The 57,671-nt window shown below is 36.3% G+C and carries 66 protein-coding genes, 1 tRNA gene, 1 pseudogene and 1 riboswitch (2 of these 69 cut by a window edge); of the genes and pseudogenes, 56 read left to right on the forward strand and 12 right to left on the reverse strand.

The genetic code is table 11. From position 1 onward, the window contains the following. Positions 1–872, forward strand: partial view of a sugar ABC transporter permease gene (locus tag UFO1_RS10310; protein WP_038670529.1) — the 3' portion only. It extends 352 nt beyond the left edge of the window; only the last 872 of its 1,224 coding nucleotides appear in the window; the start codon falls outside the window, past its left edge; the stop codon is at positions 870–872. A 107-nt stretch (positions 873–979) separates the two neighbouring features. On the opposite strand, the gene UFO1_RS10315 is transcribed toward UFO1_RS10310, so the two are convergent. Continuing rightward, positions 980–1,055, reverse strand: a tRNA-Gln gene (locus tag UFO1_RS10315). 104 nt (positions 1,056–1,159) lie between these two features. On the opposite strand from UFO1_RS10315, the gene UFO1_RS10320 reads away from it, so the two are divergent. Then, on the forward strand, positions 1,160–1,852 hold the full coding sequence (locus UFO1_RS10320; protein ID WP_236639373.1) for an NlpC/P60 family protein: 693 nt from the start codon (positions 1,160–1,162) through the stop codon (positions 1,850–1,852). 84 nt (positions 1,853–1,936) lie between these two features. Here the strand turns inward: UFO1_RS10320 and UFO1_RS10325 are convergent, their stop codons facing one another. Continuing rightward, positions 1,937–3,622, reverse strand: coding sequence for a DUF4127 family protein (locus UFO1_RS10325; RefSeq protein ID WP_051788890.1), 1,686 nt, complete (start codon positions 3,620–3,622; stop codon positions 1,937–1,939). 175 nt (positions 3,623–3,797) lie between these two features. On the opposite strand from UFO1_RS10325, the gene rsmD reads away from it, so the two are divergent. The 3 genes from rsmD to UFO1_RS10340 all read left to right on the forward strand — a co-directional run bounded on the left by rsmD (position 3,798) and on the right by UFO1_RS10340 (position 5,395). After that, positions 3,798–4,355: a 16S rRNA (guanine(966)-N(2))-methyltransferase RsmD gene (rsmD, locus tag UFO1_RS10330; RefSeq protein WP_038670531.1), complete on the forward strand. Its 558-nt coding sequence runs from the start codon at positions 3,798–3,800 to the stop codon at positions 4,353–4,355. 14 nt (positions 4,356–4,369) lie between these two features. Beyond that, complete coding sequence (coaD, locus tag UFO1_RS10335; protein WP_038670533.1) at positions 4,370–4,852, forward strand: pantetheine-phosphate adenylyltransferase; 483 nt, start codon at positions 4,370–4,372, stop codon at positions 4,850–4,852. A 90-nt stretch (positions 4,853–4,942) separates the two neighbouring features. Further along, positions 4,943–5,395 carry a hypothetical protein gene (locus UFO1_RS10340; RefSeq protein WP_038670535.1) on the forward strand — a complete coding sequence of 151 codons (453 nt, stop codon included), beginning with the start codon at positions 4,943–4,945 and terminating at the stop codon, positions 5,393–5,395. Between the two features lie 65 nt (positions 5,396–5,460). Here UFO1_RS10340 and ylbJ read toward each other — a convergent pair whose 3' ends face one another. Continuing rightward, positions 5,461–6,756 (reverse strand): sporulation integral membrane protein YlbJ, encoded by a 1,296-nt coding sequence (ylbJ, locus tag UFO1_RS10345; protein WP_051788891.1) that lies wholly within the window; start codon positions 6,754–6,756, stop codon positions 5,461–5,463. A 169-nt stretch (positions 6,757–6,925) separates the two neighbouring features. Here ylbJ and UFO1_RS10350 point away from each other — a divergent pair, with 169 nt between their 5' ends. Next, positions 6,926–7,750, forward strand: coding sequence for a patatin-like phospholipase family protein (locus UFO1_RS10350; protein WP_038675089.1), 825 nt, complete (start codon positions 6,926–6,928; stop codon positions 7,748–7,750). On the opposite strand, the gene UFO1_RS10355 is transcribed toward UFO1_RS10350, so the two are convergent. Beyond that, positions 7,692–8,939 carry a nucleotidyltransferase gene (locus UFO1_RS10355; protein WP_038670537.1) on the reverse strand — a complete coding sequence of 416 codons (1,248 nt, stop codon included), beginning with the start codon at positions 8,937–8,939 and terminating at the stop codon, positions 7,692–7,694. The genes UFO1_RS10350 and UFO1_RS10355 overlap by 59 nt on opposite strands. A gap of 274 nt (positions 8,940–9,213) precedes the next feature. Here UFO1_RS10355 and UFO1_RS10360 point away from each other — a divergent pair, with 274 nt between their 5' ends. From UFO1_RS10360 to UFO1_RS10515, 32 genes are all read left to right on the forward strand, one after another. Continuing rightward, positions 9,214–10,410 (forward strand): acetate/propionate family kinase, encoded by a 1,197-nt coding sequence (locus tag UFO1_RS10360; protein WP_038670539.1) that lies wholly within the window; start codon positions 9,214–9,216, stop codon positions 10,408–10,410. 106 nt (positions 10,411–10,516) lie between these two features. Further along, the gene (locus UFO1_RS10365; protein WP_236639375.1) at positions 10,517–11,023 is read left to right on the forward strand and encodes a DUF177 domain-containing protein; all 507 of its coding nucleotides are present in this window, start codon (positions 10,517–10,519) and stop codon (positions 11,021–11,023) included. 83 nt (positions 11,024–11,106) lie between these two features. Beyond that, positions 11,107–11,289 (forward strand): 50S ribosomal protein L32, encoded by a 183-nt coding sequence (gene rpmF / locus UFO1_RS10370; protein ID WP_038670542.1) that lies wholly within the window; start codon positions 11,107–11,109, stop codon positions 11,287–11,289. A 149-nt stretch (positions 11,290–11,438) separates the two neighbouring features. Then, positions 11,439–11,999 carry a transcription factor FapR gene (gene fapR / locus UFO1_RS10375; RefSeq protein ID WP_038670544.1) on the forward strand — a complete coding sequence of 187 codons (561 nt, stop codon included), beginning with the start codon at positions 11,439–11,441 and terminating at the stop codon, positions 11,997–11,999. 14 nt (positions 12,000–12,013) lie between these two features. Beyond that, positions 12,014–13,039 carry a phosphate acyltransferase PlsX gene (gene plsX / locus UFO1_RS10380; protein WP_038670546.1) on the forward strand — a complete coding sequence of 342 codons (1,026 nt, stop codon included), beginning with the start codon at positions 12,014–12,016 and terminating at the stop codon, positions 13,037–13,039. Next, a complete protein-coding gene (locus UFO1_RS10385; RefSeq protein WP_038670548.1) occupies positions 13,023–14,039 on the forward strand; it encodes a beta-ketoacyl-ACP synthase III in 1,017 nt (338 codons plus the stop codon). The genes plsX and UFO1_RS10385 overlap by 17 nt, the downstream gene beginning before the upstream one ends. After that, positions 14,032–14,973 (forward strand): enoyl-[acyl-carrier-protein] reductase FabK, encoded by a 942-nt coding sequence (fabK, locus tag UFO1_RS10390; protein WP_038670550.1) that lies wholly within the window; start codon positions 14,032–14,034, stop codon positions 14,971–14,973. The genes UFO1_RS10385 and fabK overlap by 8 nt, the downstream gene beginning before the upstream one ends. A 24-nt stretch (positions 14,974–14,997) precedes the next feature. After that, on the forward strand, positions 14,998–15,942 hold the full coding sequence (fabD, locus tag UFO1_RS10395) for an ACP S-malonyltransferase (protein ID WP_038670552.1): 945 nt from the start codon (positions 14,998–15,000) through the stop codon (positions 15,940–15,942). 1 nt (position 15,943) lies between these two features. After that, complete coding sequence (gene fabG, locus UFO1_RS10400; RefSeq protein WP_038670554.1) at positions 15,944–16,687, forward strand: 3-oxoacyl-[acyl-carrier-protein] reductase; 744 nt, start codon at positions 15,944–15,946, stop codon at positions 16,685–16,687. Positions 16,688–16,717: 30 nt separating this feature from the next. Further along, complete coding sequence (locus UFO1_RS10405) at positions 16,718–16,954, forward strand: acyl carrier protein (protein WP_038670556.1); 237 nt, start codon at positions 16,718–16,720, stop codon at positions 16,952–16,954. Between the two features lie 94 nt (positions 16,955–17,048). After that, positions 17,049–17,996, forward strand: coding sequence for a nitronate monooxygenase family protein (locus tag UFO1_RS10410; protein ID WP_038670558.1), 948 nt, complete (start codon positions 17,049–17,051; stop codon positions 17,994–17,996). 16 nt (positions 17,997–18,012) lie between these two features. Continuing rightward, the gene (fabF, locus tag UFO1_RS10415; protein WP_038670561.1) at positions 18,013–19,254 is read left to right on the forward strand and encodes a beta-ketoacyl-ACP synthase II; all 1,242 of its coding nucleotides are present in this window, start codon (positions 18,013–18,015) and stop codon (positions 19,252–19,254) included. Positions 19,255–19,260: 6 nt separating this feature from the next. Next, complete coding sequence (gene rnc / locus UFO1_RS10420) at positions 19,261–19,989, forward strand: ribonuclease III (RefSeq protein ID WP_038670562.1); 729 nt, start codon at positions 19,261–19,263, stop codon at positions 19,987–19,989. A gap of 98 nt (positions 19,990–20,087) precedes the next feature. Further along, positions 20,088–21,149: an elongator complex protein 3 gene (locus UFO1_RS10425; protein WP_038670564.1), complete on the forward strand. Its 1,062-nt coding sequence runs from the start codon at positions 20,088–20,090 to the stop codon at positions 21,147–21,149. A 79-nt stretch (positions 21,150–21,228) separates the two neighbouring features. After that, positions 21,229–21,489, forward strand: coding sequence for a stage V sporulation protein S (locus UFO1_RS10430; protein WP_038670566.1), 261 nt, complete (start codon positions 21,229–21,231; stop codon positions 21,487–21,489). Positions 21,490–21,713: 224 nt separating this feature from the next. Then, positions 21,714–25,271: a chromosome segregation protein SMC gene (gene smc, locus UFO1_RS10435; protein WP_038670568.1), complete on the forward strand. Its 3,558-nt coding sequence runs from the start codon at positions 21,714–21,716 to the stop codon at positions 25,269–25,271. Positions 25,272–25,297: 26 nt separating this feature from the next. Beyond that, positions 25,298–26,215: a signal recognition particle-docking protein FtsY gene (ftsY, locus tag UFO1_RS10440; protein ID WP_038670569.1), complete on the forward strand. Its 918-nt coding sequence runs from the start codon at positions 25,298–25,300 to the stop codon at positions 26,213–26,215. 80 nt (positions 26,216–26,295) lie between these two features. After that, positions 26,296–26,655: a YlxM family DNA-binding protein gene (gene ylxM / locus UFO1_RS10445; protein ID WP_236639376.1), complete on the forward strand. Its 360-nt coding sequence runs from the start codon at positions 26,296–26,298 to the stop codon at positions 26,653–26,655. 1 nt (position 26,656) lies between these two features. Further along, complete coding sequence (ffh, locus tag UFO1_RS10450) at positions 26,657–28,009, forward strand: signal recognition particle protein (protein ID WP_038670570.1); 1,353 nt, start codon at positions 26,657–26,659, stop codon at positions 28,007–28,009. Between the two features lie 36 nt (positions 28,010–28,045). Next, positions 28,046–28,327, forward strand: a complete 282-nt coding sequence (gene rpsP / locus UFO1_RS10455) for a 30S ribosomal protein S16 (protein ID WP_007934559.1) — start codon at positions 28,046–28,048, stop codon at positions 28,325–28,327. 6 nt (positions 28,328–28,333) lie between these two features. Then, positions 28,334–28,561, forward strand: a complete 228-nt coding sequence (locus UFO1_RS10460; protein ID WP_038670572.1) for a KH domain-containing protein — start codon at positions 28,334–28,336, stop codon at positions 28,559–28,561. A gap of 154 nt (positions 28,562–28,715) precedes the next feature. Beyond that, positions 28,716–29,123 carry a YlqD family protein gene (locus UFO1_RS10465; RefSeq protein WP_038670573.1) on the forward strand — a complete coding sequence of 136 codons (408 nt, stop codon included), beginning with the start codon at positions 28,716–28,718 and terminating at the stop codon, positions 29,121–29,123. Between the two features lie 5 nt (positions 29,124–29,128). After that, on the forward strand, positions 29,129–29,629 hold the full coding sequence (gene rimM, locus UFO1_RS10470; protein WP_038670574.1) for a ribosome maturation factor RimM: 501 nt from the start codon (positions 29,129–29,131) through the stop codon (positions 29,627–29,629). Beyond that, positions 29,629–30,375, forward strand: a complete 747-nt coding sequence (gene trmD, locus UFO1_RS10475) for a tRNA (guanosine(37)-N1)-methyltransferase TrmD (protein WP_038670575.1) — start codon at positions 29,629–29,631, stop codon at positions 30,373–30,375. The genes rimM and trmD overlap by 1 nt, the downstream gene beginning before the upstream one ends. Before the next feature lies 1 nt (position 30,376). Next, entirely contained in the window at positions 30,377–30,952 is a 576-nt protein-coding gene (locus UFO1_RS10480) for an RNA methyltransferase (RefSeq protein ID WP_038670576.1), read from the forward strand. A gap of 134 nt (positions 30,953–31,086) precedes the next feature. Further along, positions 31,087–31,428, forward strand: coding sequence for a 50S ribosomal protein L19 (gene rplS, locus UFO1_RS10485; RefSeq protein ID WP_038670577.1), 342 nt, complete (start codon positions 31,087–31,089; stop codon positions 31,426–31,428). A 56-nt stretch (positions 31,429–31,484) separates the two neighbouring features. Then, a complete protein-coding gene (lepB, locus tag UFO1_RS10490; RefSeq protein ID WP_038670578.1) occupies positions 31,485–32,012 on the forward strand; it encodes a signal peptidase I in 528 nt (175 codons plus the stop codon). 32 nt (positions 32,013–32,044) lie between these two features. Further along, a complete protein-coding gene (gene ylqF, locus UFO1_RS10495; RefSeq protein ID WP_038670580.1) occupies positions 32,045–32,914 on the forward strand; it encodes a ribosome biogenesis GTPase YlqF in 870 nt (289 codons plus the stop codon). Between the two features lie 143 nt (positions 32,915–33,057). Continuing rightward, positions 33,058–33,843, forward strand: a complete 786-nt coding sequence (locus UFO1_RS10500) for a ribonuclease HII (protein WP_038670582.1) — start codon at positions 33,058–33,060, stop codon at positions 33,841–33,843. Continuing rightward, positions 33,840–34,124 carry an EscU/YscU/HrcU family type III secretion system export apparatus switch protein gene (locus UFO1_RS10505; protein WP_051788892.1) on the forward strand — a complete coding sequence of 95 codons (285 nt, stop codon included), beginning with the start codon at positions 33,840–33,842 and terminating at the stop codon, positions 34,122–34,124. Before UFO1_RS10500 ends, UFO1_RS10505 begins: the two co-directional genes overlap by 4 nt. A 103-nt stretch (positions 34,125–34,227) precedes the next feature. Then, positions 34,228–34,587 (forward strand): YraN family protein, encoded by a 360-nt coding sequence (locus tag UFO1_RS10510; protein ID WP_038670585.1) that lies wholly within the window; start codon positions 34,228–34,230, stop codon positions 34,585–34,587. Between the two features lie 16 nt (positions 34,588–34,603). Next, on the forward strand, positions 34,604–35,161 hold the full coding sequence (locus tag UFO1_RS10515) for a UbiX family flavin prenyltransferase (protein ID WP_038670587.1): 558 nt from the start codon (positions 34,604–34,606) through the stop codon (positions 35,159–35,161). A gap of 450 nt (positions 35,162–35,611) precedes the next feature. On the opposite strand, the gene UFO1_RS10520 is transcribed toward UFO1_RS10515, so the two are convergent. Next, complete coding sequence (locus tag UFO1_RS10520; protein WP_038670589.1) at positions 35,612–36,148, reverse strand: hypothetical protein; 537 nt, start codon at positions 36,146–36,148, stop codon at positions 35,612–35,614. Between the two features lie 206 nt (positions 36,149–36,354). Further along, the gene (locus UFO1_RS10525) at positions 36,355–37,245 is read right to left on the reverse strand and encodes a LysR family transcriptional regulator (protein ID WP_038670591.1); all 891 of its coding nucleotides are present in this window, start codon (positions 37,243–37,245) and stop codon (positions 36,355–36,357) included. A 131-nt stretch (positions 37,246–37,376) separates the two neighbouring features. On the opposite strand from UFO1_RS10525, the gene UFO1_RS10530 reads away from it, so the two are divergent. Continuing rightward, on the forward strand, positions 37,377–38,648 hold the full coding sequence (locus UFO1_RS10530) for an APC family permease (RefSeq protein WP_051788893.1): 1,272 nt from the start codon (positions 37,377–37,379) through the stop codon (positions 38,646–38,648). 245 nt (positions 38,649–38,893) lie between these two features. Here the strand turns inward: UFO1_RS10530 and UFO1_RS10535 are convergent, their stop codons facing one another. Continuing rightward, positions 38,894–39,100, reverse strand: coding sequence for a DUF1657 domain-containing protein (locus tag UFO1_RS10535; protein WP_038670595.1), 207 nt, complete (start codon positions 39,098–39,100; stop codon positions 38,894–38,896). Positions 39,101–39,296: 196 nt separating this feature from the next. Beyond that, positions 39,297–39,953, reverse strand: coding sequence for a dienelactone hydrolase family protein (locus UFO1_RS10540; RefSeq protein WP_038670597.1), 657 nt, complete (start codon positions 39,951–39,953; stop codon positions 39,297–39,299). 1,198 nt (positions 39,954–41,151) lie between these two features. On the opposite strand from UFO1_RS10540, the gene UFO1_RS10550 reads away from it, so the two are divergent. The 7 genes from UFO1_RS10550 (at position 41,152) to UFO1_RS24880 (ending at position 47,281) form a co-directional block, all read left to right on the forward strand. Next, a complete protein-coding gene (locus UFO1_RS10550) occupies positions 41,152–41,538 on the forward strand; it encodes a CFI-box-CTERM domain-containing protein (protein WP_038670601.1) in 387 nt (128 codons plus the stop codon). 2 nt (positions 41,539–41,540) lie between these two features. Further along, a complete protein-coding gene (locus UFO1_RS10555) occupies positions 41,541–41,996 on the forward strand; it encodes a PD-(D/E)XK nuclease family protein (RefSeq protein ID WP_038670604.1) in 456 nt (151 codons plus the stop codon). 1,721 nt (positions 41,997–43,717) lie between these two features. Beyond that, positions 43,718–43,804, forward strand: a riboswitch (cyclic di-GMP riboswitch). A gap of 130 nt (positions 43,805–43,934) precedes the next feature. Beyond that, complete coding sequence (locus tag UFO1_RS25180) at positions 43,935–44,105, forward strand: hypothetical protein (RefSeq protein ID WP_158442792.1); 171 nt, start codon at positions 43,935–43,937, stop codon at positions 44,103–44,105. A 253-nt stretch (positions 44,106–44,358) separates the two neighbouring features. Further along, positions 44,359–44,538, forward strand: a complete 180-nt coding sequence (locus tag UFO1_RS10565) for a hypothetical protein (protein WP_038670608.1) — start codon at positions 44,359–44,361, stop codon at positions 44,536–44,538. A gap of 616 nt (positions 44,539–45,154) precedes the next feature. After that, the gene (locus UFO1_RS10570; protein WP_038670610.1) at positions 45,155–45,394 is read left to right on the forward strand and encodes a hypothetical protein; all 240 of its coding nucleotides are present in this window, start codon (positions 45,155–45,157) and stop codon (positions 45,392–45,394) included. Positions 45,395–45,660: 266 nt separating this feature from the next. After that, positions 45,661–46,917 carry an enhanced intracellular survival protein Eis gene (gene eis, locus UFO1_RS10575; protein WP_038670612.1) on the forward strand — a complete coding sequence of 419 codons (1,257 nt, stop codon included), beginning with the start codon at positions 45,661–45,663 and terminating at the stop codon, positions 46,915–46,917. A 208-nt stretch (positions 46,918–47,125) separates the two neighbouring features. Next, positions 47,126–47,281, forward strand: a complete 156-nt coding sequence (locus UFO1_RS24880; RefSeq protein ID WP_144390880.1) for a helix-turn-helix transcriptional regulator — start codon at positions 47,126–47,128, stop codon at positions 47,279–47,281. On the opposite strand, the gene UFO1_RS24055 is transcribed toward UFO1_RS24880, so the two are convergent. Both UFO1_RS24055 and UFO1_RS25550 read right to left on the reverse strand, forming a co-directional pair. Further along, positions 47,271–47,663: a hypothetical protein gene (locus tag UFO1_RS24055; RefSeq protein WP_051788894.1), complete on the reverse strand. Its 393-nt coding sequence runs from the start codon at positions 47,661–47,663 to the stop codon at positions 47,271–47,273. The two genes, UFO1_RS24880 and UFO1_RS24055, sit on opposite strands and share 11 nt — an antisense overlap. Continuing rightward, a pseudogene (locus UFO1_RS25550) lies at positions 47,647–48,064 on the reverse strand (recombinase family protein). The gene UFO1_RS24055 and the pseudogene UFO1_RS25550 overlap by 17 nt, the downstream one beginning before the upstream one ends. Before the next feature lie 596 nt (positions 48,065–48,660). Between UFO1_RS25550 and UFO1_RS10590 the strand changes: the two are divergent. The 6 genes from UFO1_RS10590 to UFO1_RS10615 are packed head-to-tail and all read left to right on the forward strand — an operon-like array spanning position 48,661 to position 51,834. Beyond that, on the forward strand, positions 48,661–48,867 hold the full coding sequence (locus UFO1_RS10590; RefSeq protein ID WP_038670614.1) for a DUF1657 domain-containing protein: 207 nt from the start codon (positions 48,661–48,663) through the stop codon (positions 48,865–48,867). A gap of 14 nt (positions 48,868–48,881) precedes the next feature. After that, positions 48,882–49,742 (forward strand): DUF421 domain-containing protein, encoded by an 861-nt coding sequence (locus UFO1_RS10595; protein WP_038670616.1) that lies wholly within the window; start codon positions 48,882–48,884, stop codon positions 49,740–49,742. 12 nt (positions 49,743–49,754) lie between these two features. After that, positions 49,755–50,234 carry a stage V sporulation protein AC gene (spoVAC, locus tag UFO1_RS10600; RefSeq protein ID WP_038670618.1) on the forward strand — a complete coding sequence of 160 codons (480 nt, stop codon included), beginning with the start codon at positions 49,755–49,757 and terminating at the stop codon, positions 50,232–50,234. Beyond that, entirely contained in the window at positions 50,235–51,236 is a 1,002-nt protein-coding gene (gene spoVAD, locus UFO1_RS10605; protein ID WP_038670620.1) for a stage V sporulation protein AD, read from the forward strand. A 16-nt stretch (positions 51,237–51,252) separates the two neighbouring features. Then, positions 51,253–51,606, forward strand: coding sequence for a stage V sporulation protein AE (gene spoVAE / locus UFO1_RS10610; protein WP_038670622.1), 354 nt, complete (start codon positions 51,253–51,255; stop codon positions 51,604–51,606). Between the two features lie 27 nt (positions 51,607–51,633). After that, the gene (locus tag UFO1_RS10615) at positions 51,634–51,834 is read left to right on the forward strand and encodes a DUF1657 domain-containing protein (RefSeq protein ID WP_038670624.1); all 201 of its coding nucleotides are present in this window, start codon (positions 51,634–51,636) and stop codon (positions 51,832–51,834) included. A 188-nt stretch (positions 51,835–52,022) separates the two neighbouring features. Here UFO1_RS10615 and UFO1_RS26120 read toward each other — a convergent pair whose 3' ends face one another. Together UFO1_RS26120 and UFO1_RS10625 are read right to left on the reverse strand one after the other, a co-directional pair. Continuing rightward, positions 52,023–52,544, reverse strand: a complete 522-nt coding sequence (locus tag UFO1_RS26120; RefSeq protein ID WP_371256725.1) for a CBO0543 family protein — start codon at positions 52,542–52,544, stop codon at positions 52,023–52,025. 120 nt (positions 52,545–52,664) lie between these two features. Beyond that, on the reverse strand, positions 52,665–53,615 hold the full coding sequence (locus tag UFO1_RS10625) for a DNA/RNA non-specific endonuclease (RefSeq protein ID WP_236639377.1): 951 nt from the start codon (positions 53,613–53,615) through the stop codon (positions 52,665–52,667). A 312-nt stretch (positions 53,616–53,927) separates the two neighbouring features. On the opposite strand from UFO1_RS10625, the gene UFO1_RS25975 reads away from it, so the two are divergent. The 4 genes from UFO1_RS25975 to UFO1_RS10640 form a co-directional block, all read left to right on the forward strand. After that, positions 53,928–54,059, forward strand: coding sequence for a hypothetical protein (locus UFO1_RS25975; protein ID WP_256380539.1), 132 nt, complete (start codon positions 53,928–53,930; stop codon positions 54,057–54,059). A 61-nt stretch (positions 54,060–54,120) separates the two neighbouring features. After that, entirely contained in the window at positions 54,121–54,357 is a 237-nt protein-coding gene (locus tag UFO1_RS10630) for a DUF1871 family protein (RefSeq protein WP_038670626.1), read from the forward strand. 371 nt (positions 54,358–54,728) lie between these two features. Continuing rightward, positions 54,729–56,399 (forward strand): ATP-binding protein, encoded by a 1,671-nt coding sequence (locus UFO1_RS10635; RefSeq protein ID WP_038670628.1) that lies wholly within the window; start codon positions 54,729–54,731, stop codon positions 56,397–56,399. A gap of 336 nt (positions 56,400–56,735) precedes the next feature. Further along, positions 56,736–57,671: the 5' portion of a cyclic nucleotide-binding domain-containing protein gene (locus tag UFO1_RS10640; RefSeq protein ID WP_051788896.1), read on the forward strand. 216 nt of this gene lie beyond the right edge of the window; the window shows 936 of its 1,152 coding nt (coding positions 1–936); it begins with the start codon at positions 56,736–56,738; the stop codon falls past the right edge of the window.

Below are 57,671 nucleotides of genomic sequence, written 5' to 3' on the forward strand. Positions count from 1 at the left end.
TATTGATTACACTATTAATAGGTTTACTAATAGGTTTATGGCAGGGATACTGGATTGCGTATAGAGGAGTTCCCGCTTTTATAGTAACTCTAGCTAGTATGATGGCTTTTAAGGGGGCAATTATCGGTGTTACTAGCGGAGCCTCCATCGGTCCGATGAATACTGATTTCAAAGCAATCGGCCAAGGTTATGTGCCTAAATTGTTTTTTCAAGATCTTTCACTTAATGATACGAGTGCATTTATAAGCGTTGGGCTAATCTTATTGTTCATTCTTTTTGAGTTTAGGAGAAGACAGGTGCGTATTAGATATGGTTTTCAGGTATTACCTATGCCATTACAAATTACTAGAATAGTACTCATTTCCTTGGCCATGGGTTTAGTACTTTCTATTATGGTTGGATATAGAGGCATCCCCTATGCAATCATATTGCTTATAGGTATTGTCGCTTTATTTAGCTTTATTGCAGAGAAAACAACATTTGGTAGACATGTATATGCAATCGGTGGTAATAAAGAGGCAGCTAGGTTATCTGGAATCAATATTAATAAAACAAACTTAATGATTTTTGTTATTATGGGAGTGTTAACCGCTGTTGCCGGCATCGTATTTACAGCACGACTTAATGCTGCCACTACAGCTGCGGGGAATTTATTTGAGCTTGATGCGATTGCTGCAGCGGTAATCGGTGGTACCAGTACATTAGGTGGTGAAGGAACTATACTTGGTGCTATCATAGGAGCATTAGTTATGGCTAGCCTTGATAATGGCATGAGTTTGATGAACTTGGACATTACCTTTCAATATGTAATTAAAGGGTTAATCCTTTTGTTAGCAGTATGGGTTGACATTGCGACGCGCAAAAGAAGCTAATCATTATTAAAGAAGAGCTGCCTAATAAAAATAGCACCCAGTAAAATACTGAATGCTATTTATAATATGTATACAATTTTTTCTAAATTAGTGATTTTATGCTATAATGGCAGGGGCAGCTGGACTCGAACCAACGGATGCGGGAGTCAAAGTCCCGTGCCTTACCAACTTGGCTATGCCCCTAAGATTAATGACTAATCGTCTAAACATCAATTTTTATCCCAACGAGAATTAATTATACCGATTCAGTATAATTATGTCAAGACAAATTATAGGAGAATGATAGTTTGAAAACAATCAAATTAATGATACTTTTTATTATTTGCAGTAGTATCTTTTTTATTCTACCAAGTACTACCCAAGCAGAATCTTTGATACTATCACAAGGTATGTCAGGTAATTCCGTGCATATACTCCAATCCAAGCTTAAAGAATTTGGGTTTTATTTTGGCGAAATCAATGAAATTTTTGATGCAAATACTTGGAGTGCTGTTATCAAATTCCAACGTGCTTGTAATCTTCCTGCTGATGGGATAGTGGGTGAGCAAACTTCTATTGCATTACATCAATTTAAGTATGGAGATGTTAGCAGTCGAGGTCAAAATTTAAGAAAACAGGCTATAGATATAGGAATCTTTGCAAAAAGGTTTTATGATATTCCCTATGTTTGGGCTGGTTCCTCTCCTAGTGGATTTGATTGTTCAGGATTTATATATTATATTTTTAACGAATTTGGGATTCTTATACCTCGTATGGCAGATGAACAATTTGAAATTGGTTTGGCTATCAATCAATCGGATTTACAAACTGGGGATATCGTTTTTTTTAGTACATATGAGCCGGGTCCATCCCACGTTGGAATTTATATTGGGAATGGTCAATTTATTCACGCGAGTTCTGCCGCAGGAAAAGTGACAATAACCGATTTGTCTAAGCCTTATTACCAATCAAGGTATCTTGGAGCACGAAGAATTATTTAAACGCGTACATATGTGAGCCTACATTTGAGGGGAAAAAGGAAGAAAACCATCCGTTTAAGTTGATGGTTTTCTTCCTTTTTTATTCTAAGGTGCTATATATGCTAATGACAAGGTTGGCTGTGCCCATATTTCAAATGTACGTTGCCAAGGTAAATAAGTTTGTAACTCTAAATCCGTTATGATAATTTCTTGTGTTCCTTGGGTACTATTAATTGTAATAGGTTTATTGAATAATCCTTCTCGGAATAAATGAACACCTTTACTAATCATCATTCTTTGAATTTTATAATTGGTTTGGTAATATGCAGTTCCTAAATTATAAGGATCAATATGTAATCGTTGTAGTTCTTTATTAATATATGGATTAATTTCTTTTTGATAATACAGATCATCTAAAAAACGTGCCGTCAAAAATTCTAAATTTTCTTTGTAAAGGCCCATTGTATTAGACAGAGAAGTCGGCTTACTTACTGCTTTAGAAAAAATACAGGCTTGTGTAACAGCAGTTCCAATTGAGTTACTTGTAGTATTCCAACCTGCATAAGCAATAAGTTTAGGAATAGCAACATCCTGTTTTATTAATGTAGGTAGCAGCGTTTCTGAGATATTGAAATTCTCTGTTAAATCGACTAAAGCCACCTTGTATCCTTGATCTAGGAGCTTTTTAACTTCCTTAGCTGCTGGAATAAGATCGGATTTGGTATTCTGATTACCAATATGCACATACAAAACAAAATCTGCTTCGGCAGTGTTCTGAACTTCTATTGCACCAGCAATTTTTAATTTCTCCTGTACTGTTTTAGCTACTGTATGAGGCATAAAAGGCATTGTTATTTGACCTGCATCAGCAGTAGAATATGTAACAAAAACCTTTGGATGTTCATTAGAAAACTCCATTACAATATGCCCTAATAAAGTTAATGCTACCTCATCTGTACCGCGAGTAATAAATACTTTGTTTGCTGATAAAGGCGTTTGCAGCAATTGGTACTGTAATTGCTGTTTATTTATGTTCGGAATTCCAAAAGGTTGTCCATCGTCTTGTCCAACGACTAAACCAGCGAGTACTCCACTTTCTACCATATCCATTAGTGTTTTATTTAGCTTAGAATTATTTTCATACATAGCTGTATATCGATTTATGATAGTATCTGGTATTTGCTTCTCTACTGAACGTATTTTTTTTATATCTTCCGCATTTTCAAATGTATAAACTTGATCCTTTAGTACAGAATATTTTAGCATATCTTTTTGAAAAATAATATTTTCCTTATTATCTGCAATCAATAAGCGAGGAATAATACTAAAAACATACATTTTCAATTGAGGATTTTCCTGATGGACCCTTGTAAGTAAATGTAATACTTCTTTTGTATCATCAGTTGTACCACTGGAAAGACGTGATGCTAATAGGCCTCCATGAATAAGCATATCTGTTGAAATAATTGCCGCATCAGCTTGTTTACTTACTTGAGTTAGCCAAATTCGGAGTTCTTGCTTATTTGCCAGGCTTTTGTAGTTATCCAGTAATTCTGGTTCTGGGATCAATAGTTTGATACCAGCCATGTGAGCTAATTGTTCAACAAATTGCGTACAAGGAGGACGACTATCTAGAGGAAGCAAAATTACAGTTAACCAGTAGTTTGTATTTGTGGTTATTGTAGTTGGTGCCGCGTGATACATTTTCCCATAAGACATATACAAACTTATACCAACCACAGCACAAATAATTATTGATAGCAAAGATAATTTTATTATACCTTTAGACATAAGGCACCCCTTTATAGTATTATAGAAATAATAATATCATATCTTTTGCTAATCATACAAAAAACATGATATTATATAACTTATAGAAAAAGTAATATAATGTTTGTATCATAAAAAATATGTAGTATACTATAAAAATATGTTAAAATAAAACATGTTATTACAGGGGATTGGTATGAGAATAATTACAGGAAGTGCCAAAGGTACACAATTAAAAGCACCACGCGGCCTAGCAACGAGACCAACTGCCGATAGAGTTAAAGAATCAGTTTTTAATATTCTAGGCGATATTGTTATTGATGCTCATGTCTTAGATATTTTTGCTGGAACTGGGAATCTAGGATTAGAAGCATTAAGTCGCGGAGCAACTACAGCAGTATTTATTGACAACAGCACGGAAAGTATAGATATCATCAAAGCGAATGCGGAGCGTACGAAACTAAATGCCCATACTGAGATCTACAAAAATGATGTAATAAGAGCTTTAGATAAATTTGTACAAAATTGCCGTTCTTTTGATTTAATATTTTGTGACCCACCATATAATCAAGGACTGGTTCAAATTGTATTAGACAGGATTGAAAATCATTCCCTGCTAAAGCCGAAAGGTATTCTCGTGATAGAACATTCTAAACATGAAACAATAACAGATGATTGGAATAACTTACAACTTAGGCGTGTTGAACGATATGGGGAAACATTGGTTAGCTTTTTACTATATAATACCAATTAGCAGGAGGTTACATAGTGCGAATAGCAATTTGTCCCGGAAGTTTTGATCCAGTTACAAATGGTCACATTGATATTTTCGAACGAGCCAGCAAACTATTTGACGTATTAATTGTTGCAGTATTTCATAATCCGAATAAGCAACCCCTTTTTGATATGGCTGAAAGGGTGGAACTATTAACATTAACGACTAAACACATTCCAAATATACGTATTGACTCCTTTTCTGGCTTGCTTAATGAATATGCCCATCAGCAAAGTTCCAATATAATTGTTAGGGGTTTACGTGCACTAAGTGACTTTGAATATGAGTTTCAGCGTGCGTTATTAATAAAAAAAATTGACCCTACGCTAGAAACAGTCTTTATTATGACTAGTAGTGAGTATTCCTTTATAAGTTCAAGTGGAATAAAAGAATTAGCTAATTTTGGTGGAAGTATCGCAGGATTGGTGCCTGAAGGCGTAGAACATAGAATTAGTAAGCGCATAAAGAAAAAATAATTATATAAACGTATTAAATCTTGCGTAATTGTAAGCATAAGTTTAATACGAAATATATAGTTAAGTAATACCAAATGGGGAGAGGTATTTATGACTATTGAAGGAATCTTAGATGAATTAGAAAGTTTATTGATTGATGCTGCACGCGTACCATTTACAAATAAACGAGTGCTAGAAGAGGATGATGTAGCAAGGCTACTTGATGAATTAAGGGAAGCATTGCCTGGTACTATTTCTGAGGCTAGTAAAATTATGCAAGAAAAACAACGAATTTTAGAGGAAGCCCAAAAGGAAGCACATAATATTATCGAGAAAGCGAAAAGCTATACTATTAAATTAACAGATGAAAATGTGATTACAAAACAAGCTCAAGATTATAGCGCTGAAATTGTTACTCAAGCACAAAAACAAGCCTGTGATTTAGAAAATGATGCGATTGCTTATGCGGACGATGTATTTAAACATCTTTCAGGAAACCTAGAAAAAGCATTAGAAGTAGTTCGCCAAGGTCATAATGAACTTCATCAGTCAAGAAAAAAATAAGGAGCATATGCTCCTTATTTTTTTATGATCAAAACTCATAAAAATTTGTTTATTAGTAGATGCTATTATGGCTTATGTTTATGCCCAATGTGTTTAATAAACCCGAGATCTTTACTTACATATTGGCATAACTCTTTGACAATATGTATGGCGATAGATAGAGCAATCATAATACTTAATAATATTAATATTTGATAACTAACTTGCTCTATTCTTGTTAAGAAGGAAACAGCTATAGCCGAGCTAGTCGGGATAAGCATTACAGGAACAGTAAATAATTGAGTTATGCTACTAAAGGGCGATACCATTAATATGATTGTAAGTATCGAAGCGAGTAAGGCATGAAGAATTCTAGCCACCATATATGGCACCATTCTTATACCCGATTCTATAACGATACTAGCCACTTGGCCGTGAACAGAAAGGCCACTCCAAGCAATGATTGCACTTGCCACTACTACTTTTTCAATTAGCGGTCCATCAGCCTGACTCGCTGCTAACGTACCTAAATCAATTTCGAATAATCCACTAACTAAAGCTGGTGCTAGATTTGTAGTAAATCCAATTATCCCCAAAAGCACTGCAAAAGCGTTACTTAAAAGAGCCGTTACTCCAATAGCCGATAAAATTTGTAGAAATACAGAGAACAGAATAATAAACCCACCAATAAGTAAAATTGTATTCATAGAATTCTTTACAGAATCACCAAGCAATTCCGCTATAGATCGTTTATCCTCTTGTTTCGCAGCATATAAAGCACGGAATGCCCTGAGTATAATGTTTCCTGTTGCCACTTGTGTCTCATTCTTATAATTATCTCGACCACGACCATGGAAACGAAAGATAATACCTACAAGAAAACTTGATAGGTAATGAGCCAATGCGATAATTACACCTAATTCTGGCATACCAAACATCCCAACAGCAACAGCACCAAACATAAAGAGGGGGTCTGCCGTATTTGTAAAGGACAGCAATCTTTCCGCTTCAACACCAGTACATAGTTTATTCTTGCGGAACTTACATGTTATTACAGCATCCATAGGATATCCTGAAGCTAATCCCATTGATAAGGCAAATGCTCCTATTCCCGGAACATTAAAAATGGGCCTCATTAATGGTTCCAGCAAGACGCCGATAAAATGAACTACGCCTAATCCCATGAGAATTTCTGACAAAATAAAAAAAGGCAACAAAGAAGGAAAAACTACATTCCACCATAAATTAAGGCCCATAATAGCTGAATCAAATGCATCTTTAGGATAGTTAACCATAGAAATAGTAATAAATACTGCACTAAATGCCATAAAATATGCTAGTAGCCGGGAGTGATAACGTTTACCTCTGCCGAAAATTCTCATATAATATCTCCTCTCCTATAAGGCAGTCTCTAATATATATTGGGAGATAGAGCGTAATATAACTATATAAAATATAGAATTAATAAAATAATAGATGAATATTATTGTTACTCTAGGTGTAGTTCTTACACATACTATTAATACTTTGTATATTTTAGGGGGTGATCTTATTAGACCCAAAGTTGGTATAGTTTTAGGATCAGGTGGTTTAAGGGGGTTAGCACATGTTGGCGTACTCAAGGTATTGGAGAGGGAAAATATCCCAATTGATTATATTGCAGGTTGTAGCATTGGTAGTTTAATTGGCGCTTTATATTGTTCCGGCCAGACCCCAGAAACAATATTGCGATTAGCTAAACATTTAAAACCTCGGAATTGGTTAGATTTTATGATTTCTAAGATGGGGGTAATTTCCGGCGATAAGGTATTAGAGATTATACACTTACTAACTAAAGGAAAAAGCTTTTCAGAATTAAAAATACCATTAGCTATCGTAGCGACAGAAATAAAACAAGGCAAAGAAATCATTTTTACTGAAGGAAATGTAGCGATAGCCGTAAGAGCGAGTATTTCTGTCCCCGGATTCTTTGTACCTTTTAGTGTAGCAGATATGTTATTAGTTGATGGGGCGGTATTAAATCCGACACCAATTGATGTAGTGAGAAAAATGGGGGCTAATATTGTAATTGCAGTTGACCTATCCCATGCAGGAATGGTTTGTAATATTACAACAATATTTGATGTTATTATGCAATCATTTGATATTATGGAGCGAGAATTATTTAAATACCGACAACACAATTGGGATATACTGATACGACCAGATATTGCCCATATACAACCAAGTTCTTTTGATAATATGGACGAAAGCGTTCTTTTAGGGGAACAAGCAGCAGAGAGTATGCTCTTAGATATCAAACGTTTATTGAATGAACCTATAGTGGAATATAACGAGCTGGATAACGAAAATCCCATGCACCTACCTTCCAACTAGAAGAGGGCATTCCTAATGCATACATATCACTAGATATAGTATCAACAGATAGCATTTGTTGGAGTGAAGTAAGAGGTTCAGTATCACGTTGTTTGCTGCTCAGATAATGTGTGGTTTTGGTTATAAGAGGAATAGAACTAGATTGATTTAGTTCCTTTAATAATAAACGTCCATTTTGATTAAATGCCAATATACGGGCATAGAGTGGACCTTGTTCGTCAAAATCTTGTAATTGGTTTTTTGTAGTTCCTAACAAAGCATGAATAATAATACGTTGCAATCTTGTATAGGTATAGCGTTTACTTTTCAGCATAGAAAATAAATGTTTAATATCTCCTGCTAAAAGCGAACAATCACGGATTTTGTAATGTAGCCCTTCTGATACGCTAGGCAATTGTTCTAACCGTTTTAAACTAGTTGTCCTCAAGTTAGCTAATATAATAATAGCCAAATCAGATAAAGTTACTGGACCACGTCCTTCTTCCAAGATATTATAAAGAATTTGTAACGTAGTTGCAGGGACAGCCATTTTTAATTCGTCTGTAATATTCATACAATCGGTTAGCACTTGCCGAATGGCAGTGGCACTAGCAAAAGGTGTAGTAATACTGGTATCATTGTATTTTGATTGTTGTCTAGTTACTGCAATAGGAACGAGATTTGGTGCGAATTTTTCGATAGCACGGAGGTATTCTACCGCTAAAATATTGTTAGAAGAGGTTATAATTTCAGGAGAAATAGAATGCTGTTTTTCTAAAGCCTGTCCGAGAGCAGCCGCGTAAGTGTTTCCTGCTTTCAGGTTTACATGCATATCATTAACGGTTACAAAATCATTCGTTGCCATGGCAATTGTTTTTAGCAAAGTTAGATCGGCATGCTCCGCTCCAAAACAAATATGACTGACAAGCCCTAGTGATTGTAAAAGGCGCACACCTCCAGCTGCAAAATACTGGGCACTACGCACTGTAAAAACAGTAGGCAACTCAATAATAAGATCAACGCCACCACGAATTGCCATTTCCGCTCTTGTCCATTTATCAAAAATTGCTGGTTCGCCTCTTTGTACAAAGTTACCACTCATAACGCCTATAACAAAGGGACAACCTGATATCTTTTTAGCGGCATTTATATGCCATTTATGACCATTATGAAAAGGATTATATTCAACAATAACGCCAACTGCTTGCATCTTTTTTAAGGTCACTCCATTTTTATAAATTTGTTCTCTACATTATTTTACCCAATATACTGATTAAATTTTACCTAAGAATAATATCAAAGTAACTTATTGGTAATTGTTTCAGTAATTTATTTTAAAATCCTGCCAATACTACAAGTATATTATTTTTTTAAATAACTTTATCCAAAATAAAAAGGAAAAAGTAGTACTATGTCGAAAAGTAAATAGCTGTACAGTCGTATAGAGAAAAATAAGAAGAGAAAAATACGAGGAGGATCTTAATATGAAAGTTTTAGTAGTAAATTGCGGAAGCTCTTCTATCAAATATCAGTTATTTGAGATGGATAACGAGCTAGTATTGGCAAAGGGTTTGGTGGAACGTATTGGCCTAGAGGGGTCTATTTTGACTCATCAACCTACCGGAAAAGAAAAAAAAGTTATCAATGCTAACATTACAAATCACGTTATCGGTATTAGTTTAGTGTTAGAAGCATTAACTGATGCTAATTATGGTGTTATTTCCAACATGAATGAAATTGATGCGATTGGTCATCGTGGTATTCATGGCGGTGAAAAGTTCTCAGATTCCGTACTTATAAATGAAGATGTAATCAAAGCAATTGAAGAATGCAATGACATGGCACCACTTCATAATCCGCCTAGCATCTCTGGTATTAATGCATGCAGCGAGTTAATGCCAAATGTACCACAGGTAATCGTCTTTGATACTGCCTTCCATCAAACTATGCCAAAACATGCTTTCATGTATGGATTGCCTTATGAAGCTTATGAAAAGTATGGTATTAGACGTTATGGCTTCCACGGGACTTCCCATAAATATGTATCTCAACGAGTTGCTGATTTAATGGGAAAAGACTTTAATGATCTAAAAATTATCACTTGTCATTTAGGTAATGGTTCCAGCGTTGCCGCGATAAAGAATGGTAAATGTATTGATACCAGCATGGGATTCACACCACTAGAAGGATTACTTATGGGTACTCGTTGTGGTAATATTGACCCAGCTATTATTCCTTTTCTAATGAAAAAAGAAAATATGACTATGGATCAAATTGATAACTACATTAACAAAAAATCCGGTGTTTTAGGAGTTTCTGGAATTTCCAGCGATTTTAGAGATATTGAAAAGGCTGCTGAAAGCGGAAATGACCGTGCTCAGTTAGCATTAGATATGTTTACATATGAAGTTGTTAAATTTGTTGGTAGTTATGCTGCTGCAATGAATGGTGTAGACGCTATTGTATTTACTGCTGGAGTCGGTGAAAATTCCATTGAAATGCGTGAACATATTTCATCTGGTTTGGAATATTTAGGTACAAAAGTAGATAAAGAGAAAAATAATATCCGTGGGAAGGAAAGAGAATTTAGCGTAGATGGCTCCAAAGTTAAATTATTTGTCATCCCAACTAACGAAGAATTAGTAATTGCTAGAGATACTAAAACTATCTGCACTAAATAGTTTTAACTATATTTCGTATTACTTTAAAGACTTGGTGTAAACCAAGCCTTTTCTTGTTGACAAAATATAGAGGGGTAGCTATAATTAATGAAGGTCGAGGTGGAAAATGATGATAATTAATGTCTTACAAGCTAAAAAAACAATTGGTAACCGGCAAACATTTGAGTTTATCACTTCTGCTGAAAAAATAGCTATCGAGGGTGAGACCCCCTGGATGGATAGTATTATAAAAGTTGAAGGCGAATTGATAAATAATGGGCGAGTAATAGCTGTTAAAGGTATTATTTCTGCCACTGCTAAACATCAATGTAGTTGTTGTTTAGAGGATTTCACTATTGATATGGAAATTCCTTTCTCCGATAATTTTCAGGAAAATAGTGATGAACCAGCTGATAGTGAAGATGATTTAGCTTATTATACTGGTGATGAAATTGACATTACTGATTTAATTCGTGAAAGTATGATCTTAGCTGAGCCTTTGAAGATCGTATGTAGTAATAATTGCCGTGGATTATGTCCTCACTGTGGTATTAATCTTAATACTACTCAATGTAATTGTCAGGACAAGCTAATTGATCCAAGGCTTGCAGTATTGCAACAGCTTTTAAAGTGAAATTATGAATCAAGTATTGATAGTAAAATGGTTTGATTTTTTCAATAGCCATCTTGAAACCCTGTTAAGGAGGTGTGTAATAAATGGCAGTACCTAAGCGTAAAATGTCCAAAGCCCGTCGTGATAAACGTCGTGCAAATTGGAAATTAATCGTTCCTGGCTTTGTAGCATGTCCACAATGTCACGAATTGAAAATGCCTCATAGAGTATGTCCTGAATGTGGTCATTACAATGGTAAGGTAGTTATAAAAGCAAAAGCAGAATAAGATCTTACTTAGTGAGCAAGATAAGAGTTAATTGAACTTTTTTCTTGCTCACTGTTTTTTCTTGCTTTTTTAATAGTAACTGATTATAATAGTAACTGATTATAGTAGTAGCTACTAAATTCATCGTAATGAAAACAAAACTAGGTGATATGATGGCGCGAATTCATAAGAAACTACGACAAGAAATGCTCAAAGAAAAAATAGAATCTAATCCTTTTCTTACTGATGGAGAGTTAGCAGTATTACTAAACGTGAGTATTCAAACATTACGTTTAGATCGTTTAGAATTAGGAATACCCGAGTTACGGGAACGCACAAAGCAAATGGCCGAAAATGCGCAAGATAAATTGAAAGCAATTGCCAGTAGTGAAATGATTGGTGAGTTGATCGATTTAGAATTAGATAAGCAAGGAATTTCAATCTTACATATTACACCTGAAATGGTTTTTGAAAAAACACAAATTGCTCGTGGGCATTATGTTTTCTCACAAGCAAATTCTTTAGCCCTTGCCGTTATAGATGCTCCAACAGCATTGACTGGTGTAGCAAATGTTAAGTATAAAATGCCTATTCACGTGGGTGAAAAATTAATCGCTAAAGCTGAAGTAATACGAAAAAGAGGAAATAAATCCTTCATTTGGGTTAAAACTAGAAACGAAAAACAAGAAGTGTTTCGCGCTAAATTTATTATGGTATCATTAGAACCATGAAAGGAAGACCGTTAATGAAAGTTGCCGTTGATGCCATGGGTAGCGATTATGCACCAGAAGAAATCGTATTAGGAGCAATACAAGCTGCTAACGAGTATCAATGTGAAATTGTTTTGGTTGGAGATCAAACTAAAATCCAAGAAGTATTGGACAAAGTAAATAATTGGGATAAGCAGAGAATTAGCATTCATCATGCCAGCGAAACAATTGAAATGCATGAACACCCAGGAGCAGCTGTTCGTAAGAAAAAAGATGCCTCCATTGTTGTGGCTACACGTTTAGTAAAAGAAGGGCTTTGTAATGCCGTTGTATCTGCAGGCAGTACTGGTGCCGCTGTAGCTGCTGCTTTATTTGGTCTTGGTCGTATTCCAGGCGTTGAGCGTCCAACGATTGCTACTCCAATTCCTAATCTCACTGGAACGACTGTTTTATTAGATTCTGGTGCAAACGTAGATGGTAAGCCAAAACATTTAGTACAAAGTGCAATTATGGGATCTATTTATGCACAATATATTTTGGATATAAAAACTCCTCGTGTGGGTTTGTTAAATATAGGTGAAGAAGAGACAAAGGGAAATGAGCAAGCCTTGGCTACCTATCCCTTGCTAAAACAATTACAAACCGTAAACTTTATTGGCAATGTGGAAGGCCGAGATATTCCGAAGGGTACCGTTGATGTTGTAGTTTGTGATGGTTTTGTCGGTAATGTAGTGTTAAAATTCGGCGAAGGTCTAAGCAGTGTTATCATGCAATTGATAAAAGAGACTATTAAAAATAGCGGTATTTTAACCAAATTAGCATCGTTAATGATTTTACCTGCATTAAAAAACTTAAAACAGAAACTTGATTATGCGGAATATGGTGGAGCACCGCTCTTAGGAGTTAATGGATGTTTTATTATTTGTCACGGCAGTTCTAAAGCAAAAGCTATTAAAAATGCCATCCGCGTCGCTAATGAATTTACACAAAACAAAGTTGTTGAACATATCGGCGAAAATATTGCACAGGAAGGAGTTGTTACTAGTGCAAGTGAAGAATAAAGGTGTAGGTATTATTGGTGTTGGTAGCTACGTTCCCGAAAAAACACTAACTAACAAGGATTTAGAGAGCATAGTAGAAACATCCGATGAATGGATTGTTAGTCGGACAGGGATAAAAGAACGCCATATCGTTGCACCAGGTGTTGCTACATCTGACTTAGCAGCTTATGCTGCTGAAAGGGCATTATTAGATGCTGGGGTGTCCGCAGATGAAATTGATTTAATTATTGTTGCTACAGCTACTCCTGATATGCTATTTCCCTCTACTGCATGTCTAGTGCAAGATAAAATCAAGGCTAGTAAAGCAGCTGCATTTGATTTATCTGCAGGATGCTCTGGTTTCGCATATGGTCTAGTGACTGGTAGTCAATTTATTCAGACTGGGCTATATAATAAGATTCTGGTTATTGGGGCAGAAACTCTTTCTACAATTCTTGATTGGAACGACCGTAATACTTGTGTGTTATTTGGTGATGGTGCTGGCGCCGTTGTTTTAGGTGAAGTGCCAGCAGGGTATGGTATTTTAGGTATTGATCTTGGTGCCGATGGTTCAGGTGGAGAATTTTTGAAAATACCAGGTGGTGGTTCACGAGTACCAGCAACAAGTGAAAGCGTTAGCCAGCGACTACATTATCTGCAAATGAGTGGTAATGATGTCTTTAAGTTTGCAGTTAAAGTCATGGGGGAATCTGCAGTAAAAGCCTTAGATAATTCTGGATTGTCTTCTGCTGATGTAGATTGTTTAATTCCTCATCAAGCGAACATACGAATTATTCAATCTGCTGCAAAACGTTTAAAATTGCCAATGGAGAAAGTAATAGTAAATGTTGATAAGTATGGAAATACTTCTGCTGCCTCTATTCCTATTGCTTTAAATGAGGCATTGCAGGATAATAAGCTTAAGAATGATGATGTAGTCGTATTTGTCGGCTTTGGTGCTGGACTTACGTGGGCATCTTGTGTCATAAAATGGTACAAGGAGGACAAAACAGTTGTTTAAAAGTAAACTTTGTCAATTATTGAATATAAAGTATCCCATATTACAGGGTGGTATGGCTTGGGTAGCTACAGCTGAACTTGCAGCTGCTGTTTCAAATGCAGGTGGTCTAGGTATTATTGGAGCTGGCCATATGCCCCCAGATGTTCTTCGTTCAGAGATACAAAAAACAAAAGCTTTGACCAATAAGGTTTTTGGTGTTAATATCATGCTTATGTCTCCATTTGTAAAAGAAGTAATGCAAGTGGTTATTGATGAACGAGTGCCTGTCATTACCACAGGTGCTGGCAATCCTGGCGAGTACATACCCGCATTAAAGGAAATTGGCAGTAAAGTGATTCCTGTAGTAGCATCAGTAGCACTCGCCAAACGATTAGAACGAACTGGCGTTGATGCGATCATTGCTGAAGGTCAGGAAAGCGGTGGTCATGTTGGCGAAATTAGTACGATGTCTTTAATACCTCAAATTGTTGATGCTGTAGAAATACCTGTTATTGCCGCAGGTGGAATTGCTGACAGTCGTGGTGTAGTTGCAGCAATGGCATTAGGGGCCCAAGGTGTGCAAATAGGTACACGTTTTGTTGCATCACTAGAGTGTATTGCTCATGCAAATTATAAAAATGCTATCTTAAAAGCAAAAGATCGATCAACCATCGTAACTGGAATTGCCACTGGACATCCAGTACGGGTACTTACCAATAAATTTACTCGTGAATACCACGCAATGGAAAAAAACGGCTCATCTCCTGAAGAACTGGAGCAGTTGGGTGCAGGGAAGCTTCGCATTGCAGCCCGTGAAGGTGACGTAGATTATGGTTCTGTCATGATAGGGCAGATTGCAGGCATGATTACGGACATTAAATCTGTAGAAGATATTATTCAGGATATAGTTAAAGGCATACCAAACATAGTGTCTGGTTTATCTGAAAACGTTTAACTATAGCAAAGGGAAGGTATTTATATGAAAAAAATAGCTTTTGTTTTTCCTGGTCAAGGATCACAGTCTATAGGTATGGGAAAAGAGTTATATGAGCGTTTTCCTGTAGCCAAAGCAGTATTTGATGCAGCAGACGAAGCATTAGGTTTTTCTATTACTAATATGTGTTTTAATGGTCCTGAAGATGAATTGCGAAAAACCGTTAATACACAACCAGCAATACTAACTGTTAGTATTGCACTATATCAAGTATTAAAAGAAAATGGTCTTACCCCTAACATTGTAGCTGGTCATAGTCTAGGCGAATATTCAGCTTTGGTAGCAGCTGGTGCATTGTCTTTTAGCGATGCTGTCCAACTAGTCCGCAAGCGTGGATTATTCATGCAAGAAGCAGTGCCGCTAGGTGAAGGCAGTATGGCTGCTATATTAGGTAGTGAACGTCAATTGGTTGTTGAGATTTGTGAGAAAGCGCAAGCAGAATTCGGTTCTGTACAAGCTGTAAATTTTAATTGTCCTGGTCAAATTGTTATTGCAGGAAAAACATTAGCAGTTGAAAAAGCTACCGAAATGCTTAAGGCAGCTGGTGCTAAGCGCGCAGTAATATTACCAGTTAGTGCTCCATTCCATAGCACGTTAATGAAACCTGCTGCTGAAAAATTAGCTGTTGAATTGAGTAAAATAACGATCAATGATGCTAGCATACCAGTTGTTGCTAACATTAATGGCCAAGCAATTACCAATAGACAAGAAATTGAAGTTTCTTTAGTCAAACAAGCGGATCACCCTGTAGAATGGGAAGATTGTGTTGCCGAAATTATAAACTTTGGTGCTACTACTTTTGTAGAAGTTGGTCCAGGTAAAGTACTATCATCTTTTACAAAGAAGATTGCTAAAGAAATTGACAATTTAAATGTGGAAGATAGTAGTAGCTTAGAAAAAACCCTTGATTATTTCAAGGAGGTTCGTTAAAATGCATTTAGATGGTAAAGTTGCAATTATTACTGGCGCATCAAGAGGGATTGGTCGTTCTGTAGCAATCCAATTAGCCAAATCCGGAGCTAAAGTAGTAATTAACTATGCTGGTAATACAGCCGCAGCTGAAGAGGTTAAGAATATAATTGTGGCTGCTGGTGGTCAAGCTATTGTTTGCCAGGCAGATGTTGGCAATATGGAAGCTGTAGATGCAATGATTAAAGAAACGATCGATACTTTCGGCAAAGTTGATATTTTAGTCAATAATGCGGGAATTACTCGTGATAACCTTTTAATGCGTATGAAGGAAGACGACTGGGATGCTGTCATGAATATTAATTTAAAAGGTGTCTTCGTTTGCACTAAGATAGTTTCTCGTATTATGATGAAGCAAAAATCTGGCAAAATTATCAACATGACTTCTGTTGTAGGTTTAATGGGAAATGCTGGTCAAGCAAATTATGCAGCGGCTAAAGCAGGCGTTATCGGATTCACTAAATCTATGGCCAAAGAATTGGCATCTAGAGGAATTACAGTTAATGCAATTGCTCCAGGATTTATTAACACCGATATGACTGCCGTTTTATCTGAGCAAGTAAAAGAAGGTTTAACGGAAAAAATACCTGTAGGAAGATTAGGCAATCCTGAAGATGTTGCAGCTGCTGTAGTATTCTTAGCTTCTGACTCGGCAAACTATATTACGGGTCAAACTTTGAATGTCGATGGTGGTATGGTAATGTAAACAAACGCCTTTTGAAAGGAGGTGAATATCGTGACAACATTTGACAAAGTAAAACAGATATCAGTAGAACAACTTGGAGTTGATGAAGCTGATGTTACTATGGACTCTACGTTTATTGATGATTTGGGTGCTGACTCCCTTGATATCGTTGAGTTAATTATGGCATTTGAAGAGGAATTCAACATTGAAATTCCTGATGAAATAGCTGAAAAAATTAAAGCTGTAAAAGACGCTGTAGACTACATAGAGAAAGAAAAACAAGGTTAATTTTTTGTAGTAAAAGAAGAAGTCCCGTGAAATAATGATTTTTCGCGGGACTTTCTTAAAAAGACAATGTCCTAGCGAATGGAGGAGTTATAACTTGAAACTTCCAGAACTGAAAATAGGTAATTTAGTGGCAAAAGTGCCAATTATACAAGGTGGAATGGCAATCCGAATTTCCACTGCTCGTTTAGCAGCAGCCGTAGGTGAAGCTGGTGGTATTGGATTGATTGCTGCTTCCGGTATGAGCTTTGATGAATTGCGTAAAGAAATTCGCTTAGCGCGATCACTTACGACTGGAATTATTGGAATCAATGCAATGGTAGCAGCAAGGGAATTTGCTGGACTCGTAAAAACAGCAATAGAAGAAGGTATTGATTTAGTAGTTGCTGGTGCTGGATTCTCTCGTGATATGTTTGGTCTGGGGAAAGAATCGGGCACACCGATTGTGCCAATTGTTTCTTCTGCAAAATTAGCTAGAATTTCGGAATCACTTGGAGCTTCTGCCGTAATTGTAGAAGGTAAAGAAGCCGGTGGACATTTAGGTACTGATAAACCCTTACATTTTTTACTTCCTGATATTAAGAATGCAGTGAAAATTCCAGTGATTGGTGCTGGTGGTATTATTAACGGTAGGGATATTGTTGATACACTAAGACTCGGTGCTGATGGTGTGCAAATGGGAACTCGATTTGCAGCCAGTGAGGAATCAAATGCTGCACCTGCCTTAAAAGAATTTTATTTAAAGGCTAAGCATGAAGATATTGTTTTAATTAATAGTCCAGTAGGACTACCTGGTCGTGCTATAAAAAATCCATTTGCTGAGAAAATTATTGGAAGTACTGCACCTGTTCCTGAAAGTTGTGATGCATGTTTAAAACATTGTGCAAAAAACTTTTGCATTATCAAAGCGTTAATTCGCGCTCAACAGGGTGATGTAGAAACTGGATTAGTATTTACTGGTGAGTACATTCATAAAATAGATGAAATACTACCTGTTAAAGAAATTTTCAATAGACTTCTTGCAGAGGTCGAGGTTATAAATTAACGTGAGGTGATTCCTTTTGAAAAAACGAGTTGTAATAACAGGGTTAGGTGCAGTTACACCTATTGGAATTGGTAAGGAAAAATTTTGGCAAGCACTTTTAGAAGGTAAATCTGGAATTGGTAAGATCACTCGTTTTGACGCAAGTGAATATACTACACAGATTGCTGGGGAAGTTAAAGATTTTGATCCAGCACAATATATAGATAAAAAAGAAGCAAAACGTATGGACAGATTTACTCAGTTTGCAGTAGCTGCTAGTAAAATGGCTTTTGATGATTCCGGTATTGACTTACAATCAGAAGATCTTACTCGAATTGGTACTATGATTGGTACTGGTATTGGCGGAATGGATACTTTGAATGAACAATACAAAAATTTGTTTGATAAAGGGCCAAGCCGTATTAGTCCATTTTTTATACCAATGATGATTGGTAACATGGCCGCCGGACAAACATCTATCACTTTTGGCTTACAAGGTCCATGTAACTGTGTGACTACAGCTTGTGCAACAGGTACAAATGCAATTGGTGATGCATTTAAAGTGATCCAACGTGGTGATGCAGATGTTATGGTTGCAGGCGGAACGGAAGCAGCTATTTCCCCTATTGCTGTAGCAGGTTTTTGTTCTATGAAAGCCTTGTCTACTCGTAACGATGAACCAGAAAAAGCTTCACGTCCTTTTGATAAAGATCGCAATGGCTTTGTTATGGGAGAGGGTTCTGGCGTAGTAATCCTTGAGTCTTTAGAACATGCGTTAGCAAGAGGTGCACATATTTACGCAGAGATAATTGGTTATGGTTTTAATGCAGATGCTTACCATATTACCGCACCAGCCCCTGAAGGAGCACAAGCTGCTAAATGTATGGCTATGGCTCTTAAGGATGGAGATATAGAACCAGAAGCTGTTGATTATATCAATGCTCATGGAACTTCAACTCCTCTAAACGATAAGAATGAAACATTAGCAATAAAATCATTATTTGGTGAGCATGCCTATAAATTGGCCGTTAGTTCTATTAAGTCTATGACTGGACATTTACTTGGAGCAGCAGGCGGAATTGAGTGTATTGCTACTGCCTTAACCATAGAAAATGGCCAAATTCCTCCTACTATTAATTGTGATGAACCTGATGAAGAACTAGATCTAGATTATGTTCCTCATACATCTCGCAAGCAAGTGGTTAATGTCGCACTATCGAATTCCTTAGGGTTTGGTGGACATAATGCAACTATCTTATTAAAAAAATTCCAAAAGTAATATGATATGATTGAGATGCTTACAAAAAAAAGAATGGATTCTTTGGCCAAATTATCGGATCAATTGGGCGTACCATTTACCGATGTAAATTTATTGCACCAAGCTCTTACCCATACTTCTTATGCAAATGAATCAAAAAAAACAGTTATTTCTCATAACGAGCGACTAGAGTTTCTAGGTGATGCTGTATTAGATTTGATTGTTAGTGAATATCTATTCCGCCAATTAAAGAACCTTCCAGAGGGTGAATTAACAAAAGCCCGAGCGGTAATCGTATGTGAGCCCACTTTGGCTCGCTGCGCTGCCGAGCTTGGTATTGGAGAATACTTGTTTCTCGGGAAGGGCGAAGCTGGTTCTGGTGGTCGTGAACGTGCTTCCATTTTAGCGGATGCTTTCGAGGCTGTAATTGGTGCTATCTACTTAGATAGTGGTTTTCTTAGTGTTTCTAATTTTGTTTTAAGGCAACTTAATGCCGATTTAAAGTTGGTTGAACGCGGTGAGTATGTGAAAGATTATAAAACTGTACTCCAGGAAGTTGTTCAGAAAAAAACGGATAGCAAAATTATCTATGAAATTATTTCGGAGAATGGTCCTGACCATAACAAAATGTTTGAAATAATTGTCTTAGTGAATGGGGATTCTTTAGGTAATGGACTGGGGAAAAGTAAAAAAGAAGCTGAACAACACGCAGCGAAGCAAGCTTTAATGAAACTGGGAATTATAAATACTAACTAATATGGGCGACCGTTAGGTCGTCTTTATTAATTAGCATTTATAATTAATACTAATCTACTAAACTTATCAGAGAGTTTTATAAAAATTAGGGAGGAATTATGAAGCATTTTATTATTCCTGTATTTATTCCACACTTTGGATGTATCCATAGTTGTGTTTTTTGTAATCAACAAAAAATTACTGGCAGAAATACTCCTGTAAACTCTCAAGAAGTAGCAGATATCATTGATGAACATTTGGGTAGAATTACTGAAAAGCGACACATTGAAGTGGCTTTTTATGGTGGAAGTTTTACGGCACTTACTATTGAAATACAATCAGAGTTGCTAAAACCTGCTTATATTGCACTAAAAGCAAAAAAAATTCATGGGATTCGCCTTTCTACTCGTCCAGATTGTATTACAAATGAGATTGTGCAGAACCTTATGCAATACGGAGTTTCAACTATCGAATTAGGGGTTCAATCACTTGATAATAAAGTATTAGAAGCAAGTGCTAGGGGACACAGTTGCAGCGATGTATTTGAAGCTGTTACGATTATTAAAAATATGGGATTATTTTGCGGGCTCCAATTAATGCCAGGTTTACCTCAAGAAGACTGGAAAAGTCTGATTCGTACTGCACAGGGCATAATAAAACTTGCCCCAGATTTTATAAGGATTTACCCCACGCTAGTAATAGCCCATACACGTCTAGCTGATATGTACCATGAAGGAAGTTACAAAGCACTATCCTTAACCACTGGAATCACTTATGGAGCCTTTTTAAAATTACTTTTCGATCAGTATAAAATACCAGTCATTCGAACTGGTTTGCAAGCAACAGAGGAGTTAGATAAAAGCAGCGTAGTCCTAGCCGGTCCTTACCATCCTGCCTTTGGTGAAATGGTTGATTCTTATATCTTTTATGTTATGTTAGCCCATTTCGCAGAATTAGTACTTTTATTAAAGGAAAGTACCGATGAAATTATTATTCATCATCATCCTCGTGATACGTCTAAAGTTAGAGGTGTGTCCAATAGTAATATGAAAAAATTCAAATCTACTTATAATGCTAAAAATATTATTCTAAAGCAAGATGGCTTACATATTAATGAAGTAATCGTTGAGTACCAAGATATATATTATGTTATTAATAAAAAAATGTTATTTTATATTTAATTCTAAAAAAGGAATTTAAAGGAAATCAATAGAATACTATATAGTGTAGTAAGTCCTGATCCCAAAAGGAGGTTAGCGAATGGATGTGCTCAAAGTATCTGCACAATCAAATCCTAAATCTGTAGCAGGAGCCTTGGCTGCAGTGTTACGAGAAAGAGGTTCTGCCGAAGTACAGGCAGTAGGTGCCGGCGCCGTTAATCAAGCTATTAAAGCAGTTGCAATAGCTCGTGGGTTTGTAGCGCCGAATGGTATTAATTTAATTGCGATTCCTGCTTTTGCCGAAATTGTTATTGATGGTGAACAACGTACTGCGATCCGTTTTATTGTGGAGCCCAGATAGAAACTTTACATTGCTAAGTTCCTAAATGTAGTCAGGAACTCCTAGTATTCTATTTAGAATTAGAAATTAATAACTTTAATTTCGTAAAAAAACCTGTTTGCTATGCAAACAGGTTTTTTATTCAAGCATGTTGTATAAAGCTTTGACACATGGTAAAATTTTAAGGTTAGGGTTAATTGAAGAAATAATTAAATTAATAATAATTATATGTGTGGTGATTTAGTTTGTTATTGCGCAGGCTTGAAGCGTATGGATTTAAATCTTTTGCTGACAAAACAGAAGTAGAATTCGGCCCTGGTATTACTGCTATTGTTGGTCCAAACGGCAGCGGTAAAAGTAATATCTCTGATGCGATTCGTTGGGTGCTTGGAGAGCAAAGTATACGTAATTTACGCGGGACTAAAATGGAAGATGTAATCTTTGCGGGTAGTTTAGGGCGTAGGCCTCTAGGGGCAGCTGAAGTCTCCGTAGTTTTTGACAATAGTGATGGAACATTGCCCTTAGATTTTAATGAAATAATTATCACTCGTCGCGTTTTTCGTTCTGGTGATAGTGAATATTTCATTAATAAAGCAGCTTGCCGTTTAAAGGATATTTATGAATTACTAGCTGATACAGGTCTAGGCAGGGATGCTATGACTGTTATAGGACAAAATAAAGTGGATGAAGTCTTAAATAGTAAACCCGAAGAACGTCGTTTATTATTTGAGGAATCCGCTGGTATTTCCAAATATAAACAGCGAAAAAAAGAAGCATTACGCAAATTAGAAGATACTACGCAAAATCTGATTCGAGTTTCAGATATAACAAATGAGATTGAGGACCAACTTGTACCCTTAAAAGAAAGTGCTGAACGTACAAAACAATATAATACATTAAAAACAGAACTAACTTCCTGCCAAGTAACATTACTTTTGAATACATTAGAAAAATCAGAGAAAATGATAGAAAGTGCTAGCTTGCAGAAAGACCATTTAACAGTAGAAGAACTTACTATTAGTACTAATTTGAGTTTAAAAGAAACGGATAAAGAAAAGTTAACAACGGAACTCATACAAACAGAAGAAAAACTTACCTTCTATACTACATCGATTAATCAAGCAGACACAGAATTAGAAAGACTTCACGGTAAAGTAGCCGTACTAGAAGAGCGAATTCTGCAAGGCAAACGTAATCAGGATCGAATAATAGATGAGCTAACTCGTATGGAAAAGCAGAAAAGTGAGCTAGAGAGAAAAAACAGCGAGATAAATGAAACTCTTTCTGAGAAGAAAAAACTGAATGAAAATCTGCAACAAATTTTAGTAGATAAGAATGTACTTTATCAAAATATAGTTACAACGTTAGAGCAAGCTGAAAAGCAGTTAGAAACTAGCAAAGAAAAAACACTTATTTTTTTGCAAGAGGTTATTGAAGAACGAAACCGACTCGCAACAATAAAAGATGATATTAAAAGAATTGATTTACGCCAAGATAACTTCGATCAAGAATATCAAAATTATAATATCCAGCTAAAACAAGCGGAAGAAGCATATAATAAGATCCTAACGGAAAACGAAGCAATAAAAACGAAAGTAAATGAATTGAATGAAGAGAATAAATCTTTATTAACCGCAAGAAAAGCCCTTGAAGAAAAGTTACAAACTATATTACAACAAGAAAAACTACTTACTACCCAAGTGAATGAATCGCACTCGCGCTTTAAAATACTATCGAGTATGCAAAATGAGTATGAAGGATTTTCTCGCGGTATTAAAAGTGTTTTGAAAAGTAAGGCCAGTTGGCATAGCGGTATTTGTGGTGCTGTTGCTCAAAATATAACCGTACCTGATAACTATATTACAGCTATCGAAATTGCATTAGGTGGTGCCCTGCAATATATTATTACGGAGAATTCAGATACCGCCAAACAAGCAATGCAATTTTTAAAAAATGAACGACTAGGACGTGCTACTTTTCTGCCACTCAATACAATTAAACCTTTCAAACGTCGAGAATCTGATCTAACGATTGCGAAACTGCCCGGATCACTAGGATTTGCTGCAGATCTCGTACATTGTGAGCCTCGCTATCGTGAGGTAATTGAATTTCTATTAGGTCGTACTATTATTGCAGAGAATATTGATATTGCCCTTATCATTGCTAAAAAGTCTGACTTTTCCATAAAGATAGTTACACTGGACGGAGAAGTATTAAATCCTGGTGGTTCTATGACAGGTGGTAGTACCAATAAACGAGAATCTAGTTTTTTAGGCCGAAATAATGAAATAGAAGCGATTAAGATAAATATAGAATCTATGACACAGGAACTAACTACAATCCAAGCTAAGGTAGTTACGCTACAAAATGATGCACTACATATTGATAGTAAGGTAACTTCACTTCAGAAAAATCGCCAGCTTATTGAAATTCGCGTAGCTGAGATTACTGTCCATACTGAAAAATTAATGTTTGAAAAAGAACGGCTTACCTCGTTATTGGCTACAATTGCAGACTCAAAAACTACCTGTATACAGGAAAAAACACAGTTAGTATTAGCGCTATCTCAAAGTGAAAAAGCAATTAATACACTTGAAGATCGTGATAATCAACACAAGGAATTTATTACGATTGGACAAAAGAAATGTAAGGAATTACAAGGTTCAAAAGAAATTTTACAAGCAAGTTTAACAGATATTAAAATTGACATTACAGCCCTGCAGCAAGAAATTACCGCTATTACTACAAATTATGAACAATATGAAGAATCGAAGGAACTGATTAAGAGTCAGCTGCAAAACTTACTCGTAGAAAAGAGCAATATTACACAACAAATAGAATTAGCCAATCAAGAGCTAATAAGTAATTCAAATAAACATCAAGTCTTATCTGAAGAAAAGATCAATTATGAGCAGCATCATAAAACCCAATATGGAGTAAAACTTACGCTCTTAACAACATTACAGCATCTTGAAAAAGAGTTAAAAGAGTTAAGGCGCAAACATCATGAAATACAGACACGTCTACATGAAAGTGAGCTTTTAGCCACAAAGTATAACTACGAAATAACGCACTCCATGGAACAATTAGAACAACAGTTTTCCTTAACTATAGAACAAGCTAAGGAACTTTACCGTACTGAAAGTATTGATATAATTTCGAGTATGGTAAAAAAATTAGAAAATGAACTTATCTTATTAGGCCCAGTTAATCATGGAGCCGTCGAAGACTATGTTCGCTTACAAGAAAGATGTGATTTTCTACAAAAGCAGTACCAAGACCTAACGCAAGCCAAAGAATATTTGGCCTCCATTATTACTGACATTGATAATACAATGTCAGCAAAGTTCTTACTCGCTTTTACAAAAATTAATGAACATTTTAGTAATATTTTTTCACGCTTATTCGGCGGTGGACAAGCTCAGTTAAACTTGGTGGATCCAGATAATATTTTGAGTACAGGTATTGAGATTATAGTACAGCCACCAGGTAAAAAGTTACAAAACCTAATACTATTATCAGGCGGGGAACGGGCTCTTACTGTTATTGCACTTCTATTTGCTTTTTTAGCGTATCGTCCGGCACCATTTATTGTAGTGGATGAAATCGATGCCCCTTTAGATGAAGCAAATATAGACCGCTTACGCGATTTTCTACGCGATTATGCAGAGCATACCCAATTTATAGTTGTTACCCATCGTAAGGGAACTATGGAGGCTGCTAATATTATACATGGTGTTACTATGGAGCAATCAGGGATATCACGTTTAGTTTCAGTTAAATTGATGGATAAAATAGGATAATAATAAAAACGGAGGAATATTGAATTATGGGCTTTTTTGATAAATTAAAAGCAGGTTTAGATAAAACCAGAAAAAATCTTACAGAAAAAATTGAGCAACTGGTCACTGGCTATGCCACAATCGATGACGAATTTCTTGATGATTTGGAAGCCATATTATTATCAGCAGATGTCGGTGTGCATACAACCAGTAAACTAATGGTTGATATAAAAAAAGGTATAAAAAATAAAGAAATTAATAGTCCAGAAGATTTAAAACCTTTTTTACAGAATAAAATTAGTGCTATGTTATCAGATGTTGTAATGGAAACAAATATGGCGACTAATCCACCTACCGTAATTGTAGTAGTTGGGGTGAATGGTGTGGGAAAAACTACTACAATCGGTAAATTAGGTCAATACTATCGAGATCAAGGTTATAAAGTGATGTTGGCAGCGGCTGATACTTTTCGCGCGGCGGCCATTGATCAATTAGAAATATGGGGTACAAGAACAGGATCTGAAATCATTAAACATAAGGAAGGCTCTGATCCTGCAGCCGTAGCTTTTGATGCTGTACAATCGGCCAAAGCAAAAAAAATGGACATAGTTATTATTGATACGGCTGGACGTCTTCATACCAAATCCAACTTAATGGAGGAATTGAAAAAAATAGGACGAGTCATTAGTCGCGAAATTCCCGATGCACCTCACGAAACATTGTTAGTACTGGATGCCACTACGGGACAAAATGCCATTAACCAAGCAAAATTATTTGGAGAAGCAATCCCATTGTCTGGTATTGTACTCACAAAGCTTGATGGTACAGCCAAAGGCGGCGTTGTTATCGCTATTAAAAATGAACTCAATTTACCTGTAAAATGGGTAGGGGTAGGGGAGACAGCCAATGATTTACGTCCTTTCATACCTCAAGATTTTGTTCAAGCACTCTTCGCTGACAAGTAAAAACACTTGACACTAAATAGAATTTGTTTTATAATATGGGTGTAAAGCATTTTCCCTTGTCAGTAAAGAGGTGATTTTAATTGTTAGATAAAGTTTTGCATATTATAGCGCTGTTCGATTTTTACGGTGCCTTATTGACTGATAAACAACGTCTTTCTATGGAAATGCATTATCTCAATGATTTATCGCTGGCTGAGATCGCTGATGAACTGGGGGTAACTAGACAAGCAGTTCATGATATATTAAAAAGGGCAGAACAAGTTCTTATTGATTATGAAGATAAATTGAAGTTTGTTGAGCGGCATCAACGTGAACAACAAACTATACAACATATATATCAATTGATAGGTGAATTGCCAAAAGAAATACGGCAATTGCCTAAGTTATATTTAGCAGTGCAAGAGTTGAATTGTTTGTTAGACTATTCAAAAGAGGTGTAGTATGGTTTTTGAAGGGTTAGCCGATAAGTTACAAAATACTTTTAAAAAATTGCGTGGTAGAGGCAAATTATCAGAAGCTGATATTAACGATGCAATGCGTGAAGTACGGATGGCGCTATTAGAAGCGGATGTTAACTTCAAAGTTGTAAAAGATTTTATTGCTAAGATAAAAGAGCAGGCTATTGGACAAGAGGTCATGCAAAGTCTTACACCAGCTCAATTCGTAGTGAAAATTGTAAATGATGAATTGACTGCTCTGATGGGTGGAACACAAAGTCGTATAACAGTTTCCTCTAGACCGCCAACTGTCATTATGTTAGTTGGGTTGCAAGGTGCTGGCAAGACAACTACAGCTGGTAAATTAGCTCATTTGCTTAAAAAGCAAAGTAAGCGTCCAATGTTAGTAGCTGCTGATATATATCGTCCTGCTGCTATAAAGCAGTTACAGGTTTTAGGTGGACAGCTCGATATACCCGTTTTTACTCTTGAAGATTCCAAAGATGCTGTTCTGATTGCCCAAAAGGCAATCGAATACGCTAATTCCTATGCTCGGGATACTGTCATTATTGATACTGCTGGTCGATTACACATTAATGAAGACTTGATGCAGGAACTAAAATCAATAAAAACAACTGTTAAGCCACACGAAATACTTTTGGTTGTTGATGCAATGACAGGACAAGATTCTGTTACTGTAGCGGAATCTTTTAATAAAGATCTAGGCCTAGATGGGGTTATTTTAACAAAACTTGATGGGGATGCGCGCGGTGGTGCGGCCCTATCAATTAAAGCTGTTACTGGTTGTCCTATTAAATTTGCCGGTATGGGTGAAAAGCTTGATGCTCTTGAAGTATTTCATCCTGATCGAATGGCATCCCGTATTTTGGGCATGGGAGATGTGCTTAGCTTAATTGAAAAAGCTGGTGCTTCCATTGATTTGGAACAAGCCAAAGAAATGGAGAAAAAATTTCGTAAAGAAGATTTTAATCTAGATGATTTCTTAACTCAATTACAGCAAGTACGTAAGTTAGGCCCCTTAGATCAAATCTTAGGCATGCTACCTGGCATGGGGGATTTAAAAAAATTAAAAGATGTAGAAATTGATGAAAAAGAATTAACACGTACGGAAGCCATTATACGTTCTATGACGAAAAAAGAGCGTCGAGATGCTTCTTTGATAAATGGCAGTCGTCGCAAACGTATTGCTATTGGTAGTGGAACTAGAGTACAAGATGTGAACAAATTACTCAAACAATTTGCAGAGGCAAAAAAAATGATGAAACGTTTTCAAGATATGCAAAAAGGCGGTAAAAAATCCTTTGGTGGTTTTAAATTGCCTTTCATGCAAAAATAGTTTTAAAATGAGTATTCTATGAAGGAGGTGATTTTTGTGGCAGTAAAAATTCGTTTAATGCGTATGGGTGCGAAGAAAAACCCTTTCTACCGTGTGGTTGTGGCTGATTCCCGCGCTCCTCGTGATGGACGTTCTATCGAAACTTTAGGACATTATGATTCCACTGTTGAACCTGCAATTGTTAAAATTGATGAAGATAAAGCCATCAGTTGGATGCAAAAAGGTGCACAACCTACTGATACCGTTAAAGCTCTTTTCAGTAAGGCTGGTATCATGAAAAAATGGGATGAACTAAAGCGTACAAAGAAAGAGGCGTAATTAACTATGAAAGATTTAGTTGGGGTTATCGCCAAAGCATTAGTTAAAAACCAGGAGCAAGTTAGTGTCACCGAATCCGTTGATGCTGACACCACTATTTATGAGTTGCATGTAGCCTCTGAAGATATGGGGAAAGTTATTGGCAAGCAAGGTCGTATTGCTAAAGCAATGCGGACGGTTGTCAAAGCAGCAGCTACTCGTGAAAACAAGAAAATAATGATAGAAATAATTTAGTTCGTGTATAATTACACGACTAAATTATACAAACTATTAGAAAAGGTTCAGATGCAAGTCGCGCAGATAAGAAGAATGTAGTAACATACATGTCCTTAGGAAGCGCTACATTGCAGATGGGCCTTTTCCAACAAAAATAGGAGAGTGGACAAACATGGATAGTATTACATTAAAGTGTCCAGTAACCATTAAGGCTAAAGTTACAGAAGAACTCAAAAAGAATTTGGCAGCTGAAATTCAAGAAAACATACGCAAAGCAGATATTGAATTGCAACAAATTGAATTTCATGCAAAACGTATGCTAAATGAACAAGCCATGGCAGATGCGCAAGGCCTTACTGCACTTCGCCAACAAATTGATGGTGAAACCCAAAAACGTCTTGAGTACAAAAACCATATGACAGAAAAGCTAAAAGAAACAGCTCAATTGGAACTTGGTGCAGAAATTGCTCAAGGAACCTTAGAACAAATCGTTACAGTAAAAGTTGGCGATGATTTACATAAGTTTATGAATGCTGAAATTTTGCTAGAAGATGGCAAAGTTATCGCTTTTAGAAACTAATTATTATGATGGATAATATGATTGTAATTGGGAAAATTGGTGCCCCTCAAGGGGTGCGAGGTGAAGTTCGTGTTACACCCTTAACCGATTTTCCGGAGCGATTTCGTGAGCTAAAAACTGCATTACTTGATGATGGAACTAGTTTGCCTATCGAAAGTGTAAGATATCATCAACAATTTGTGTTACTAAAATTCCGTGGAATGGATAATCGAAATGATATTGAACATTTACGAGGGAAATTAATAAAAGTAGAACGTAAGGACTTGGTAGAATTACCAGCTGGCCATTATTATATCTTTGATATTGTTGGTCTAGAAGTATATACCGAGGAAGAAGAGTACCTAGGTAAGGTTACAGATGTTTTGGAGACAGGTAGCAATGATGTCTATATTGTTGAACAAAAGGATAAGCAACCTTTACTAATCCCAGCACTAAAAAGCGTAGTCTTACAAATTGACATTCCTAGTGGAAAAATGATTGTAAAATTACAGGAATGGGAAGAATAATGCGTATTGATGTTGTATCATTATTTCCTGAAATGTTCACTGGTCCTTTGGGGCATAGTATTATAAAACGAGCACAAGAAGCTGACATTTTAAAGGTCAATGTGACAAATCCACGCGACTTTACTTTTGACAAACACAACATTGTTGATGACTATCCTTTTGGTGGTGGAGCTGGTATGGTAATGAAGCCAGAGCCTATTTTTCGAACTGTAGATAGTATTATTGCAGCAAGCAATATTACAAATCGACGAGTTATTTTAATGTGCCCTGGCGGTTATCGACTTGATCAGGCAAAGGTTAAGGAATTAGCTAATTATGACCAACTTATCTTATTATGTGGACATTATGAAGGCATCGATGAACGAGTTAGATTGCACTTAGTAGACGAAAGTATCTCCATCGGTGACTATGTACTAACAGGTGGCGAACTACCAGCTATGGTAATTGTTGATTCTGTTGCTCGTATGTTACCTGGAGTACTTGGCTCTAGTAGTTCAGCTCCAGAAGATTCTTTTTATAATGGTTTGTTAGAATATCCTCAATATACACGACCAAGGGAATTTGAAGGTATGAAAGCACCAGACATATTATTATCTGGCGACCATGCCAAAATTAACCGCTGGCGCAATAAAGAAGCATTAAAAAATACTCTTGAGCGCCGACCAGATTTACTGAAAAATAAAGAGTTAAGCCCAGATGATGCTAAATTATTAGCAGAAATTATAGCGGAGCAGACTGGAGACTAATATGGCTTTACCAATTTATCTCGGCTTAGTACACCACCCTATTTACAATAAAAATAATGAAATTATCACTACGGCGATTACTAACTTTGATATTCACGATATTGCACGTACTTCCCGGACCTATGATATAAAACGATACTTTATTATTCATCCACACGAAAGCCAAACCATGTTAGCAAAGGAAATAATGAATTACTGGCAACATGGTTATGGTGGAGAATATAACCCGGACCGCCGTGAAGCATTTAGTGTATTAGATATTAAAGCAGATATTAAAAGTGCTGTAGAATATATTACTGAATGTGAAGGTAGCAAACCCCTGATTGTTACTACAGATGCTCGCACCTTCCCAAATACTATCTCATATAAAAACATGAGAGATCAAATTGATCTTAGTGGCAGGCCTTGCCTCATTTTATTTGGGACTGGTTGGGGTATTGAAAAATCAGTAATGGAAGAATTTGATTATATTTTAGAACCAATTTATGGCCCTGGTGATTATAACCACTTGCCAGTACGAGCAGCTGTGGCTATTATTTTGGACCGGTTGTTAGGTGAAAAATGGTGGGAGTCATAATAACATTCTGTAATCTCATAATCTACTTGAGTTTATAGAATTGATATGTTATAATTTTTAAGGTGTAACGGACGGTCCACTGCACAATGTAAGAATGGATTGGCATGAACGTCTAGGATAAGGAGGAAATATATATGAATATGATTCAAGCATTAGAACAAGAACAATTACGTCAGGATATCCCTGCATTTAAGCCAGGAGATACTGTACGCGTTCATGTAAAAGTTGTCGAGGGTACTCGTGAGCGTATCCAGGTGTTTGAAGGTGTTGTTATTGGTAGAAGTAATGGCGGAATTCGCGAAACATTTACTGTTAGACGTGTTTCTTACAACGTCGGTGTAGAACGTACATTCCCTGTGCATTCCCCACGTTTGGAAAAAATTGAAGTAGTACGTAAAGGTATCGTACGCCGTGCCAAATTATACTATCTGCGTAAACTTAAAGGTAAAGCAGCTCGTATTAGAGAAAGACGGTAATTACTTAGGGACTGTTTTTTCAGTCCCTTTTCTTCATTTGCGAAGGAGGTTTTACAGTGAGTAACACTAATTTAGGCGAAGAGGTAAAAGATTGGGTAGTCTCAATTCTTATTGCTGTCGTATTAGCCTTTTTTATCCGATATTTTATTGTTGAACTCTATATGGTAGAGGGTCCATCTATGCGTCCCACCTTAGTGAATAGTGAGCGACTCGTAGTAAATAAGTTTATCTATCGCTTCAAAAGCCCTGAAAAAGGTGATGTATTAGTATTTCGCTACCCCAAAGACCCTAGTCGTGATTTTATCAAGCGGGTTATTGCTGTAGCAGGAGATACTATTGAAATAAAAGAGGGCCGCGTATTTTTGAATGGTCAATTATTAAATGAAACCTATATTCTAGAAAAAACCCGTGGCTCCTATCCTTTGTCTACTGTACCTGAAGGGCATATCTTCGTTATGGGAGATAATCGTAACAATTCGGAAGACAGTCGTTTCCGAGATGTTGGTTTTGTGCCTCTAGAAATGATTAAAGGTAAAGCGGTTATGATATTTTGGCCACTTGATCAATTAAAAACTCTCCCTTAAAGTAGAGAATAGCGTAATAGAGAGTGATAACAATGGATGATTTGAATATTAACTGGTTTCCTGGACATATGACAAAAGCTCTGCGGATGATCCAGGCAAATCTAAAATTAGTCGATGTAGTTATTGAATTACTGGATGCCCGTATTCCCGTAAGTAGCGCAAATCCAGTCATTCATCAAATACTCGAAGGTAAGCCGCGAGTAGTAGCCTTAAATAAAATTGATTTGGCTGAACCAGAATATACCAAGCAGTGGATAGAATATTTCCACTCCCAAGGTTTACAAGTAGTTGCCTTAGATTCTATGACTGGAAAAGGTACTAAAGAATTAGTCAGCCAAGTAGAAAAGCTAGGTAGTCTAAAAGCTGCAAAATTAGTTTCAAAAGGTGTAAATGCTCGGGCAGTGCGAGCAATGATTTTAGGAATTCCTAATGTCGGTAAGTCATCTCTTATTAATCGTTTACTAGGAATGAAGGCTGTACGTACCGCTGATAAACCAGGTGTCACCCGGGGTAAACAATGGATTACGATTGGCAAAAATTTAGAATTATTAGACACACCAGGTGTATTATGGCCAAAATTTGAAGACCCTGAAGTTGGATTTAGACTGGCTATGACTGGTGCAATCAATGATGATATCTACGATATTGAAAAAGCGATGTCGAAAATGCTTCTATTTTTACGTGAAAATTATAGCCAACGTTTAATTGAACGATACAATTTGACTTCACCATTACCAGAAGATTCAACTGAACTACTAGGCCTTATTGGAGCACGTCGCGGTTGTCTACGTAGCGGTGGAGTCATTGATTATGAGAAGGCTCGGCGTATGATACTTAATGAATTTCGTAACAGCAAATTAGGAGTATTTACTTTAGATCGGCCGAATAGTGAGCGCAAATAATGAGTGAATGAAAAGGAGTGGTATCCAATACCATTTCTTTTTTTGTATTGTTATACCTTGGGAAAAAAACCAAAAAGGAATTAGCAATCTTAACGAGAATATTAATATAATTAATAGCAATACCTTTTGGAGGTAGCGAAATAGTGAATGTAGAACAAATGACGGTAGCACAAATTTCGAATATTCTAGAACAAAATAATGTATCACCTTCTATGATTAACAGTTTAAAACAAGATCGGAGAGTTTCAATATCTCGTTTACTAGAAAAGTGGCAGAAAAACCAAGAGAAAACGTTACTAGAGCAACAGCGCATTCAAGGTCTTTATGAACAGGAACGTAAACTAGTAAGTAAAGGCTATAACTTCATCGCAGGTGTTGATGAAGCAGGCCGTGGTCCTTTAGCAGGTCCATTAGTTGTCGGTGCTGTCATATTGCCAATTGGTTGCCATATACCACTCATCAACGACTCCAAAAAGCTATCTGCGAAGCAACGAGAAGAGTTGTATTACATAATAAAAGAAGTAGCTATTGGAGTACAGCATAAAGTTATCGATATTGATATTATTGACAATTTGAATATTTATAAGGCAACTGTATTTGGCATGTATAGTGTTATTAACGAATTGCTGCCTCAGCCGCAATCTGTATTAATTGATGCTGTACCTTTACCTGATTTAGCAATGCATTCCTTATCGCTAATTGGTGGTGATGCCATAAGCGCCTCCATTGGAGCAGCGTCTATCATTGCTAAAGTAGAACGAGATAATCTCATGTTAGAGTTCGATAAGCAATTCCCTGAGTATGGTTTTGCTAAACATAAGGGTTATGGAACTCCTGAACATTTAAAGGCATTACAACAGTATGGGCCTTGTCCGATTCATCGAAAAAGTTTTGAACCTATTAAGTCTTGGGAGAAAACATGCTTATGAGTAATAAAGAAACAGAAAAACCCAAACAGGCCATTGCTTTAACTTATCAAAATACAAATGGCAATGCTCCCAAGGTAGTAGCAAAAGGCACTGGTTTTATTGCAGAAAGAATTATGTCTACTGCGAAGCAAAATTCGATTCCCGTATATCAAAATAAAACCTTAGCTAGTATGCTAATGGCAGTAGAGTTAGATAGAGAAATCCCGCCCGAGTTATATCAAGCGGTCGCAGAGGTCCTAGCATACATTTATTATATTGATAAAAAAATGAATAAATCCTAACAAGGTACATTATTGAAAATGAGAATATTATATTTCTTAAGACAACATCAAAGTAGCAGGATGTTGTTTTTTTTCGAGGAATATTGTATTGAGGTGTTTAATTGTGAATACGGTTCAGACAGGAGATATTGGGGAACAGGCTGCTACAGATTATTTACTTCGAGCTGGATATGATATAATAGAACGAAAATATCGCAGTAAGATTGGCGAAGTAGATATTATTGCCAGAATTAAAAATACCATTGTCTTTATAGAAGTAAAGACGAGGCGTAATACTAACTATGGTTTTCCTGCAGAAGCTGTAACATATCGAAAGCAGAAAAAAATAATTAATACTGCCCTTTGTTATCTTCAACAAATACATAAATCAAATATTTCTTGTCGTTTTGATGTAATCGAAGTCTTTTTAACAGAAAATAATAAAATAACCTATAACCATATTACGAATGCATTTATTAAATAAGGTGGGTAAATATAATATGCGAATTATAGTTGGCATTACCGGTGCAAGTGGCGGTATTTACGGTATTAGATTAATCGAAGTACTAAAAAAAGCAGGATGTGAAATTCATGCAGTAGTATCAGAACATGGTTGTCAGGTTCTAGAATATGAATGTGGTGTTACGCAAGAGATGATCCGAGAAAAAGTGGATTTTTTGCATGATATAAAAAATATTGGTGCGTGTATTGCCAGCGGGTCTTTCAAAACAGATGCAATGATAGTTGTACCTTGCTCTATGCGAACAGTTGCTAGTATCGCTAATGGAATTGCAGACAATTTGCTAATACGTGCTGCTGATGTAATGCTAAAGGAAGGACGCAAATTGATTCTTGTCCCTAGAGAAACACCTCTTAATGCTATACATTTAGCGAATATGCTCAAATTATCTCAATTGGGTGTTAGGATCGTACCTGCCAGCCCTGGATTTTATCACCGGCCCACTACAATAAACGATCTAACTAATATGATGGTTGGCAAAATTTGTGATATCATTGATATTGACCATGATTTATTTCCTAGATGGCAAGGTGAATAAAATTACAGAGAAAACGAACTTTATCAGAAGATTTACTTTTAGGTGTATTTCTTTCGTCTGAATGGCCGAGCAAACAATTACATCATGTATAAGATACTTAATATTTTGTTTAGTTTCATATCTTAATAGTTTTTCCTTAAAATCACCGAAGAGAATAATAGTGTCCTTTTTTGCAATTAATTAGTTAATTGAGGTCAGTGAACATAAATTCACTAACCTCAATTTTTTATGTCCTCCTATTACTATAATGGGTGCCTATCAATTAGGTAGTACATAATAAAAAAAGACTAACGAGGATATCCGTCAGCCTAAAAAAAGGGCCCGTAAAGATCTGCGTTGCAGCAAATATTGATCATTAGCAATCTTCGATTCCCACAAGCGTCACTCCTTCACCGTGTTCGATAAAGAAGATCTTATGGGGACTGACATCCGAGTAATTACCAGATTAAATTAGTGCTCTACTTTTGAAATCCTAGGTAGCCATCCTCGGTGAAGCATTAGTTGTGATAAACGATAGCCCCACAGCAATCCGCTGTTCAATAACTTATTAATTCCGGCGACAATTTCAAGCTGATAAGATTGCTGCAATGTTAAAAACAGGGCCAACTGGGACGTTCTTACTATGTTTCCAATGGCTATAGCAATTTCCATGTCTGTTAACCGAAGGTTTTTAGGATATTCCACTTTATCATATAAAGGATGTGGAGGAAAGTTTACATCTGGGAGTTCCCCATCCCCGTCCCGCATAAGCTCTTCACATGTGTCAATTGCTGGAATGGTTTCTTCATAGATAGCTTCCTTGATTAACTCCTTAAGCTCAGGATCCTGAGCTTGATTGTATAATGAACTGAGCATTGAGATGTTGTGCCTTGCTTGAAGTATTATCCCAAATAGACCAGCTGCCTCCATATAGTTTACCGGCTCCTTGTCAATCACTGATTGTACAAGTGTGCGTGTATATACCTTTACCTGATCTGTAATTTTCAACGATAATTCCTCCTTTATAATTATACGCCCATAAGTAGTATGCCTTCCTCGGCTATTTTTAGTAGTAAACAAACATGTAATTATTATTTCGAAGACAACTTTCCTCTTGAGAGGTTTAATAGTATTCTTAAAAAACCATTATAGGGTATCGCTAGTGCACTGACTGCATTGGGAAATCCCATTATTTTGTATATGCCTTACAATACTTACATTTTATATAATCGTTTGTGGCATAAATCAACAAATGCCTGTAAAGCAGGTGATAACCATTTATCACGATGATAAGCTAACTGGGCCTGAATATTAAAGATGGGCCCCTGCCAACTCAGGGCAATTAGACTACCGGATAGTAACTCTCTTGCCACTGCACGTTGTGATAAGAAGGTAATACCGAGGCCGTGGACGGCAAATTGGCGAATGACTTCTATACTACTAATCTCCAAAATGGAATGGGGAGTTATTTGATATTGCCGCAGCATGCCTTCAAATAGTAAACGATAGCTGCAACCTGGCTCAGTGAGCAGGAGTGCTTGCCCAGACAAATCTTTCGGCAGGACAGTGCCTGCATGGGATAGAGGATGTTCTGGGGACACCAAAAGAGACATAGGTTCCGGAAATAATTGATAAACTATGAGATCGCGGTCTTGCAAGGGTTCATCAAGAAATAAAGCTATATCCAATGTCCCTTTACGTAAAGCATTTCGAAAATTTTGACAAGTATCGAAGCGAAGTTGCAAGTCCACTTGTGGATAAGTTTGACAATATTCTTTGACTAAAGCAGGAAGAATTTCTGCACATAAGGATTCAGGTGCACCGATCAATAATTGACCGTTTGGTGTATCCGGATTTTTTACTTCTGTTTCAGCCTGTTTGGCAATGTTTAACAAGGCAAGGGCATGACGATATAATATTTTACCGGAAGTAGTTAGTTTAGCTTGGCGCCCTATTCGTTCAAATAAGCAAGTTTGTAATGACTCTTCCAAAACTTTAATTTGCCCGGTAATAGTGGATTGGGCGTAGCCGAGGTGCTGAGCAGCTGCGGTAAAGCTACCAGTATGAATAATAGTAACAAACGTTGTGAGGTTTTTTAAATCCAAGACGATTCCTCCATCCATCGGATTTTATAAAGTATTACATCGGAACTATCAATTTTACCGATATATAATTATATGCTATTATAACAGGTAATACAAATAGTTCCAAGGATTTAATAATGGGGGAGAACGAAATGGAACAAAAATTTAAAAGAAATATTGGATGGTTACAGGGAAGTGCCATGACAATAGGTGCTGTGTTAGGGTCTGGGGTATTAGTATTGCCAAGTTTAGCCGCTAATATGGCTGGACCGGTCTCCTTAATAAGTTGGGGGCTGATGGGTGTATTGACTATTCCTCTAGTAATTGTATTAGCAAAATTATCTACTTTGTACCCTAGTGCTGGAGGAATCGCCGCCTATGCCCGGCAAGCTTTTGGAGAAAGGGCAGGTCGTATTACAGGTTGCTTGTTCTTGGGGACCGTGCCATTTGGTGCACCCATTTGTGCGTTGATTGGTGCTTATTATTTAGGGCATTTCTTTCTATTAGATGCTGGTGGCGTTACTATTATTGCCCTAGGCATGCTGATTATTGCAGTATTGGCTAATTATCGCGGCATACGTTTTTCGGGCAATGTGCAAGCATTAGTGGTTATAGGGATCGCAGCTGCTTTACTGGCCAGTATTATAGCTGCTTGGCCGATGGTGCGAAAAGAATCTTTTTATCCTTTTGCCCCCAATGGGTGGGTACCGGTGGGTACCGTAATGACAGTCCTATTTTGGGCCTTCGTTGGATGGGAAATGATTTGCCATTTAGCAGAAGAGTTTGAGCACGCTAAGCGAGATATCAAACGAAGTTTGTGTATATCCTTAGTAGTGGTAAATTTATTATATCTGGGTTTAGCCTATGTAACCATCGGTACAGGGGTGTACTTAGAACAGGAAAATTTGACCTCATTAACAGGGCTATTAGAAAGTGGATGGGGCAGATTGGCGGGAAGTATTGTGGCATTATTAGGAGTAGCTGCCTGTTACGCTACTATTCATACTTACATGGCAGGATTCTCTCGGCTAGTATACTCGGAGGCGAGAGCAGGCAATTTTCCAAAATGGTTTGGCAGACTGCACGTGACTTATGGTACACCTTATCGTGTACTTATAGTATTAGGCCCCTTTTCTATGATGGTCTTATTAACAGGATTATTATTACAACTTGATATGAGTATATTAATCCAATTTCCAGGTTCAATATTTATAGCATTATATATTATCGCTATGGCAGCAGGAATTAAGCTTTTACCACCTAAGAGCATAAGTTATTATTGTGCTTGGTTAGCCTGTATTGTGTGTATCATAATTTACCTTTTTAGTGGATGGATAGGCGTGTATCCGCCCCTGTTAGCTGGTGCGTCTTGGTTATTTAGCCGCCAGAGAATAAGAGTCAAGAATGGGGCGATTAGCGGATGAAGGTGGCAGACCTTCTACTATAAATATAAAGAGATTTTAAGCATAAATCTGGTTTTTATGTTATCCGATTTCCTTCACATTCAATCATTTCTTAATAAGAAAAACGCAGCCTACCTACTAGTGAAGTAAGGCTGTGTTTTTTTGTACAATTATTGTGAAAATTAAGCGTTAGTCTAATTATTAATTTTAGGATCATTTAATGAATAAGTAATAAGGGGTAGTTATCTACTACCCCTTATTACTTATTAGCCTTCTTGATTATTTAATTGATTTTGTTGAACAACCTCAAGGCGACTATTGAGCTGACTGATGTGTCGGTCCATATCTTGTGCCATTTGGGTAAACATTTGTTTAGAAGTTTGATCATCAGTGGATTGTTCAAAGGTAGCATATGTACCTTTAGCGGATTCTGCAGCAGCAACAGCTTTTTGCAAATCTTTTTGCACAGTCATGAAATTACCTCCTTAAGATTTATTGTGAAAAATCAACCTTATAATATTGTGTGGAATGTACTTTTTTTATAACTGGAAATTAAAAATGACAGAGTAAGTGGAGTAAGCGCTGTATCTTTTGCTATATCATTTATCTTTGGCAAGGGAAAGGCGTCTAATCTTAACTAGGGAGAGAAGTATTATTGATAATAGTGAATTAATTAGATAACTTTCCAACGAATAGGTACTTTTTAAACCAATTTGAGGCAAGGTGGGCTACCTGTTCCAGAGTACCTGGCTCCTCAAACAAGTGGGTAGCATTTGATACGATTGCTAGTTGCTTAGTATTTCGCAGTTGTTCGAAGGCTTGCTCATTCAGTTTGATCACTTCTAAGTCATGACCTCCCACTATAAGCAGTACAGGTGCCTGCACTTGGCTTAAGTCTTTTCCTGCTAAATCGGGCCGCCCGCCCCGAGATACTACTGCATCGATTGATGATCCAAAGCTTGCAGCCGCTTGCAATGCGGCTGCTGCCCCAGTGCTGGCTCCGAAATAGCCCAGTGGCAAACTTTGGTTTTGGGGATGATTTTTCACCCAAATGGTAGTTTCTATCAGACGTTGCGTCAGTAGCTTAATATCAAAACGTGTTGCGTAGTTTTGATCTTCATCAGGAGTAAGGAGATCCATTAGCAAAGTACCCATTTTTTTTTCATTTAGTATTCTGGCGACAAAATTATTGCGGGGGCTATGACGGCTGCTGCCGCTGCCATGGGCAAACAACACTAAGCCTTCGGCACCGTCTGGTATGGTGAGTACTCCCTCTATGACTACTGCTCCCGCTGGTATACGGACCAATTCTTCCGTAGTGTTCATAAATAATCCTCCTAAATCAATGTTAGGTCAGAAGAAAGTAGGGACTGGCTTTTTTCCTCCTATTCACTAATACTATACCAATAAACTAAAAGGGTTATACGATTAATATAACCATACATACTTTCTCCGATGAATTTCGCCGTTATACTTGAAGTGCGGAACCGCATATGTTTGCTTTAATTGCAGCCCATCAATTAGAACTTGGCTTAATGCTAACCCGCTTTGCTCCTAATTGAGTGAAGCGTTTCTTTATTGTCTATAATAATAAAGAACTGTCATAAATTTGTAATAATTCTACTATATACTAATGATAAAGATATATTTGATTATTTTAAGATGTGAAGAGGTGCTTTATGGATAATATAAAAGAAAAAGAAAATGAATGGCGTAGTCACCCTATTGTAATTTTTGCCGGAATACTAGTGCTGTACACTGCTAGTAACTCGATTATTACATTATTTAATTTATAGGTGTTATACTCGTAATTTTTTCATCAAATAAGATGATTTATTTTTTAATCAAAAATGACTAATCAGTCGCAATATTGCCATATACAGAGTGGTAACAATCAATAGAGTAATAATCCATAGAAAAGTCGTCTATCTTAATTGATAGACGACTTTTTTGCTGTCACTATATTGTCATATTTTGCCTGTATTATATAGATCTGAAAGAAAAGGTTAGGATACATGAGTTTTTCAATAATTTAGTAGATAATTATATTCGCTTTTTATTAAAAAATAACCGCACTATAGCTATGAAATAATGCAAGATATGAAACTTAAGGTGGATTTAATTAAAAACAATGGTTTGAGATTAAGAGGGAGGCAGTCAACATTGATAAACTGGCTAAAGTTAAAGAGGGGTAAAATAGGAGTAGTAGAGATTTTATTAGTCACTGCATTAATCCTAGTAGATTTATATAAACTTTACTATACATGGATCGCAATTCTAACTATATTATCATTTATAATTTATAACTGTTTAAGGTTGTATTTATGGGGATCTGAATATACCTCCAAGAACAAGACAGTACTTTATCTAGTTGTTTTAGGATATTTTACCGTATTAGTTTATGTAGTGTTACATCTTGAGCCAATTTGATAGTATTTACCGAGTGCTCTACTTCTGATGAAGACTTTTTTTATACAACCCTTTCTATGATATAATAGAAGAATACTTTTTTTGGAGGTCTCTAATGCGCCAAGTCAGTGCCACAGAACTCGCTAAGATGGGGAAATGCGAACGGCAAGTCTACCTTGACCACCATTATGGCGAAGACACATCACTTACCGCAACATACATAGAAAAAGGCAACTATGAGCACGAGAAATTCAACCGCCAACTCTCCGGCAAAGACAAACGCTGCTTTATTGCCACAGCAGTCTTCGGTATTGATGCAGTAGAGACAAATATTCTACGCCAAATCAGGGACGAGCGCCTAATTCCTAACAAACCTGGTAAATTTTTCACTTCATTATATTATTGTATATCGCCATATATAGTTATCTTAATCGAAAAGTACCCAATATTGATGATTCCAATCCGTATCACATTACGTTGGTTTATTAGGTCCTGGAGGTAGACATGTCATTCCTTATCGTAGTTGCAGTTATAACTATTTATTGGTGGTTACGCTCAAGACGAAAACCAAAGCTGTCACCATATATGCTAGAACGATTTTTGAAAATTACCGATCCAATACCTCTATGCGGTAAGCCAGACGTAGTATGGAAAGCTCGCGATGGTACCTTAATTGTTGGAGATTACAAAAGTCGTGAAAATCAGCAGGTATATGAATCAGAAGTTATTCAACTGTCTGTATATAAATTGTTAATTGAAAAAACTCAAAATAAGCCTGTTGCTGACTATGGTTTTATTCATTTTAAAAATAGATATATGAAAAAAGTATATTTAAAGAAGGAAACTGAAATTATCTCCTTATATCATAGTTATTGGGATGTTGTAAATGGAGAGGTAGAAGCTTGTGTCGCTAATAATGAAAACTATTGCCAATATTGTTCGCATAAACATAAGTGCTAAATAATTAGATCATCCCAATTATGGTTCATTTTGTAGTTACCTCTAATTTACCTATAGAAACATCTACATAATATGATCAAAAGGTGATTGAGCATTTTCTATCAAGCAGAGGGCTGGAAAAATAATTTAATACAACAAAAAAGGCCCTCTAAAGAGAGCTAAGACCAAGAATGGTATAGAGTTAATTAACGCGTGAGTATGAATTTATAAATAATAGAAAGAGAAGGATTTGTAGAATAATGATCTGCCACTTTATTAAGCAAGATGAGAGAGATCATGGAAACTTGGAAAAAGATTAACAGAGGGCTTTTTTTACATAAAAAAGTCATAGAATTATCTACTTGCTCATAACTATTATTAAAGCATTTATATAATGGGGAAAAAATTATCAATTGATAATCCATGGGGCCATCACTATTTGCTATAAGTGAATATTTTACCATAGTACCCGATTATGGTAATTTGTAAGTGTAACCCTTATAAGAATATGTATTAAATTTATATTAGGAGGTGAGTTCATGGGGTAGTGGATTATGATAGGATACAAGCGATACTAACATTAATCGCGACCCTCTTGGGAATACTAACAATGAGTATTGATTTTTATGAGAAAATAAGAAGCAAAAGAAGGTCTACAACAAAACGTAGGACCTATATTCGAAACTAAACCCATGTACTCTTTCTTAGATAAAAATTTCATGGTGAACACTGTATATTTTAATAATGTAATTAGTTAGACTATTATTAACTAATGCGCATAATATAATGTTGGAGGTGTAGCTATGATTTTTTATTTAACCTTGCTAAATATTGGTTTGATAGGAATAAATACTCTAGTAACTTCTTGGTATGTAAGTATGCCCAATATAGTAGTTTCAGTTATTATTATAACATTGGCTACCAAGAACTTATATAATAGGTACACTAGTATTAAAAATGAAGATATATTATGCGCAAAGCATTCTAAATAGAGAGCAATACAAAGGTATCCAAATTTCAAAGGAGTACCGTGAATTTTCAAAAAGTTAGAAACTTCGTGTTTAACACTTAAGCATCCTCCGGGGTGCTTTTATTTAAGTAATAAACTATTATCGTTTCCAAAGTCAAGTTACATACCGATCTAATAAAGCATAAACCTTTGGAACACCTTTAGAATACCTTTGGAGGAACGTTGATTTTTACTGAATTTTATGCAATATATAAGGTAACTAAGCAAAGTACCCCTCGCAGTACTTTTTTTCTTTTTTAAAAATAAACCACGTTTTTATGGAACGTGGTTAAAAGAGAAATAAGGGGAGATTGTTAGAGAAAATTAAAAATTATTATCACAACACAAAAGTAAAATAATGATGATAATTATAAAAATAAACCACGTACCACCATTACCGGATTCCATAAGAATTCCCTCCAATTGATAATTTATTTGTCCTAATCTATTTTATGCAAACTCAACATAAGAGGTGTCAAAAATGAATGTCATACATACTGTGTCTGCAATCAGAATTACAGTTAAATCTAATGCCTTTGGTGCAGAACAATTTGTATCATCTCATTGCAATGCAGTTGATAATACTAATAAAAGACTCATCAGTTAAATGTATAACCGTCTTACCTTGGGTAGGATGGTGGTTTTTTATTTTGGATGATATATTTGCAAATTTGCTTGATCAGTGAATAACATGCAGGATTTTGGCGATAAATAGCGAAATATACATAAAAGTTTAAAAAGCAGGCAAACCTTCCGAAAGGGAGGGACGCAAAGCCGTGGGTCTAAGGATATATTAATCTAAGACTGCCAGGTTACATTTAATGATGTAACCTGGCAGTCTTTTATAACGATTAAGTGAGTTATTATGTTAGATGAGAATATAAATGGAAATTGAGCTGAAGAGAACAAATGGGTTCATCTAAACGCTTAGGGACAAAGGAGTTATTTTAATGAACCAAGAAGAATTGCAGCAATTAGTGAAGAAATATTTTACTGAAGCTAGTGACCAACAGATCGAAAAGATTATGGGCGAACTGTCTAGAGAAATTGAAATTATGACCCACGCTAAAATTAGAGAATTAGTTAATTTCGAGAAAAATAAAAAGCTATTAAACATTTAATTTTTCAACTTGAATTGACATCACTTTTTAGAAATTATCATTTATGCAACCCTCAATAAAATCTCAAATGACCGTCTTGCATAAATGGTAGGGCGGTGTTTTTTTTATTTTACAAACAATTTCAGCAATATTTAATATTTACAATTTACACAATTGTTCCTTTTAGCGGAATTCTTTTTCTAATTGACAATGATTATCCAAAAGTATATATTTACTTTAAAGATAATATCTTAGTTCGGAAGGAATGATTATAATGGCGAATACATATTGTCATAATGGCTACTGTGAACCTACAGGTAAAGAGAGTACCAATACAGAGATTAGTGATAAGGTCATAATTGGTGGTTATATTTTATTCTTGATAGCTTTAACAGCTATAGTATGGTATGGATCTTCTATAGGAATTGATTTGGATCCTGCATCTTTAGTTTAACTTTCAGTCAGTGCCAGACCACCCACCAAACGGTATATAGCACCGTCTTACCTTCGCGGTAAGGCGGTGTTTTTTATATTAGTCACATAATCTTTGTAAGCTACATAAAATGTAATTATATATATTTAGGAGGATATAATATGTTAGTTTTATATGGATTAATAGGTACTGGGATTGTTGCTATGTGTTTACTCGTTGTCATGTTCTTTCGATTGCCACAAAAATTTTAACACCTTGCTCTTTATTGAGTAGATGGTCGCTTTTATCATTCAGTGGATTTACTAACGAAATCTAAAAATAAATACGAACACTATTCTTAATTACGAAAATTGCTTTTTAACATAAAAATAACAAAAACGCTACAATTATTTGACCTATTTAATGTATGATAATCTTAAGGACAATTCATGGAGATGTAAATACTTCTCCCTTTTTGATTCTCCCCATGCCTTTCTCAGCTAAAAGAACCAGCGACTCAATGTTGCTGGTTCTTTTAGCGTCGACCTTTGCTACTTGGATTTCTATTGGTAGAATCTGCTTGTTCCATGTTACTTGATTTTTACCAATCTCGACTCTATAATCATAGCAAACATATGTTTGTTCCAGGAGTAGGGATATGAGTAACTATAAAGTATTCGTAGAAGTAACAGCAAGACATGATTTACAAGGGAATATCCGTCCGCTATCAATAAAATGGGAAGATGGGCGGGTCTTTGAAGTTGATCGTCTTCTAGATGTTCGCCAAGCTGCATCATTAAAAGCTGGTGGTATGGGAATGCGCTATACTTGCAGGATATGTAATAAGCGGATGTATTTGTTTTGCGATCAGGGCAAATGGTTCATGGAACGAAAATAGGAAAACTCCCTAAACTTATAGGGAGTTTTTTTATGCTGACTTTTTAGATTTACGAGGCGTTTTCTTTTTGCTTGTGGATGCAATACTTGCTTGAAGTGCCGACATTAAGAGTGTATTGAATCACGGGGAGTAGCGCTAGTAAATATTTCAAGAGTCGTCTACCAAATTATACAATAATTAGCAGGAGTTCTTTGTTTATTCTGGAATATATAACCAAAATACTCTCCTGTGTTTATGATTTTACTGAAGGGAAATGGTGATAGCAAATGAGTATGATTAGATTACTTACTGAGCATGAAATAGCTGATTTTGTCAACATAGCATTTAATGCGTACCCTAAAGTATTTGATCCTTGTGAAGAGAATAGAAGGAAAATTATCAAAAAGTTCACTGGCATCCAAACTTCAAATCCATCACAAAACTTTTATGGCCTATATCGTGATGAACAAATGTTAGGTGGAATGCAACTTCATAATTTTATTATGAAGCTTTTATCCATTAAAATCCCTGTGGGCGGTGTAGGAACAGTAGCTGTAGATTTTTTACATAAGAAAGAAAACGTATGCAAAGAACTAATAGCCTATTTTTTAAACCATTATCGGGATAACGGATATGGTATGGTTGCCTTATACCCTTTTCGCCCCGATTTTTATAAAAAAATGGGTTTTGGTTATGGTCCAAAAATGAATCGCTATAAAACAAAACCTACCTTTTTGTCTGCGGAAAGCGCGGATAGGCAGGAGATGTTCTATCTAAGTAGAGAGGGTATTAATGACATGGTGGAATGCCATAATCGTTTGGCGGATGCAACACATGGCATGATTGAAAAGACTGCTATTATGTTTGAAAAAATATTTGATGATCCAGAAAACAGAGTAGTTGGTTATAAGCAAGATGGTAAGCTACGTGCTTATTGTGTATATCGTTTTGTGAGCGATGATGATAAGCGGTTTTTGATCTATGACATGTATATTGATGAAATCATATATGAAAATGCACAAACACTAAAAATTCTACTGGCTTTCCTGCGTAGTCAAGCTGATCAAGTGAGAGATATCATCATCGATACCCATGATGAATATTTTCATTATCTACTCAGCGATCCTCGCAATGGTTCAAGTAATTTTCTAGGCACATTATCCCATGAAAGTAATCTTCAAGGATTGGGTATCATGTACCGGGTGGTTAATGTGACAAAGATATTTGAAAGCTTATGCAACCATAACTTCGGCGGACAAAACTGTAAAATGAAATTGTCGATTAGCGATGACTTTCTAGCCAGCAATAATACTAGTATAACCATTCAATTTCAGGAAGGAATTGCTGAAATTAAAGAGAGTGAGGACTACGAGGTGGAAGCATCTTTTAATATTTCCGAGTTTTCTTCATTGATAATGGGGACAATTAATTTTAATACACTACATCGCTATGGACTGGCTAAAATATCTAACAAAGGATATATAGGGATTATCAATAAAATATTTATGACGGATCAAAAACCAAAATGTACTGTGAGATTTTAATATAGTAGCCACTACTAATTCACATCAAGATTTTAAGCATAAGTGTGAGATAGTTGTTTGCACGACATATTCTGATGACAGAGATGCACCGGAAGTAAATATTCACATCAAGTTCGTTTTTCCCCAGATAGTTACATGCACGGACAAGCGTGTAGTTTCTGACTTAGGTGAGATAAGGTTTGAGTGCAAAATTAATCAGGATCTAGAAATGACGGCTGGTAACACCCCCAATGAAAGAATTAGATGGGCTCGCATACAAAAGTGTTGGCTAATTAAGACAGTTGCTGCTAAGGTTGGAATTAGTCCAGAATATTTAAGTGTTATAGAAAGAAGAGCTGTTGGTATGACGGAGATTAAACTTTAGGCAAGTTGGCCGTTGAGTTTGAGCGTACGAGCTGCTTAATAATATTTCGCTTAGTTTCATATGTAATTTGACCTGTCAGTTTTTCTTTTAAATCACCTAAAAGCATAATAGCGTCTTTCTTACGATTAACTTCATCAGTAGTCGTAAGGAGGGCGTTTTTTAATTCTTTCTGCCGGTTCTCGAGAGCCGATCGCTCAAAGGCAATTTTAGAGAGCTGCTCTTCCACATCTTTACTAGTTATAAGTTGCTTCCTATATAAATCGAGGATAGATTGCTTTTCTGTATCCTTTTGAGAGAGGGAGGAATTAATTAACAGTAATTCTTGTTCTGTAGAAAAATTACTTTTTTCTTCATCTGGTGTAAGCTCAATTAATAATTCCACCAAGCCATTTACCATTGCGGGCAGCGCGGTTGGCGCCATGCCAAAGTCGATCTAGAATATTACTACGTTCAAGATCGGCAACACCGGCAAGGATCGTGAGAAGAAATCTGCCAGAGGGATCCCCAGTATCAAAAGGCTCTGTCATTGACTTGATTTTTATGCCATATTGCTCCAAAGTGTGAACACCATTTAATATAATCCTGGCACTTCGCCCAAAGCGATCAAGACGATAAAAGAGGAGAGTATCAATTTTTTTCCTTTGCATCTTGGAGCATTAGTGAAGCTCCCGGACGAGCATCAAAAGGGAGGGTTCCAGAAACACCATCGTCTTTATAAATCCTAACGATGTTTAGTTGATGAAGATCACAGTATTTTGTTGCAAATTCTATTTGGTTTCCAATTGTACCTTTGTCGGCTTGATCGTCAGTACTGACTGATCAAACACGAATAAAGATGGCAATAGTCATATTGTCACTAGTCCGCATAAAGATCACCCTCTTTTCAAATATCTAGATTTTTATACTCTAAAAAAATATCATAAGTACATATGTTCGGTTAGATGATTAAAGAAAAAAGCGGATGCACCGCCTTGTGTATATAATATCATTCTAAAAGCTTAAGCGGAATCCGCTTAAGTTTAAATATTTATATCAGTATATGAGTTTAGGCTACTTTCTACTGAAGAAACAACTTTATTCCATTGCAAAAACCTTGGATGGTAGGTGTCCACCTGGATGGTAGCTCTTCTAGAAAAGTTTGGCTTGGGTTAGATTTTCATATTATATCTTTTGGTGGAGTAAGATAAATAGGGATTAGCCAATAGGTGGACATAAAAAGGACTGAGGAACGCTAGCGCGGCCGCCAAGGACAGCATCCAAAAACTGTAATATTTAGGCTATGAATAATTCGGGATAATTTTCCATGAAATTAAAATATCTTTACTGAATTAAACTTGAGAATATAAGTAATAATAGCAGGGAAGATGGAGGTAATAGATATGACAGTTGCTTCTCAAATAAAAAAAACCTTAGCTACTCTAAAAGGTAATCAAGGTACATTAAGACTATATGCGCTACAGACGAGGGACGAAGAAAGCAAATTAGTTTACAATGAAACGTTGAAAGCTACAGAGCAAATTATCAACGATCTTGAGGAGAGAATGAAAGTTTTGGAATATCAAGAGCCACAATATAAAGGAAATTAGTCAGGAGATTGAAAATGCAAGCATGGATACAGATATTACTGAGTTCAGTTTCATTATTCTTTTTGATGTTTATTTTGATCAGATTAATGGGAAAAAGGAATATTGTCCGAATGACGCCTTTTAGATTTGTAAGCTACATTGTAGCTGCAGTAATTGCTGCTGTAATGTCCTTAAATTTAATTGAAAATCTTACTTTTGGATTTATTGCTCTTAGTGTTTGGGTATTATTTCCCATAGCATTAGATTATTTATCTCTAAAAAGTAAGTGGATCCATGGCATGGTCAACGGAAAAGAAACTGTTTTAATTAAACATGGAAAGATCATGGAAGAAAACCTCCTACAAACAAGATTAACAGCAGAGGAACTACTACGAGAACTTCGCTCTAAAAATGCTTTCAATTTAGCAGATGTAGAATTTGCTGTAATGGAAGATACTGGAGACATAAATGCATTTATGAAATCCCATAAAAAGCCTGTATCTTCCTACGATTTAGGAATAAAATTAGCACCTCTTACGGAACCACAGACAGTTATACTAGATGGCAATATGCTAAACGAATCACTATCTTCTCTAGGCTTTAATAGGGAATGGCTAGAGATCCAATTGGAAGCCATAGGGGTATCCATAGACAATGTTTTTATCGGACAAGTGGATTCTTCGGGTGATTTATATTTGGATTTATTTGACGACTCTATACAAAAACCGCAGCCTAAAGTTAAGGAAATGCTATATGCAAACTTTGAAAAGAGTCAGGCTGACCTCATGACCTTTGCGCTAGAAACAAAAAATGAAGTCGCTCGAAAGATGTATTCGGAGCATGCTAAAAAATTAGAACAGCTTATGAAAAAACTCAAGCCGTATTTATTGCGATAGAGGTGGATTGTATTGTCAAGTATCAAAAGAAAGAATCTAACTCCGGTGCAGCAGCAATATCAAGACTTTGCTCGCGCAAGGGAACCCCAGCGTCCCATACTAGCAAATTGCGTACGAGCTTTTATTGGCGGAGGAATTATCTGTACAATAGGTCAGGGAATACAGTGGTTTTTTATTAATTATTTCAATTTTGATGAAAAGACAGCTGGTGATCCCACCGTTGCGGTTTTAATTATGATTTCAGTGTTACTTACAAGCTTTGGAGTATATGATCATATTGCTCAATGGGCTGGTGCGGGAAGCTCGGTTCCAGTTACAGGATTTGCAAATACTATCACTTCAGCTTCTCTTGATCATAAAAGTGAGGGGTTTGTATTAGGTGTTGGAGGCAATATGTTTAAAATCGCAGGACCAGTCATTGTTTTTGGCGTCTTTTCTGCTTTTATTGTTGCTATTATAAGTGTAATAATTACGTCGTTAGGTGGAATGTAAATGTTGCAAGGTTATCAAACATGGGTTTTTCAATCTAAACCAGTAATTATTGGTTCTGCGGCTATAGGTGGACCTTTTGAGGCACAAGGCAACCTAGCAAAGGATTTTGACATGCTTCATGGTGATATATGGCTTGGACAAGACAGTTATGAACAAGCAGAAAAAAAACTTTTGGAACAAGCTTGTGAAACTGCAATTAAAAAATCAGGACTCAAGAAAGAGGATATTCAGTTCTTTCTCAGCGGTGATCTAATTAATCAGATTATGCCTAGCAGCTTTACTGCACGTACACTTGCTGTTCCTTACTTGGGAATTTATGGAGCATGCTCTAGTTCTATGGAAGGTCTTTCTTTAGCATCTCTTATTATTGATAGTGGTTTCGCACAGAATGCACTTATTGGTACATCTAGCCATAACGCAGCTAGTGAAAAACAATACCGCTATCCTACCGAATATGGCGCGCAAAAGCCACCTACTGCACAGTGGACTGTGACGGGAGCAGGCGCTGCAGTTATTGCGATGCAAGGTGAAGGACCGCGTATCGTAGCTTCTACTATTGGACGTGTAATAGACATGGGGTTGTCTGACCCCTTTAACATGGGGGCGGCTATGGCTCCTGCTGCAGTTGACACTATTGAAGCCCACTTTAGGGATTTAAACATATCCCCATTACAATATGACCTCATTGCTACTGGAGACTTAGGCAGGGTAGGTCACCCAATTGCTGGAGATTTGCTTAAGCAGCATGGACTTGATATCCCTGTAGAAAGATTGACTGACTGCGGTATTTTGATGTATAAGGAAAACCAACCAGTTTTAGCAGGAGGCAGTGGTTGCGCCTGCGTTGCTACAACAACCTTTGGACATCTTTTAAATCGTATGCGAAAAGGAGAACTGAATCGAATTCTGGTTATAGGCACGGGCGCTTTATTATCACCCATGTCCTACCAGCAAAAGGAATCTATACCGTGCATTGCCCATGCAGTATCCATAGAAATGTAAAACAGGAGGCAGAGGTTTGGAAAAATTTATTTTGGCTTTTATCGTTGGTGGGGCTATATGTGTGATTGGGCAGCTCCTCATGGACGGGCTGAAACTAACTCCTGCACATACAATGGTCACATTAGTAGTGTCTGGAGCTGTTTTAGGAGGATTTGGTCTATATGATGATTTAGTAAAATTTGCTGGAGCTGGAGCATCCGTTCCGATAAGTAGCTTTGGCAACCAATTAGTAAAAGGCGCTCTCCAAGAGGCACAAAAGACTGGTATTATCGGTGTATTGACAGGTATTTTTAAAATCACCAGTTCAGGTATTTCAGCAGCGATTATATTCGGATTTCTGTCAGCTTTACTATGTAAACCAAAAGGATAAAAATTCTTCTAAAAGGAGGTGAAAGAAATGACGGTAGGTACTCAAATAACTAAGGCCATTGCAACTGTTCAATCTGCTGCATCCAGCATGAAGACATTCTCCATGGAAACTCAGGATCAGCAAGCAAAACAAACCTTTGAGCAATTAGCAACAACCCTTGATAATGCTATTGAAACATTAAAGGAAAGACAAAAATACATTGAAAATCAAGAACCTCAATACAAATAGCAAGTTTTTAATACTAAAGCTCATCTTAAATAAAAGCTGAAGAAATCAATCAGCTTTTATTTTTATGTAATTTGCTATTTATATTAATTAACCATTTAGAACATGGGGACGGTTAACAATTTATCATAAGATACAACCTATTCGCTAGCGGAATTAAGGTTCTAAGCGGAATCATATATCTATTGTGTTTATTTTTGATATTTTATTTGTAATCCTAAATATAAGCCCGCTAAAAATATAGTGAATATCGCTACAATATGAATAACAAACCAAAACCAATGTCCAAATCTAAAAGCATCTGTATTTAATGGTTTCCGTAGATGTGGCGGTATAATTTTGCCACCGATCCACTCCATAAGTATAAAGAAAATCCACCACGTAGTATATGAGCCCCAAAAGTCCCATTCGAAATCATAGCGTATTAGGTTTGTCATATTCTTTAATACGGTTTCAAGAAACATTCCAGTATTCACTATTACCCCGTAGAAAGCGATCTTGTATGCCCAATTTACTGGACTATATCTCACGCCTAATATCACATAATAAGAAAATGCTGCTAGAATTGCGATTAATGGAATTTTAGTAATAGGTAGAAAGATATAGGGAAAGGAATAGAACCCTACTTCAACAAAGAGATAACAGATCATATTACCTATTAATCCCGTAAGTAGATATAGCAAACCATATCGTTTCCAATCTATTCGTAGAATGAAATATCAATTCAGTCAGTCGTATAACCAAAGAGAGGTCAACGGACAAAAATCCGCTGACCTCTCTTTTTAATCAGATAAGCAATGAACGGTTATTCTAGATCCTAGAAGTTTCTACAGTCAGAGTATAATATCTGAAGAAGTATTAATAACATGAGCGATTGCGGTTTCAGCTCGCTCTGCAACAGATATCTGGTTAAGTATAAACGGATCATGATTTCGCAAATCGCCAAAATCTAGCCCTGTTAAATTCTCGATGTTAGTGATGGCTACCTGATAAGTTTTATAACTCCCGAATGCAAACTCAAAGTCCATAATAAGGCTTTTTTGGGTTTGCAAATAGGCTGTTGCTGACAGATTACCATCATCTTTAACCATAACAACTATTTTCCAAAACTCGGCGGGAATTTTAATTCCACGATATAGCATATCTTCCGTGCGGAAGACTGGGCCAGTAAACACGCTCACCTTAAGATCAAAAGCATCAGCGTTTTTCAAAATATACTCCTCTAAGTCTAGCCACGTTTTTTGATTTAAAGCCTTATGCTGCGGAGAGCAATTCGTGAAATGAAAAGTGTCTTTATTTGCTTTTTGTGCAAGTTCTCCCCATACTGGATCAAGTCTACGTACAAGATGCCCTCGGTCAAAATCATTGTTGTCATACAATTCAGGACCACATTGATATATGCGGTCAAGTCGAGGATCAAAGTACCACTTTTCTGCGTTGCGCTGAAGATCAACGAGTTGTTCTCCATTAATATTAACCGCCGTATAAAACGCTAAGCGGCGCGATTTGCTCATTACAATAGAAAAATGGGTATAATCTAACACTGTATTACCAGTAGTTAACGGGGCAATATCCTGTGCCAGATCAGATCGTAATTTAGGGAGAGGTACTGCATAATTGTTGCCAAGAAAGTTAGCGTCATAACCAGTTAAGCTTTCGTACCATTCATTATCTAGATGGCCGATCATTATCTGACTAGATCCAGTGTGCGGTAACTCTGATCCGGTGAAGATACTATCAAGGTTCTTATTTTTAGGACAATCATGATATGAGATGATTGACAATGGCTAGTCCTCCTTTCACATGGAAAAATATGTATAACTCATCATAATTATATCTCTAATTTAAGCGCAACGATAGTGTGTTTTACAGAATATTACTTCTGAAGTTCATCCATACATATCTATACGCAATTGACTACCCACAAGCATACATAACCGACACTGACCTTTGCTCGACTGCCACAGATACCTGTCAACATAGTCGGCAAGCAGGATACAGATGACTCCACGAAGAATCAAAGCATGTCTGTGAATTGGAATAACGCTAGACAACACGCGCTCAATAGAATTAGCCAAAATGGAGTTACACAGGAAATGTTCGAGTCTATTGTGAAAAATGGTAAAGCCATAATGCAAGATGCAAATACTTATTTATTTAGAACAAGAGAAGGAGTAGCAGTGGTATCAAAAGATGGTATTCCACAGACAGCATTACGCTGCAGCTAAATTCAAAGACCATCTTAACACTGCGGTAACTCAACTTTTGGGAAAGTAGAGGAGGAATAAATTGGATGAACTTACTGAGATTATAAACGCATGGGATCCCACAAATTTAATGTTGCATGCTCCTGATGATGAATATAACTTGGAAATTAAAATGATAGAGGAATTACTCAAAACAACAAGTTCCGAGGAAGAATTAGCAAAAGGAATCCCAAATATTTTTCTGGAAACATGTGGTGATGAGTGTATCACTATCGCGAGGAAAATACTAAAAGAATATAGGGAGCATATTAATCCATAAAGAAAGCGAGGTCAACGGACAAAGATCCGCTGATCTCACTTTTTCAGTATAATTTGCAGGCTTGTCTAAGCTAAAACGTAAAAAACTAATGAGTATATACGTTAGCTTTAAACCATCCCGTAATGATCTACGCTACAGCCAATACCGATAATTACATACCTATACGCAATCTTCTGACTATCCACAAGCATTCATAACTAACACTGACCTTTGCCCAACTGTCACAGATACTACCATATAACGGTCTGCCTGCAGACTCTTTAATAGATAAATTGCGATCTTTCTTTGCATATATAGGAAAAAGGAAGGATATTGTTTAACTATGGCGAAGTTATTTAATGGTTTATATAATCTGGTAAATGAGGGCAATTATGGATTATGTTTATCTATCTATCCTTAGTGCGATAGCTGGAACTATCTCAATGCTACTTGTATATATTTATCTATATTTTCAGTACCGTGAACGCTATATGGGTGCCTGGGTAATATGCTGGATTTGCCATTTTTCACGAACTATCCTTTTTGATTCCGGAATATTTAACTGGAAACAATCTTTAGTCGGCTTTATTATCTATCAAATGATGTATATTGGATGCGCTTTAATGTTTATATATACAGCTCATCTCTTTATTAACAAACCATTAAAAAAGAACTGGTTATACGGTACTGTCGGTGCGTCCATAATAAGCATTGGATTTACTTTATTGGATTTACCTATTCTTTATAAGTTGCTCATTCCTTTTGGATTTTCTTTCATTATGCTCATATGTGTAGGTAGAATTTTTATCAATTTAAAACTGAAAGGAATAGGGAAGTTAATTGCTGGATATGCATTTATCTTATGGGGCATTACTACTGCGACTGTTCCTTTTTTACTTAATATAACTGAGTATCATTCATGGATTATCTTAATTTGTGGTATCCTTCGTCTAATTATTGCCTCAGGAACGTTATTGGTGTATTTTGAGAAAACAAGGATGGACTTAGTTAATAAAGAAGTTCAATACCGATTACTTGCAGAAAATGCTGTTGATGTGATTTACCGCTTTAGAATACTACCTGAAGTTAAATTTGAGTATGTAAGTCCATCCGTTTTTGCGGTTACAGGCTATACTTCAGAGAATTTTTATACTGATTCGCAGCTGTTTGAAAGTTTAATACATCCGGACGATTTACTGTTGTTCAAGCAATATACAAATAATCCTTCTTTGCGTAATCATTTACCATTTAAATATCGCTTGATACACAAAGATAAAAGCACGGTATATATTGAACAGAACTATCATCCTACTTATGATGAAATAGGCAATTTAGTGATTCGAGAAGGCATTCTTCGTGATGTCACAGCTCGTGATAACTTAGAGCAAGTTGCCGCTCATACTGACAGAATGAATTTGCTTGGTCAAATGGCCGCCAATGTTGCTCATGAGGTACGTAACCCGTTAACTACAATACGCGGATACTTACAGATGATGGTAACCAAAGATGAGCTTAGTAACTATAGAAATCGGTTTACCCTAATGATGGAAGAGCTCGATAGAGCAAACATGATCATTAGCGAATACCTCTTATTAGCAAAGAATAAACAAGCTGAATTGAAAGAATGCTCACTAAATTTGATTGTTGATAAATTGTTTCCGTTAATTCAAGCTGATGCCGCTGCTTCAAATGTATTGGTAAAGCTCGACCTTAAAGAAATATCTACATTATATTTAGATGAAAATGAAATTCGTCAATTATTACTTAACTTGGTACGAAATGGTGTGGAAGCCATGCCAGCTGGAGGCGAACTAGTTATATGTACAGATTTAGAACAAGATAAAATTGTTTTATCTGTAAAAGACCAGGGAACTGGTTTGCCAGCTCATGTACTAGAAAATTTGGGCAAGCCTTTCATAACCACGAAAGCCAGTGGTACCGGGTTGGGCCTGCCAATATGCTATAGAATTGCCAGCAAGCACAACGCTGTTATTGCTGTTAAAACAAATGATCAAGGAACTACTTTTTTTGTTTCTTTCAACCTAGATTGCCTTGCATCATAAACGTTTGAATATTAGACCTGTAGCGCAAAAACTTTTTCTACTTAGAGTCATATGATTAACCTACTTTCCATAAATACTTTTCCTATAATAATTTGGTATGAATATAGTGTGCATTTTGTCGTCCTCCTTTTGAGCGAAGATTGGTTAGTAAAACCTTTCTCATTCTACCTAAAGGAGGACTTATCTATATATTTTATCAACGCATGAACAATAGACTTTTTGCTTCTGAAAAAAACTTTTTTTAAAAAGGTTTTTTTGTATAAAAATGGAATATTCATATTAAGTTTGGTAGTTTATGTAAATGTACTATATTTACTAACATTAGGAGTGATAAAGATGAACAATACCCTCTCAATACCAATTTATCAAAAGGAAGCTTTAGAAGAACCTATAGTAATCGGTATTGCCGCAACACCAGAGGAAAAAAAGGAAATTTACCGTTTACGTTATCGCATTTATGCTGAAGAAATTTCCTATAAACTTGTGTCTGCTGATCATAGTAATAAACTTTTATATGATGAATTAGATGAATGGGGAATACTACTGTATGCAAAGATTGGAACGGAACTTATCGGCACCGCAAGAATGAACGTTGGACGGATTTCAGATTTTCCTTCGGAATTGGTGCAGCATTTTTTAATGGATAGGTTCCAAAAGTTTTACAAAAAAGAGGATAAACAGAATTTCTCATTCATTTCAAAAGGTATGATATCTCCAGACTACCGAAGCTCACGGGCGCTTAATATGCTCATGGAAAAAATTTATCAATTATATTTAAATAACCAAGTACAATTTGGCTTTGTTAATTGCAATTTTCATTTAATCCCACTTCATGAACACTTTGGGCATCGTCGTTTAGGCGTAAATTACGTAGATCCAAACCTTGGTTTATTGACTAATTTCGTCATGTTGATAGATGATATTGAGCATTTGCGTGCAGTAGGTTCTCCACTAGTTAATATAGCAAGTAAAAAAAGAACATTAAACAACCAAGTCGTCGATTGGTTTCATTCAGAATTTGCTGAAACTGCAAGCATTACAAATAGCCAACTAGTAAGCGAAGATGAATTATGGGTTATTTTATGCAACCATTTAGGGAATGCACCAAATAAAATAATACCAATGCTGAAAGGACTGCCCGTAACACAAGCTAAAAAGTTTTTACATCGTTGCGGTTTTATTGTACCGTGTCCTGCTGGGAGTTACATCGTAAGTCGCGGCGGCGTAAGTAATGAACTTAATATACTTCTTTCGGGAACGATACAATCCTCT

The organism is Pelosinus sp. UFO1, from assembly GCF_000725345.1.
Classification (GTDB): Bacteria; Bacillota; Negativicutes; order DSM-13327; family DSM-13327; genus Pelosinus.

Bases quoted from the DNA above. Each gene is read 5' to 3' on its own strand.
- rpmF (WP_038670542.1), top strand. From the start codon at position 11,107: ATGGCAGTACCTAAGCGTAAAATGTCCAAAGCCCGTCGTGATAAACGT.
- UFO1_RS10365 (WP_236639375.1), top strand. From the start codon at position 10,517: ATGATGATAATTAATGTCTTACAAGCTAAAAAAACAATTGGTAACCGG.
- UFO1_RS10355 (WP_038670537.1), bottom strand. From the start codon at position 8,939: ATGCAAGCAGTTGGCGTTATTGTTGAATATAATCCTTTTCATAATGGT.
- UFO1_RS25975 (WP_256380539.1), top strand. From the start codon at position 53,928: ATGTTCGAGTCTATTGTGAAAAATGGTAAAGCCATAATGCAAGATGCA.
- UFO1_RS10505 (WP_051788892.1), top strand. From the start codon at position 33,840: ATGAGTAATAAAGAAACAGAAAAACCCAAACAGGCCATTGCTTTAACT.
- UFO1_RS10530 (WP_051788893.1), top strand. From the start codon at position 37,377: ATGGAACAAAAATTTAAAAGAAATATTGGATGGTTACAGGGAAGTGCC.
- UFO1_RS10480 (WP_038670576.1), top strand. From the start codon at position 30,377: ATGGCTTTACCAATTTATCTCGGCTTAGTACACCACCCTATTTACAAT.
- UFO1_RS10595 (WP_038670616.1), top strand. From the start codon at position 48,882: ATGCAAGCATGGATACAGATATTACTGAGTTCAGTTTCATTATTCTTT.
- UFO1_RS10550 (WP_038670601.1), top strand. From the start codon at position 41,152: ATGCGCCAAGTCAGTGCCACAGAACTCGCTAAGATGGGGAAATGCGAA.
- UFO1_RS10590 (WP_038670614.1), top strand. From the start codon at position 48,661: ATGACAGTTGCTTCTCAAATAAAAAAAACCTTAGCTACTCTAAAAGGT.
- rnc (WP_038670562.1), top strand. From the start codon at position 19,261: ATGATTGAGATGCTTACAAAAAAAAGAATGGATTCTTTGGCCAAATTA.
- UFO1_RS10325 (WP_051788890.1), bottom strand. From the start codon at position 3,622: ATGTCTAAAGGTATAATAAAATTATCTTTGCTATCAATAATTATTTGT.
- UFO1_RS10540 (WP_038670597.1), bottom strand. From the start codon at position 39,953: ATGAACACTACGGAAGAATTGGTCCGTATACCAGCGGGAGCAGTAGTC.
- fapR (WP_038670544.1), top strand. From the start codon at position 11,439: ATGATGGCGCGAATTCATAAGAAACTACGACAAGAAATGCTCAAAGAA.
- UFO1_RS10340 (WP_038670535.1), top strand. From the start codon at position 4,943: ATGACTATTGAAGGAATCTTAGATGAATTAGAAAGTTTATTGATTGAT.
- ffh (WP_038670570.1), top strand. From the start codon at position 26,657: ATGGTTTTTGAAGGGTTAGCCGATAAGTTACAAAATACTTTTAAAAAA.
- ftsY (WP_038670569.1), top strand. From the start codon at position 25,298: ATGGGCTTTTTTGATAAATTAAAAGCAGGTTTAGATAAAACCAGAAAA.
- UFO1_RS10515 (WP_038670587.1), top strand. From the start codon at position 34,604: ATGCGAATTATAGTTGGCATTACCGGTGCAAGTGGCGGTATTTACGGT.
- spoVAD (WP_038670620.1), top strand. From the start codon at position 50,235: ATGTTGCAAGGTTATCAAACATGGGTTTTTCAATCTAAACCAGTAATT.
- eis (WP_038670612.1), top strand. From the start codon at position 45,661: ATGAGTATGATTAGATTACTTACTGAGCATGAAATAGCTGATTTTGTC.
- rsmD (WP_038670531.1), top strand. From the start codon at position 3,798: ATGAGAATAATTACAGGAAGTGCCAAAGGTACACAATTAAAAGCACCA.
- UFO1_RS10360 (WP_038670539.1), top strand. From the start codon at position 9,214: ATGAAAGTTTTAGTAGTAAATTGCGGAAGCTCTTCTATCAAATATCAG.
- UFO1_RS10535 (WP_038670595.1), bottom strand. From the start codon at position 39,100: ATGACTGTGCAAAAAGATTTGCAAAAAGCTGTTGCTGCTGCAGAATCC.
- UFO1_RS24880 (WP_144390880.1), top strand. From the start codon at position 47,126: ATGACGGCTGGTAACACCCCCAATGAAAGAATTAGATGGGCTCGCATA.
- UFO1_RS10460 (WP_038670572.1), top strand. From the start codon at position 28,334: ATGAAAGATTTAGTTGGGGTTATCGCCAAAGCATTAGTTAAAAACCAG.
- rplS (WP_038670577.1), top strand. From the start codon at position 31,087: ATGAATATGATTCAAGCATTAGAACAAGAACAATTACGTCAGGATATC.
- fabG (WP_038670554.1), top strand. From the start codon at position 15,944: ATGCATTTAGATGGTAAAGTTGCAATTATTACTGGCGCATCAAGAGGG.
- ylqF (WP_038670580.1), top strand. From the start codon at position 32,045: ATGGATGATTTGAATATTAACTGGTTTCCTGGACATATGACAAAAGCT.
- UFO1_RS10465 (WP_038670573.1), top strand. From the start codon at position 28,716: ATGGATAGTATTACATTAAAGTGTCCAGTAACCATTAAGGCTAAAGTT.
- UFO1_RS10425 (WP_038670564.1), top strand. From the start codon at position 20,088: ATGAAGCATTTTATTATTCCTGTATTTATTCCACACTTTGGATGTATC.
- UFO1_RS10635 (WP_038670628.1), top strand. From the start codon at position 54,729: ATGGATTATGTTTATCTATCTATCCTTAGTGCGATAGCTGGAACTATC.
- UFO1_RS10565 (WP_038670608.1), top strand. From the start codon at position 44,359: ATGGCGAATACATATTGTCATAATGGCTACTGTGAACCTACAGGTAAA.
- fabD (WP_038670552.1), top strand. From the start codon at position 14,998: ATGAAAAAAATAGCTTTTGTTTTTCCTGGTCAAGGATCACAGTCTATA.
- trmD (WP_038670575.1), top strand. From the start codon at position 29,629: ATGCGTATTGATGTTGTATCATTATTTCCTGAAATGTTCACTGGTCCT.
- UFO1_RS10555 (WP_038670604.1), top strand. From the start codon at position 41,541: ATGTCATTCCTTATCGTAGTTGCAGTTATAACTATTTATTGGTGGTTA.
- UFO1_RS25180 (WP_158442792.1), top strand. From the start codon at position 43,935: ATGAACCAAGAAGAATTGCAGCAATTAGTGAAGAAATATTTTACTGAA.
- ylbJ (WP_051788891.1), bottom strand. From the start codon at position 6,756: ATGAGAATTTTCGGCAGAGGTAAACGTTATCACTCCCGGCTACTAGCA.
- UFO1_RS10615 (WP_038670624.1), top strand. From the start codon at position 51,634: ATGACGGTAGGTACTCAAATAACTAAGGCCATTGCAACTGTTCAATCT.
- UFO1_RS10430 (WP_038670566.1), top strand. From the start codon at position 21,229: ATGGATGTGCTCAAAGTATCTGCACAATCAAATCCTAAATCTGTAGCA.
- rimM (WP_038670574.1), top strand. From the start codon at position 29,129: ATGATGGATAATATGATTGTAATTGGGAAAATTGGTGCCCCTCAAGGG.
- plsX (WP_038670546.1), top strand. From the start codon at position 12,014: ATGAAAGTTGCCGTTGATGCCATGGGTAGCGATTATGCACCAGAAGAA.
- UFO1_RS10570 (WP_038670610.1), top strand. From the start codon at position 45,155: ATGAGTAACTATAAAGTATTCGTAGAAGTAACAGCAAGACATGATTTA.